The sequence below is a fragment of the Ruegeria sp. PrR005 genome, assembly GCF_010500245.1.
Classification (GTDB): Bacteria; Pseudomonadota; Alphaproteobacteria; order Rhodobacterales; family Rhodobacteraceae; genus Ruegeria_B; species Ruegeria_B marisflavi.
Map to the genome: position 1 here is coordinate 168,645 of NZ_JAAGOX010000056.1, position 44,620 is coordinate 213,264.

Annotated in this window: 41 protein-coding genes (1 of these 41 running past the window's edge); 28 read left to right on the forward strand and 13 right to left on the reverse strand. The window is 63.0% G+C overall.

Features of this window, described 5'->3' with window-relative positions:
- From G0P99_RS23185 to argE, 15 genes are all read left to right on the forward strand, one after another.
- Positions 1-815: the 3' portion of an ABC transporter ATP-binding protein gene (locus G0P99_RS23185; RefSeq protein WP_164132866.1), read on the forward strand. The gene continues 250 nt to the left of window position 1, outside the view; only the last 815 of its 1,065 coding nucleotides appear in the window; the start codon falls outside the window, past its left edge; its stop codon occupies positions 813-815.
- 7 nt (positions 816-822) lie between these two features.
- Positions 823-1,908 (forward strand): ABC transporter ATP-binding protein, encoded by a 1,086-nt coding sequence (locus tag G0P99_RS23190; protein WP_164132867.1) that lies wholly within the window; start codon positions 823-825, stop codon positions 1,906-1,908.
- Positions 1,905-2,768 carry a carbohydrate ABC transporter permease gene (locus G0P99_RS23195; RefSeq protein WP_164132868.1) on the forward strand — a complete coding sequence of 288 codons (864 nt, stop codon included), beginning with the start codon at positions 1,905-1,907 and terminating at the stop codon, positions 2,766-2,768. The genes G0P99_RS23190 and G0P99_RS23195 overlap by 4 nt, the downstream gene beginning before the upstream one ends.
- 11 nt (positions 2,769-2,779) lie before the next feature.
- Positions 2,780-3,577, forward strand: a complete 798-nt coding sequence (locus tag G0P99_RS23200) for a carbohydrate ABC transporter permease (RefSeq protein ID WP_164132869.1) — start codon at positions 2,780-2,782, stop codon at positions 3,575-3,577.
- Positions 3,577-3,855, forward strand: a complete 279-nt coding sequence (locus tag G0P99_RS23205) for a DUF2160 domain-containing protein (RefSeq protein ID WP_164132870.1) — start codon at positions 3,577-3,579, stop codon at positions 3,853-3,855. Before G0P99_RS23200 ends, G0P99_RS23205 begins: the two co-directional genes overlap by 1 nt.
- Before the next feature lie 86 nt (positions 3,856-3,941).
- Positions 3,942-4,337, forward strand: a complete 396-nt coding sequence (locus G0P99_RS23210; protein WP_164132909.1) for a BlaI/MecI/CopY family transcriptional regulator — start codon at positions 3,942-3,944, stop codon at positions 4,335-4,337.
- Positions 4,327-5,460, forward strand: a complete 1,134-nt coding sequence (locus G0P99_RS23215; RefSeq protein WP_164132871.1) for a M56 family metallopeptidase — start codon at positions 4,327-4,329, stop codon at positions 5,458-5,460. Before G0P99_RS23210 ends, G0P99_RS23215 begins: the two co-directional genes overlap by 11 nt.
- 146 nt (positions 5,461-5,606) lie before the next feature.
- On the forward strand, positions 5,607-6,866 hold the full coding sequence (locus tag G0P99_RS23220) for an NAD(P)/FAD-dependent oxidoreductase (protein ID WP_164132872.1): 1,260 nt from the start codon (positions 5,607-5,609) through the stop codon (positions 6,864-6,866).
- A 32-nt stretch (positions 6,867-6,898) separates the two neighbouring features.
- Entirely contained in the window at positions 6,899-8,029 is a 1,131-nt protein-coding gene (locus G0P99_RS23225) for an aromatic ring-hydroxylating dioxygenase subunit alpha (RefSeq protein WP_164132873.1), read from the forward strand.
- The gene (locus G0P99_RS23230; protein WP_370462870.1) at positions 8,026-9,177 is read left to right on the forward strand and encodes an aromatic ring-hydroxylating dioxygenase subunit alpha; all 1,152 of its coding nucleotides are present in this window, start codon (positions 8,026-8,028) and stop codon (positions 9,175-9,177) included. Before G0P99_RS23225 ends, G0P99_RS23230 begins: the two co-directional genes overlap by 4 nt.
- Positions 9,178-9,210: 33 nt before the next feature.
- Positions 9,211-9,627: a RidA family protein gene (locus G0P99_RS23235; protein WP_164132874.1), complete on the forward strand. Its 417-nt coding sequence runs from the start codon at positions 9,211-9,213 to the stop codon at positions 9,625-9,627.
- 80 nt (positions 9,628-9,707) lie between these two features.
- The gene (locus G0P99_RS23240) at positions 9,708-10,382 is read left to right on the forward strand and encodes a DUF1028 domain-containing protein (protein ID WP_164132875.1); all 675 of its coding nucleotides are present in this window, start codon (positions 9,708-9,710) and stop codon (positions 10,380-10,382) included.
- A 71-nt stretch (positions 10,383-10,453) separates the two neighbouring features.
- On the forward strand, positions 10,454-11,380 hold the full coding sequence (locus G0P99_RS23245; protein WP_164132876.1) for a LysR substrate-binding domain-containing protein: 927 nt from the start codon (positions 10,454-10,456) through the stop codon (positions 11,378-11,380).
- A gap of 104 nt (positions 11,381-11,484) precedes the next feature.
- Positions 11,485-13,563: an NAD(P)-binding protein gene (locus tag G0P99_RS23250; protein ID WP_164132877.1), complete on the forward strand. Its 2,079-nt coding sequence runs from the start codon at positions 11,485-11,487 to the stop codon at positions 13,561-13,563.
- Positions 13,560-14,699, forward strand: a complete 1,140-nt coding sequence (gene argE, locus G0P99_RS23255) for an acetylornithine deacetylase (RefSeq protein ID WP_203583229.1) — start codon at positions 13,560-13,562, stop codon at positions 14,697-14,699. The genes G0P99_RS23250 and argE overlap by 4 nt, the downstream gene beginning before the upstream one ends.
- A 6-nt stretch (positions 14,700-14,705) precedes the next feature.
- Here the strand turns inward: argE and G0P99_RS23260 are convergent, their stop codons facing one another.
- The 6 genes from G0P99_RS23260 to G0P99_RS23285 form a co-directional block, all read right to left on the reverse strand.
- Complete coding sequence (locus tag G0P99_RS23260) at positions 14,706-15,989, reverse strand: TRAP transporter large permease (RefSeq protein WP_164132879.1); 1,284 nt, start codon at positions 15,987-15,989, stop codon at positions 14,706-14,708.
- The gene (locus G0P99_RS23265) at positions 15,986-16,534 is read right to left on the reverse strand and encodes a TRAP transporter small permease subunit (protein ID WP_164132880.1); all 549 of its coding nucleotides are present in this window, start codon (positions 16,532-16,534) and stop codon (positions 15,986-15,988) included. The genes G0P99_RS23260 and G0P99_RS23265 overlap by 4 nt, the downstream gene beginning before the upstream one ends.
- A gap of 25 nt (positions 16,535-16,559) precedes the next feature.
- Positions 16,560-17,594, reverse strand: a complete 1,035-nt coding sequence (locus G0P99_RS23270) for a TRAP transporter substrate-binding protein (protein ID WP_164132881.1) — start codon at positions 17,592-17,594, stop codon at positions 16,560-16,562.
- A gap of 40 nt (positions 17,595-17,634) precedes the next feature.
- Positions 17,635-18,453 carry a putative hydro-lyase gene (locus tag G0P99_RS23275; RefSeq protein ID WP_370462871.1) on the reverse strand — a complete coding sequence of 273 codons (819 nt, stop codon included), beginning with the start codon at positions 18,451-18,453 and terminating at the stop codon, positions 17,635-17,637.
- A gap of 84 nt (positions 18,454-18,537) precedes the next feature.
- Positions 18,538-19,428 (reverse strand): LysR family transcriptional regulator, encoded by an 891-nt coding sequence (locus tag G0P99_RS23280; RefSeq protein WP_164132883.1) that lies wholly within the window; start codon positions 19,426-19,428, stop codon positions 18,538-18,540.
- A gap of 57 nt (positions 19,429-19,485) precedes the next feature.
- Positions 19,486-20,760, reverse strand: a complete 1,275-nt coding sequence (locus G0P99_RS23285) for a radical SAM protein (RefSeq protein WP_164132884.1) — start codon at positions 20,758-20,760, stop codon at positions 19,486-19,488.
- A 586-nt stretch (positions 20,761-21,346) separates the two neighbouring features.
- Between G0P99_RS23285 and G0P99_RS23290 the strand changes: the two genes are divergently transcribed.
- The 9 genes from G0P99_RS23290 to G0P99_RS23325 all read left to right on the forward strand — a co-directional run bounded on the left by G0P99_RS23290 (position 21,347) and on the right by G0P99_RS23325 (position 33,251).
- Positions 21,347-22,699: a hypothetical protein gene (locus tag G0P99_RS23290; RefSeq protein WP_239059918.1), complete on the forward strand. Its 1,353-nt coding sequence runs from the start codon at positions 21,347-21,349 to the stop codon at positions 22,697-22,699.
- A gap of 573 nt (positions 22,700-23,272) precedes the next feature.
- Positions 23,273-24,031: an IclR family transcriptional regulator gene (locus tag G0P99_RS23295; RefSeq protein ID WP_164132885.1), complete on the forward strand. Its 759-nt coding sequence runs from the start codon at positions 23,273-23,275 to the stop codon at positions 24,029-24,031.
- Positions 24,028-26,154, forward strand: a complete 2,127-nt coding sequence (locus G0P99_RS24605; protein WP_203583230.1) for a hydantoinase/oxoprolinase family protein — start codon at positions 24,028-24,030, stop codon at positions 26,152-26,154. The genes G0P99_RS23295 and G0P99_RS24605 overlap by 4 nt, the downstream gene beginning before the upstream one ends.
- Positions 26,155-27,792 (forward strand): hydantoinase B/oxoprolinase family protein, encoded by a 1,638-nt coding sequence (locus G0P99_RS24610; protein ID WP_255455813.1) that lies wholly within the window; start codon positions 26,155-26,157, stop codon positions 27,790-27,792.
- Positions 27,793-27,864: 72 nt separating this feature from the next.
- Positions 27,865-29,442 carry an ABC transporter substrate-binding protein gene (locus tag G0P99_RS23305; protein ID WP_164132886.1) on the forward strand — a complete coding sequence of 526 codons (1,578 nt, stop codon included), beginning with the start codon at positions 27,865-27,867 and terminating at the stop codon, positions 29,440-29,442.
- Positions 29,443-29,464: 22 nt separating this feature from the next.
- Entirely contained in the window at positions 29,465-30,511 is a 1,047-nt protein-coding gene (locus G0P99_RS23310; RefSeq protein WP_239059919.1) for an ABC transporter permease, read from the forward strand.
- Positions 30,508-31,404 carry an ABC transporter permease gene (locus G0P99_RS23315; protein WP_164132887.1) on the forward strand — a complete coding sequence of 299 codons (897 nt, stop codon included), beginning with the start codon at positions 30,508-30,510 and terminating at the stop codon, positions 31,402-31,404. Before G0P99_RS23310 ends, G0P99_RS23315 begins: the two co-directional genes overlap by 4 nt.
- 1 nt (position 31,405) lies before the next feature.
- Positions 31,406-32,443: an ABC transporter ATP-binding protein gene (locus tag G0P99_RS23320; RefSeq protein ID WP_164132888.1), complete on the forward strand. Its 1,038-nt coding sequence runs from the start codon at positions 31,406-31,408 to the stop codon at positions 32,441-32,443.
- Positions 32,436-33,251 (forward strand): ATP-binding cassette domain-containing protein, encoded by an 816-nt coding sequence (locus G0P99_RS23325; RefSeq protein ID WP_164132889.1) that lies wholly within the window; start codon positions 32,436-32,438, stop codon positions 33,249-33,251. The genes G0P99_RS23320 and G0P99_RS23325 overlap by 8 nt, the downstream gene beginning before the upstream one ends.
- A gap of 62 nt (positions 33,252-33,313) precedes the next feature.
- Here the strand turns inward: G0P99_RS23325 and G0P99_RS23330 are convergent, their stop codons facing one another.
- The 6 genes from G0P99_RS23330 to G0P99_RS23355 form a co-directional block, all read right to left on the reverse strand.
- A complete protein-coding gene (locus tag G0P99_RS23330) occupies positions 33,314-34,309 on the reverse strand; it encodes an ABC transporter ATP-binding protein (protein WP_164132890.1) in 996 nt (331 codons plus the stop codon).
- Positions 34,306-35,340 carry a Gfo/Idh/MocA family protein gene (locus tag G0P99_RS23335; RefSeq protein ID WP_164132891.1) on the reverse strand — a complete coding sequence of 345 codons (1,035 nt, stop codon included), beginning with the start codon at positions 35,338-35,340 and terminating at the stop codon, positions 34,306-34,308. The genes G0P99_RS23330 and G0P99_RS23335 overlap by 4 nt, the downstream gene beginning before the upstream one ends.
- On the reverse strand, positions 35,337-36,176 hold the full coding sequence (locus G0P99_RS23340) for a carbohydrate ABC transporter permease (protein WP_164132892.1): 840 nt from the start codon (positions 36,174-36,176) through the stop codon (positions 35,337-35,339). Before G0P99_RS23340 ends, G0P99_RS23335 begins: the two co-directional genes overlap by 4 nt.
- A 10-nt stretch (positions 36,177-36,186) precedes the next feature.
- Positions 36,187-37,101, reverse strand: coding sequence for a carbohydrate ABC transporter permease (locus G0P99_RS23345; RefSeq protein WP_164132893.1), 915 nt, complete (start codon positions 37,099-37,101; stop codon positions 36,187-36,189).
- 67 nt (positions 37,102-37,168) lie between these two features.
- Positions 37,169-38,422 carry an ABC transporter substrate-binding protein gene (locus G0P99_RS23350; RefSeq protein ID WP_164132894.1) on the reverse strand — a complete coding sequence of 418 codons (1,254 nt, stop codon included), beginning with the start codon at positions 38,420-38,422 and terminating at the stop codon, positions 37,169-37,171.
- Between the two features lie 10 nt (positions 38,423-38,432).
- Positions 38,433-39,329: an N-acetylmuramic acid 6-phosphate etherase gene (locus G0P99_RS23355; protein ID WP_164132895.1), complete on the reverse strand. Its 897-nt coding sequence runs from the start codon at positions 39,327-39,329 to the stop codon at positions 38,433-38,435.
- A 169-nt stretch (positions 39,330-39,498) separates the two neighbouring features.
- On the opposite strand from G0P99_RS23355, the gene G0P99_RS23360 reads away from it, so the two are divergent.
- Genes G0P99_RS23360 through nagA form a run of 4 tightly spaced genes read left to right on the forward strand, consistent with a single transcriptional unit; the run spans position 39,499 to position 43,344 of the window.
- Positions 39,499-40,377 carry a BadF/BadG/BcrA/BcrD ATPase family protein gene (locus G0P99_RS23360; RefSeq protein WP_164132896.1) on the forward strand — a complete coding sequence of 293 codons (879 nt, stop codon included), beginning with the start codon at positions 39,499-39,501 and terminating at the stop codon, positions 40,375-40,377.
- On the forward strand, positions 40,374-41,123 hold the full coding sequence (locus G0P99_RS23365; RefSeq protein ID WP_164132897.1) for a GntR family transcriptional regulator: 750 nt from the start codon (positions 40,374-40,376) through the stop codon (positions 41,121-41,123). Before G0P99_RS23360 ends, G0P99_RS23365 begins: the two co-directional genes overlap by 4 nt.
- 17 nt (positions 41,124-41,140) lie before the next feature.
- Positions 41,141-42,169, forward strand: a complete 1,029-nt coding sequence (locus G0P99_RS23370) for an SIS domain-containing protein (RefSeq protein WP_164132898.1) — start codon at positions 41,141-41,143, stop codon at positions 42,167-42,169.
- Positions 42,166-43,344, forward strand: coding sequence for an N-acetylglucosamine-6-phosphate deacetylase (nagA, locus tag G0P99_RS23375; protein WP_164132899.1), 1,179 nt, complete (start codon positions 42,166-42,168; stop codon positions 43,342-43,344). Before G0P99_RS23370 ends, nagA begins: the two co-directional genes overlap by 4 nt.
- A gap of 881 nt (positions 43,345-44,225) precedes the next feature.
- Here nagA and G0P99_RS23380 read toward each other — a convergent pair.
- Entirely contained in the window at positions 44,226-44,525 is a 300-nt protein-coding gene (locus tag G0P99_RS23380) for a hypothetical protein (protein WP_164132900.1), read from the reverse strand.
- Positions 44,526-44,620 lie beyond the last annotated feature (95 nt).

Sequence of the window (44,620 nt, forward strand, 5' to 3'; positions counted from 1 at the left end):
TCAACTATCCGCATATGACGGTGTTCGACAACATCGCCTCGCCGCTCAAGGTGGCGGGCCTGCCGAAATCCGAGATTCAGGGCCGGGTCGAACATGCCGCCGATATCCTGAAGCTGCGCCCGATGCTGCACCGGCGCCCGCACGAATTGTCGGGCGGTCAGCAGCAACGCACCGCGCTGGCCCGCGCCATAGCCAAGAAAAGCCGCGCGGTGTTCCTGGACGAGCCGCTGGCCAATCTCGACTATAAATTGCGCGAGGAGTTGCGCGACCAGCTGCCCGACCTGTTTGCGGGCCGGGGCGCGGTGGTGGTCTATGCCACCTCGGAACCCGAAGAGGCGCTCTTGTTGGGCGGGCAGACCGCGCTGATGGAGGACGGTCGGGTGACCCAGTTCGGCCCTACCGCTACGATCTATCGCGACCCGTCCAATGTACTGGCCGCGCAGGTCTTTTCGGACCCGCCGATCAACACGGCCGAGATCGTCAAGCAGGGCGACACCGCCCGCATGGGCACCGATGTCAGCTGGACGCTCTCGGGCGCGGCTGCCGGTCTGGCGGATGGCCCTTATGTGATCGCGATCCGGCCCCATCACGTGTCGCCTGTCGCCTCGTCCGAGGCCACCGTGACCCTGTCGGGCCGGGTGCAGGTGACCGAGCTGTCCGGCTCGGAAAGCTCGGCACATTTCGACATGGGCAGCGGCAGCTGGGTGTCGCTTGCTCCGGGTGTTCATCCCTACCGGGTGGGCGAAATGCATGAATTTTATATGGATCCATCGGCGGCCTATGTGTTCGCGCCCGATGGCTCCCGCGTGGCGTGAGGCGCAGATGGCGAAAATTACCCTCTCCAAGCTGCGACACAGCTATTACCCGAACCCGAAAACGCTCGATGACTATGCGTTGAAGGAGATCGACCTGGACTGGACCGATGGCGGCGCCTATGCGCTGCTTGGTCCATCGGGCTGTGGCAAGTCCACGCTTCTCAACATCATTTCGGGCCTGCTGGTCCCGTCCGAGGGGCGGATCCTGTTCGACGGGCAGGACGTGACCGAACTGCCCCCCGACAAGCGCAACATCGCGCAGGTGTTCCAGTTTCCGGTGATCTACGACACGATGACTGTCTACGACAACCTCGCCTTTCCCCTTCGCAACCGGGGCCGGGATGAGGCCACGGTGCGCGAGCGGGTCACTGCGATTGCCGAGATGCTGGAACTGTCCGACCTGCTCGACCGCAAGGCCGCGCATCTGAGCCCGGATAACAAGCAGAAGATCTCTATGGGGCGCGGGCTGGTGCGGCAGGACGTCAATGTAGTGATGTTCGACGAACCGCTCACCGTGATCGACCCGCATCTGAAATGGAAACTGCGCTCCAAGCTCAAGGAACTGCACCAGCGGGTCCGCGCAACGATGATCTATGTCACCCATGACCAGACCGAGGCGCTGACATTCGCCGATCAGGTGGTGGTAATGCAAGAGGGCGAGGTGGTGCAGATCGGCACCCCGGTCGAACTGTTCGACCGGCCCGCGCATACCTTTGTCGGCCATTTCATCGGCTCGCCCGGCATGAACATCCTGCCCGCCGAAGTGTCGGACGGCGTGGCGCGGTTCGCCGGTCAGGCGATCCCGCTCGAAGGGCCGATTACCGCCGCACCCGGCGCCCGGACCGAGATCGGCATCCGCCCGGAATTCGTGTCACTGGGCCAGTTCGGCTTGCCCGCCACCGTCACCAAGGTCTCGGATGTGGGGCGCCATACGGTGGTGGAATGCGAGGTCGCGGGCAGCCGCGTCAACGCCATCGTCAGCGGACCCGGCCCCAAAAAGGGTGCAATCGTGCAACTGGAATTCCGTCGCGACCAGACCCGGCTTTATGCCGATGGCTGGCTGGCGAGTGAGGCCGCGGAGGGCGCCGCATGAAGACCGAAAATCAAAAGGCCTGGTTCTTTGTCCTGCCGGTTTTGCTGCTGGTGGCCTTCAATGCGCTGATCCCGATGATGACGGTGGTCAACTATTCGGTGCAGGAGACCTTTGGCGACAACGTTTTCTTCTGGCAGGGGCTCGACTGGTTTGAACAAATTCTGAGGTCAGACCGGTTCCACGCTGCGCTTGGACGGCAGTTTCTGTTCACTTTCCTGATATTGATCATCGAAGTGCCCCTTGGTATTGCGATTGCGCTGTCGATGCCGCGCAAGGGGATCTGGGTGCCGGTCTGCCTGGTGCTGATGGCCCTGCCGATGCTGATCCCGTGGAACGTGGTGGGCGCGATGTGGAACATTTTCACACTGCCCGATATCGGCCTCTTGGGCTATTTCCTGAACCATGTCATGGGAATAGACTATGACATGACGCAGGATCCGCTGGCGGCCTGGATCACCATCGTCACCATGGATGTCTGGCACTGGACCTCGCTGGTGGTTCTGCTGAGCTACGCGGGCCTCGTCTCGATCCCGGACGCATATTACCAGGCGGCAAAGATCGACGGCGCGTCGAACTGGGCAGTGTTCCGTTTTATCCAGCTGCCCAAGATGAAGACGGTGCTGACCATTGCCATCCTGCTGCGGTTCATGGACAGCTTCAACATCTATACCGAACCCTTTGTTATGACGGGGGGCGGTCCCGGCAATTCGACCACGCTTTTGTCGATCGACCTGGTCAAGATCGCACTGGGGCAGTTCGATCTGGGTCCGGCGGCCGCGATGAGCCTGATCTATTTCGCCATCACCCTGCTGGTCAGCTGGCTGTTCTATACGCTGATGACCAAGGACGACCTGAACTGAGGACGACAGATATGCAGAAAAGAACCATCGTCCCCATCGTCTACATCCTGTTCCTGATGCTGCCGATCTATTGGCTGGTGGCGATGAGCTTTAAAACGACGAACGAGATCCTGGCGGGATTCTCGTTGTTCCCGCAGACCTTTACGCTGGAGAATTACCAGACCATCTTCACCGATCCCACCTGGTATTGGGGATACATCAACTCGATCCTCTATGTCACGATGAACACGGTGATTTCGGTCGCGGTGTCGCTGCCGGCGGCCTATGCGTTCAGCCGGTATCGGTTCCTGGGCGACAAACAGCTGTTCTTCTGGCTGCTTACCAACCGGATGGCGCCGGCGGCGGTGTTCGCGTTGCCGTTCTTCCAGCTCTATTCGGCGGTGGGCCTGTTTGACACCCATCTGGCGGTGGCACTGGCGCATTGCCTGTTCAACATCCCGCTGGCGGTCTGGATCCTCGAAGGCTTCATGCGGGGAATTCCCAAGGAGCTGGACGAGACCGCCTTTGTCGACGGCTATTCCTTTCCCCGCTTCTTTGCCACCATCTTTGTCCCCTCGATCAAGGCGGGCGTGGGGGTGGCGGCGTTCTTCTGCTTCATGTTCTCCTGGGTCGAGATGCTGCTGGCCAAGACGCTGACCGCGGTCGACGCGAAACCCATTGCCGCCACCATGACCAAGACCGCATCAAGCGCGGGCTATGAACTGGGGCTGTTGGCGGCGGCGGGGACATTGACGATCATTCCGGGCGCGATCGTGATCTGGTTCGTCCGCAACTACATTGCCAAGGGCTTTGCGATGGGGAGGGTGTGATGTTTTCATGGATGGCCTGGACCTGGCCCACAGCCCTGTTGTTCATCGGCATCTTCAGCGCCATCGGGGTGTTGGTGGTGTTGGAAATCCGGCACCCGGGCGGCGCGATGCGCAAGGGTGTACTGGGTCTGACCACGACCCGGGGCGACCGGCTGTTCATCAGCCTCTTGGGGACCTCCTACATCTTTCTGGCCTGGCTGGGGCTGTTCGGCCTGCCGCTGTGGGGGCCGCTGGCGCTGTCGATCTGCTGGGGCGTGTTCTGCTTCTGGAAGGTGTGACGGGTCTCTTAAAAAAGTAGTTTTCAACGGCTCCGTCTGTCCCTAGCATGGATCGGAATTCAAGGATGAAGCGGACAACCCACCCGATGGCGCGCAAACAGGAACGTTCCCTGCTGACCGAGGTCGAACTGGAATTCATGACCGTGGTCTGGGACATCGGCGGCGGCACCGTACGTGACATCCTGGCCGAGCTGAACAAGGCGCAGACCCGCGCCTATACCTCGGTTGCAACCGTGCTGAAGATAATGGAGCAAAAGGGTTTTCTGACCTCCGAGCGGCATGACCGCTCGCTGGTCTATCGCCCCGCCGTTCCCAAGGAAGAGTACCAACGAACAACACTCAAGGACCTTTCGAGCAAACTTTTCGATGGCGCACCGGCGGCTCTGGTTGCCCGCCTGGTGGACGACGAAGAGGTGACGGACGACATGCTCGAAAGCATGCGGGCCTTGCTGAATGAAAGGTTGGGAGACAATGGACGGTGAAGCGCTTCTGAATGCCTATCTCGATCTGAACCTTCTGTTTGTGGCCGGGGTCGCGATCTGGTCCCTGCTGCGATGGGGCTTGGCACATGGCCGGTTGGGCCGCGCCTATCGCCCGCAACTGCGGCTCTTGAACGGTCTGACGGTTCTGCTGGTCGCCTCGCCCCTGCTGGCGCTGGGGCTGACCACCTGGGTCGTTGCGCAGCCGCCCAATATTCCGGACATGCTGGTGCGTCAGTATCTCTACGGCAATGTCGGGCTGTCGGCGACCCAGTTCGAGGCCCTGTTGGGCCTGCGCGAGGATCTGGTGCGCGACCTGATGGCCCAGCGCGAGGTCTGGGCGCAGGTTGTCGCCGTGACCTTTGCCGCGGGCTTTCTGGCCTGTGTTCTCCACGTGCTGTTGTCAGTGCTGCGGTTGAAACGCAGCCTGTCGAATGCCTTTGCCTGGAAACGCATCGGCCGGGTTCACATCCTGCTCAGCGACACGGCGCGTGTCGCCTATTCGACCCGAGGATTGCGCAACCGCTACGTGGTGCTGCCGCTGGCGCTGCTGGATCATCCGCAGGATCTGAAGATGACCGTCGCGCATGAGGTGCAGCATTTCCGCCAGGCCGATATCGAATGCGAATTCCTGCTGGAACTGCTGCGTCCGCTGGTGTTCTGGAATCCGGCCTTTTTCCTATGGCGCCGTCAGGTCCGGATGCTGCGGGAGTATGCCTGTGATCAGGCCTTGATCGGGCGGCCGCATTTCGATGTCCGCGCCTATTGCGAATGCCTGATCCGCGCCTGTGCCGCAGCGGCCCAGAACCGGACCTTCTTTGCCCGTACGACACCGACCGTGGCGCTGGTCGACCGGCGTGAAACACGCCGCCCCTCTAGCCTGAGGAACCGGATTGTCGCGGTGACCGCCAATGGCGAAGCACAAGCCGGTGCAGCGGCCTGGATGATGATCTCGGGCCTGCTGGTGGCGGCCGTGCTGGCCACGATGCTGATCATGCAGCGGTCGGGAGACTGGAGCCATGACCGCATCATGTTGTCGACCATCGTCAATCTCGAACGGATGGCGCAGCGCAACGCAAACGTGGCCAGCCCGTTCCAGGGCGGTTTCGTCAGCGCCTCCCGCTGATCGTCCAAGCACCTGCGGCTTAGGCATTGCCGAAGCAATGCGTAATCAAATCGTATTTCCAGCATTTCGAATGCGTCATTACTGTCGGCCCAACGCAAACGCGATTGGTCCAACCGTGACCAGCGCAGAAGAAGGGGCAGGGGACGATGGGCGAACGCATAGATACGCTGGTGGTCGGCGCAGGTCAGGCCGGGATCGCGATGAGCGAACATCTCGGCAAGCAGGGCGTGCCTCATCTGGTGCTGGAGAAAAACCGCGTGGCCGAAGCCTGGCGTTCGGGCCGCTGGGATGCGCTGGTGGCCAATGGTCCGGCCTGGCACGACCGGTTCCCGAACCTTGAACATGAGAGCTGCGGGCCGGATGCCTTTCCGACCAAGGAGAAAGTGGCCGACTACCTCTGTGCCTATGCCGAGATGGTGAATGCCCCGATCCGCACCGGTGTTGAGGTTCGCCGCGCCAGCCGGTTGCCCGGTCGGTCTGGTTTTCGGGTGGAAACCTCGGATGGCGTGATCGAGGCGCAGCGGATCGTTGCCGCAACTGGTGCGTTTCAGCACCCTGTGGTGCCAAGGCTGGTACCCGAAGACAGCGGCGTGACGCAGATGCATTCCTTTGACTATCGCAACCCCGGTCAGTTGCCCGAGGGCGCGGTGCTGGTTGTGGGCGGCGGGTCCTCCGGCGCGCAGATCGCCGACGAATTGAACCGCGCCGGGCGCAAGGTATTCCTGTCGATAGGCGCGCATGACCGGCCGCCGCGCGCCTATCGCGGGCGTGATTATTGCTGGTGGCTGGGGGTTCTGGGCCTTTGGGATCAGGCGGCGCTGGAACCCGGACGCGAACATGTCGCCATCGCGGTCAGCGGCGCCTATGGCGGGGCCACGATGGATTTCCGGCGGCTGGCGAGCGAGGGCGTCACCCTGATGGGTGTGACGAAGTCCTATGGCAATGGAGCCCTGCATTTCGCCGATGATCTTGCCGCCAACATCGCCGATGGTGACGCCAACTACCTGTCGGTGCTGGATGCCGCAGACGCCTATGCCGAACGCATGGGGCTCGACCTGCCCGAAGAGCCCGAGGCGCGCGCCGCCTGGCCCGATCCGGCCTGCCTGACCCATCCGATCCTGGACCTAAATCTGGCACAGGAAGGAGTGTCCACCATCATCTGGGCCACCGGGTTCCGGCAGGATTTCGGCTGGCTGGAGGTGGATGCCTTTGACGAGGCAGGCAGACCCGTTCACCAGCGCGGCGTCTCACAAGAGCCGGGGGTCTATTTCCTGGGGTTGCCGTGGCAGTCACGACGCGGCTCGACATTCATCTGGGGTGTCTGGCACGATGCCAAGCACGTGGCCGACCAGATCGCGATCCAGCGCAACTACGAAGCCTACAGCCCCGCCGGGGCGCAAGCCTGACCATCTGACGACCGCAAGGAAAGAGACGCATCATGGCAAAAGACCAGATCGACCCGGTAAAGGCGCTGAGCGAGAATGTCGCGCAACCTTTCGAGAGTGCCCGCGCGATGCCGCCCGAGGTCTACACCTCGCAGGCGTTCCTGAACGAGGAGCTTGAGCATATCTTCCGCAAGGATTGGTATTGCATCGGCCGCGCCGATGCACTGGCGAAGCCGGGCGACTATGCCACCTGCGACCTGGCGGGCCAGCCGATCGCTGTCTTGCGTGACAAGGACGGCGCGCTGCGCGCAGTCAGCAACGTCTGCCTGCATCGGATGTCGACCTTGCTGCACGGGCGCGGTAATACCCGCGCCATAGTCTGCCCCTATCACGCCTGGACCTATAACCTGGACGGCTCGCTGCGCGGCGCCCCGGCAATGACCCTGAACCAGGGGTTCTGCAAGGAGGATTACACACTGCCCGCCATCCGCTGCGAGGAATGGCTGGGTTGGGTCTTTGTCACCCTGAACCCCGATGCGGCGCCGGTCGCGGAGACCTTGCACGAGGTGGCGGCCATGGTCGCAGGCTATGACATGACCAACTATACCGAGGCCTTCTATGAGGAGCATGTCTGGGACACCAACTGGAAGGTGCTGGCCGAGAACTTCATGGAAAGCTACCATCTGCCGGTCTGCCATGCGGGCACCATCGGTGGCCTGTCCAAGCTGGAAGAGATGGTCTGTCCGCCGGGCCTGCCGGCGTTCAACTATCATACCATCCTCAAGGACGACTCGCTGCGTATCGCCATGGCGCATCCGTCGAACGACCGGCTGCATGGCGTCGAGCGGCGCACGACCTTTCTGCTGGCCCTCTATCCCAGCCTGCTGATCACCCTGACGCCGGGCTATTTCTGGTATCTGTCGCTGCACCCCAAGGGGCCGGGGCAGGTCCATATCCGCTTTGGCGGTGGCATGTCGGACGACTACAAGGACGATGCCGATGCGCAGCAGAACTTTGCCGATCTCAAGGAGCTGCTCGACCGGGTGAACGTCGAGGATCGCGGCTGCACCGAAAAGGTGTTCCGCGGGCTGTCGTCGGGTTTGGCCCGACCCGGACATCTGTCACATCTGGAGCGGCCCAATTACGATTTCGCCACCTATCTCTCCTCGCGGGTCTCGCAGTGAGCGCCTTTGCCTTGTCCGGCGGGGCCGGGCGGTTGCAAGGGCTTCTCGACGGTTTGAAAAAGACGGCATCCTTGCCCGCTGACCGTCCAATGGGGCTGCATGGGGCGTATTACACCTCGCCCGATCTGTTCGAGATGGAAAAGGCAACAGTTCTGCGCGCCGGCTGGCATTGCCTTGGCCGCGCAGATGAAATTCCACAGGCGGGCGACTATTTCGCGGCCCGGCTTCTGGACGAGCCGCTGATCGTGATCCGGGGCGATGACGCGATGATCCGGGTGTTCGCCAACGTCTGCCGCCACCGGGGCATGCTGCTGGCCGAGGGGCGCGGTAACGTCAAGCGGCTGGTCTGTTCCTATCACGCCTGGAGCTATGGGCGTGATGGTACCCTGTTGCGGGTGGCACATATGGAGAATGCCGGCTTTGATCAGGCCAATTGCAGGCTCGCCGGGTTCGCCTGCGAGATCTGGCAGGGGTTCATCTATGTCAACCTTGCCGAAAACCCCGAACCGCTTGCCGCGGCGCTGGCACCGCTGGCCGAGGTGCTGGCGCCTTACGAGACCGGCAGTTTCCGCATCGTCCATTCGGCCGAGGAAGACTGGCACTGCAACTGGAAATGTCTCGTCGAGAATTTCATGGAAGGCTATCACCTGTCGGTCGTGCACCCGAAGACCCTGCGCGGCTATACCCCGACCGAGCTTTGCACCAAGGGGCCGTCGGCGGCGGCCTTCACCAGCTACAACGCCAATTACCCAGATGGCATCCCCAGCCGGGGCAAAGGCGCACCGGGTCTGGATGCGGGGCAGCGGCAACGCTCGTTCCTGTTCAACGTCTTTCCAACCCAGGTCGCCAGTCAGGCCGCGAGCCTTCTGGCCTCACTCAGCCTGCAACCGGTCAGCGTGGGGTGCGTTTACGTCCGCTGGACGCTGTCGGTCTATGGCGAGGATCTGGACGACGAGACCATTGCGCAGCGCATCGCGCTCTGGACCGAGGTCAATCGCGAGGATCGGGAGAAGCTGGAGAAGCTGCAACTGGCGCTGGCGTCGTCCCGCGCCGATGCGGGGCCGCTGGCTGCGGAGAACTTCGAAGGAACAATCCGCGACTTTCACCTTTATCTTGCCGGGGCGCTGGCCCCGGTTGCGGCGGTCTGACCGCGACCCATCCGACCTGACAAGGAGCCCTCCATGGCGCATTACCGCCACCGCCCGTTCAACACCAAGGACACTTATCCCGAGCAGAAGCTGGACAATGACCTGGCGCAGGCCGTCGTGACACGCGGCGGGCGCACCGTCTGGATGCGCGGCCAGTGCCCGCAGAACCTGGATGATGCGAAGAACATCGACAGCCACGATCCGGTCGAGCAGACCCACAAGGTGATGCAGAACATCCGCCAGCTGATCGAGGAATGCGGCGGCCAGATGGAACATCTGGTCAAGGTCGTGGTCTATATCACCGACGTGCGCCACCGCGAGGCGGTCTATCGCACAATGGGCGAGTATATCCGGGGCGTGCATCCGGTTTCGACCGGCCTGGTGGTGTCGGCGCTGGCGCGGCCCGAGTGGCTGGTGGAGATCGACGCCACCGCCGTCATCCCCGATTGAGAATGCGGGAGCGAGGGGGCTGTCTGCCCCCTCGCGCTCCCCCGAGAGTATTTTCGACCAGAAAGAAACAGGAGATTGTCATGACCTTTTCGCTGGTGGCGCACTGCGCGCAAACGGGCATGTTCGGGGTGGCGATCTCGTCCTCTTCCCCGGCGGTGGCGGCACGTTGCAGCCATGCACGGGCCGGGGTGGGGGCGGTTGCAACCCAGAACGTGACCGATCCCACGCTCGGGCCTCTGGCGCTCGACCTGATGGCAGGCGGTTTGACGGCTGTCGAAGCCATCGCCGAGGTGCAGCGGCGGGGGCGGTTCATCGAGTATCGGCAGGTGCTTGCCGTCGACGGGCAGGGGCGCACGGCGATCCATTCCGGCGCCAATGCGCTGGGCATCTGGACGCAGGCGCAGGCGCAGGACGTAGCCGCAGGCGGCAACCTGCTGGCCAATGACGGTGTGCCGCAGGCGATGGTCGATGCCTTTCTGGCAAGCAGCGGTCATCTGGGCGACCGGCTGATCAGGGCGCTGCGGGCCGGGTTGGCGGCGGGCGGCGAGGCGGGGCCGGTGCATTCGGCGGGCATGATGCTGGTGGACAAGGTCAGCTGGCCGGTGGCCGATCTGCGCTGTGACTGGACCGAAGATTGCCCCATCGAGGCGGTGGTCACCGCATGGGAGGTCTACAAGCCACAGCTCGACGCCTATATCCAGCGGGCGCTCGACCCGCGGGTGGCGCCATCTTATGGTGTCCCTGGCGACGAGTAGGCCGGAGTTGACCTTGCTCCGGGCGCGGCATTCTGTTTCGGTCTGACTGCTGCCTTTGCCGGAGGACCGCCGTGCCAACCCGATACACGCTGCGCCAGCTGGAATACTTCGTCGCCGTGGGAGAGGCGGGGTCCATCGCGCTGGCCTCGGCCCGGGTGAATGTCTCCTCGCCCTCGATTTCGGCCTCGATCTCGCAGCTGGAGCGGGAGTTCGGCGTGCCGCTGTTTGTGCGCCAGCATGCACAGGGCCTGTCGCTGACGCAGGCGGGGCGCGTGATGCTGGAACAGGCGCGGGTGGTCCTGCGCGAGGCTGACCGCCTGACCGATCTGGCGGGTGATATCACCGGGCAGGTGCGCGGGCCGCTTGCCATCGGGTGCCTCCTGACTTTTGCGCAGATCGTGCTGCCGACGGTGCGGCGCAGTTTCGAGGCAGCCTATCCCGAGGTGCAGATCCGGCAGGTCGAGATGAACCAGGCCGAGATCTATAGTGGCTTGCGGCGCGCGGATATCGACATCGCGCTGACCTATGATCTGGATATTCCCACCGATCTGCGGTTCGTCACGCTGGCAGAGTTGCCACCCTATGTGATGCTGGGCGAGGGGCATCCGCTGGCAGGCCGCGACGGTGTCAGTGTCGAGGACCTGACGGGATTGCCGATGGTGCTGCTCGACCTGCCGTTCAGCTCCGACTATTTCCTGTCCTTCTTCCAGCGCCAAGGAACCAAGCCGCTGATCGCGGAGCGGACTCGCGACATGGCGGTAATGCGCAGCCTGGTGGCAAACGGCTATGGTTACGCGATTGCCAATATCCGGCCGCAGCATGACCGCGCCCCGGATGGCAAGCCGTTGATCATCGTGCCGCTCAGAGGTGAGGTACGACCGATGCGTCTGGGTCTGCTCATGGCGCAGGACGGCGAAGGCGCCAGCACCCTCCGCGCCTTTATCGACCATTGCACGACATTGGTCCGGACGCAGGTGCTGCCCGGGATCGGGCGCTGAACGCGGCGGCTTAGCGGCAGGCTAAGCGGTGGTTAAGCTCGGCCAACTTTTCCGCCCGGCGAAATTCTGTATCGTCGGTGTAGATTTGACCGATGGAGACGGCCTTGCGCGACCCACGTTATGACATCCTGTTCGAACCGGTGCAGATCGGTCCCTTGACTGCCAAGAACCGGTTCTATCAGGTGCCGCATTGCAATGGCGGCGGGTATCGCGACCCTTCGGCGGCTGCCGCGATGCGCGGGATCAAGGCCGAGGGCGGCTGGGGTGTGATCTTTACCGAACAGTGCGAGATGCATCACACGAGCGAGATCACCCCTTTCATCGAGCTGCGCCTGTGGGAGGACAAGGACATCCCGCAATTGCGCCGGATGTCGGAGCGGATGAAGGAACACGGCGCGCTGGCGGGCATTCAGCTGGCCTATTCAGGGATCAACGGGCCGAACCTTTACACCAAGGAGGTGCCGCTGGCCCCGACAGCGCTACCGATCCGGACCTTTACCAACGATCCAGTGCAGGCGCGGGCACTGTCGAAATCCGACATTCGTGACCTCAGGCGCTGGTTCGTGACCGCCGCCAAGCGGTCGCGCGCGGCGGGGTTTGACCTGATCTGCCTTTACGGCGCGCACGGGTTCGGGATCTTCCAGCATTTCCTGAGCCGGGCCACCAACCAACGGTCGGATGAATATGGCGGTTCGCTGGAGAACCGGGCGCGGTTCAGTCAGGAGGTCATTGCCGATATCCGCGAGGCGGTGGGCGACAGCATGGCCATCACCCTGCGGGTCAGCCTGGATGAAAGCATTGGTGCGCTTGGTTTTTCCAATGCCGAACTGCGCGACTATATCGAGATGAACCGCAACCTGCCCGATCTCTGGGATCTGGCGCAGGGCACGTGGGAGGACTGCTCCGGCCCGTCGCGGTTCAAGGAGGAGGCGGCGCAGGAACAGCTGGTGCGCGGTATCCGCGAACTGACCGATCGGCCGGTGGTGGGCGTGGGCCGCTTCACCTCGCCTGATATTATGGTGCGGATGGTGAAATCGGGGACACTCGATTTCATCGGCTGCGCACGGCCATCGATTGCCGATCCGTTCTTGCCGAAGAAGGTCGAAGAGGGTCGGATCGAGGATATCCGCGAATGCATCGGCTGCAACATCTGCATCACCGGTGACATGACCATGTCGATCAGCCGCTGCACCCAGAACCCGACCTTTATGGAGGAATGGCGCAAGGGCTGGCATCCGGAGCGGATGAACCCCAAGGGCGACAGCTCCAACGTACTGGTTGTGGGGTCCGGTCCGGCGGGGCTCGAGGCCGCCTGGGCGCTCTGCCGGCGCGGCTATGACGTGGCGATTGCCGAGGCGCGCGAGGTTATCGGTGGGCGGGTGACGCGGGAACGCGCCTTGCCGGGGTTGTCCGCTTGGGGCCGCGTGGTGGATTACCGCGCGTACCAGCTGGGGCAACGTCCAAATGTAGAGATCTATCGGCAAAGCGAACTGGATGCCGCGGCGATCCTGGAGTTCGGGTTTCAGAACATCTGTATCGCCACCGGATCCACCTGGCGGCGCGACGGGGTCGCACGGCAGCATGTGGTGCCAATGCCCATCGCGCCGGGCGCGCAGGTGTTCACGCCCGACGATCTGATGGAGGGCAGGTTGCCCAAGGGCCGCGTGGTGATCTTTGACGACGATCACTACTATATGGGCGGGGTTCTGGCGGAGCTTCTGGCCAAAAGCGGCGCACAGGTGACGCTGGTCACGCCCGCGCCCTTCGTCAGCGACTGGACCCGCAACACGCTGGAGCAGGGGGCCATTCATGCCCGGCTGGTTGAGGCCGGCGTGGAGATCGTGCTGAACCGGGGCGTGACCGCGATCTGTTCCGACCATGTGGTTACGAATTGCGTCTATACAGGCAGAACCCGGTCGATGGAGATGGACTCGGTGGTTGTTGTCGCTGCGCGGCTTGGCAATGACCAATTATATCAGGACCTGGTGGGGCGAGAGGCGGATTGGGCCGATGCGGGCATCCGCTCGGTCCGGCTGATCGGCGATGCCAACGCGCCGGGGCCGATTGCCTGGGCCACCTATGCCGGGCATCGTTATGCCCGCGAACTGGACGCGCCAGACACAGGTGACGCGCCGCCCTTCCGCCGGGAGATCACCGAATTGGCGGCGGATTGGCGCGGATGAGTACCACACTGGACATTCTCGACCGGCTCATTGGGTTCGACACCGTCAGTTCCCGGTCGAACCTTGAACTGGTCGAGTATGCCGAGGCGCATCTGAACGCCTGCGGCTTCCGGGTGCGGCGGCTGCCGGACCCGGATGGGGGCAAGGCCGGGCTTTATGCCGAGATCGGGCCGCCGGGGGCGGGGGTATTGCTGTCGGGCCATACCGATGTGGTACCCGTTGAAGGCCAGGTCTGGAGCCGAGACCCCTTCCGGCTGACGCTGGAGGGCAACCGCGCCTATGGTCGTGGCACAACGGATATGAAAGGTTTCGTCGCCTCAGCGTTGGCACTGGCGCAGCGGGCCGCAGCCATCGAACTGGCAGAGCCTTTGAAAATCGTGCTGTCCTATGACGAAGAGGTCGGCTGTGTTGGCATCGCCCGCATGCTGGACCGTCTGGCGCCGATGCTGGGCGCGCCGCGCGCCTGCATCGTGGGCGAGCCAACCCGGATGCAGGTGGCGACGGGTCACAAGGGCAAGGTGGCGCTGCGGGCGATCTGCACCGGGCAGGCAGGCCATTCCGCGCTGGCCCCGCGGTTTGTCAACGCGCTGCATCTGGCGGCCGATTTCGTGACCGCCCTGCGCGGGGTACAGAACGAGCTTGCCACCGCCGGCGCACAGGATCCGGCCTATGACGTGCCCTGTTCAACGGTGCATGTTGGCACGCTGCATGGGGGACGTGCGCTCAACATCGTGCCGGACCGGGCCGAAATGATGCTGGAGTTCCGACACCTTGCCGCCGACTGGGCCAACGATCTGATGGCGCGCATCCGAACAGAGGCGCACCGGATCGGCAGAGCCTATGGCGACGCCGGAGGTATCTCGGTCGAGCAGATCAACGCCTATCCCGGACTGGATGTCGATCCAGCCGATCCGGTCGTGGCATACGTGCGTAAACTGTCCGGGCAGCCACACACGACCAAGGTCGCCTTCGGCACCGAAGCGGGGTTCTTTCACGGCCTGGGTATCCCGACCGTTGTCTGCGGCCCCGGCTCGATGGAGGGGCAGGGCCACAAGCCCGACGAATATGTCACGCTGGACCAACTGGCCGCCTGCGACGCGATGATGGACCGGCTGCTTGACGACCTGCGGGCCTGATCCCGGTCATTGCAGCGCGTCGGGCAGGTAAAGCGCGATCTGCGGAAAGGCGATCAACGCCACCACCATCGCCAGCATCGCTGCGATATAGGGCAGGGTGCCCAGCATCACCTCGCTCATCGTGCCGGATTTGCGCGCGCCTTGCACCACGTAAAGGTTCAGCCCCACAGGCGGTGTGATCAGCGCCATCTCGATCAGGACGATCATCAGGATGCCGAACCAGATCGGGTCATACCCCTGTTCGATCACCAGCGGCACGATGATCGGGATGGTCACCACCATCAGTGACAGGGTCTCGATGAAGAAGCCAAGCACGATATAGATCACCACGATCACCATCATGAAGGCCAGCGGCGAAAGGCCGAGCCCGCCCAGGAAGTCTTGTAGCTCGCGCCCGATCCCGGCCGAAGCGAGGGTGAAGTTCAGAAACGAGGCGCCGATCACCACCAGCATGATCATCGAGGTGATCTTGACCGTGCCCAGGATCGCCTCGCCCAGCATCGAAAAGCTGATCCCGCCAAAGATGGCCGCAATCACCAGCGCACCGGCAACGCCGACGGCAGCGGCCTCGGTCGGGGTGGCCCAGCCTTTGTAGATGGTGCCGATGATCATCGTGAAGAGCAGGATGATCGGGATCAGCTCGGCCAGCGCGCGGATCATCTCGGAGAGGGTGAACACCCGGCGCTGGCCACCCAAACTGGGGCGGATCGCGCAGATCAGCGCCGTGACCAGAACGAAGCCCAGCGCCAGCGCGATACCGGGCAGCAGACCCGCCAGGAACAGGCGCGGGATCGAAGTCTGCGTCAGGAAGCCATAGACGATCAGGTTGATCGAGGGCGGGATCATGATGCCCAGCGTGCCGCCCGCAGCGATCGCGCCCGAGAACAGCTTGGGGTCGTATCCCAGCTTCTCAGCCTGCGGCATCGCAACGGTGGCCACGGTGGCGGCGGTCGCGACCGACGAACCGGAAGTGGCCGAGAACATGGTCGAGGTTGCGATGTTTGCATGGACGAGACCACCGGGCAGCCAGCTGACCCAGCGATCGAGCGCGGCATAGGTTCGGGTGGCCAGCCCGGACCGGACAAGGATTTCTCCCAGCAGCACAAAGAACGGAATGGCGATCAGGGTCGCGTTGTTCGAGGTCGACCAGACCAGGTTGCCCAATCCCCTGGTCAGGGGAAACGGGCTGAAGAACGCGTCGATCCCGAAGCCAAGCAGGAACAGGACGATACCGACGGGGATCGACAGGCTCAGAAGACCCAGAAGGCCCAGTGTCAGATATCCGATCATTTCAGCGCATCCAGTTCGCCAAAGGTACCGATCGCCGCCTCGGAGGCGGCGAAATCGCGGCGCGCGATCAATGTCAGCGCGGCAACGAAGGTCAGCCAGGACACCAGCGCAAACCAGATCCAACCTGCCAGCCACGGCGCCTGAACCAGCGCCAGCGGTGTTTCCAGCGGCGTGTTCGCGCGCGAGGAATTGGCAAGCGACCGCGACAGTACCGGCCAGCCGCGCACCGCGATCAGCGTCACGGTGACGGCCAGCGCCAGCATCGCGGTCAGGTCGAACAGGGCACGGACGCCCCCGGTGGCGCGCCCGCGCAGGATGTCGATGCGAACATGGCCCAGCTCGATCAGGGTAAAGGCCATGCCCCAGGACGTTGCGATGGCCATTACATAGCCGCTGATTTCATCCGTCCCCCCCAGCGAGGACCCCATTTGCCGCAGCACGATATCTGCCAGCACAAAGACCACGCAGGCCAAGAGCAAAACGCCGACCAGGATCGCGATCGTGCGGTTGAGCCGTCTAAGACCTGAAAGCAGGGTCAGTGCCATGAGGGGGTCCTCCTCTGGGTTCGGGTCAGCCGCCGATCTTCACGCCGACGGTCTCACCGACCGATGCGTTCCAGCGCGCGGCCCAGTCGCCGCCTGCGCGTTCGGCCCAGTCCGGCAGGACCTTGGACACCAGCACCTCGCGCGCCTTGGCGAAATCGGCATCCGATACCTCTACCAGAGTCATGCCGCGTTTGTCGCCCGAGGCGCATTCGCCATTGCCGGTCAGGCAGGCGATGTCATTGTCTAGCGCGCCCTGCGCATCAGCCCAGGCCGGCGCCTCGAACTCGCTGGCGACCTGTGCTGCGATCAGCTCCTGCATGTCGGCGCCCAGGCTGTTCCACTTGTCGAGGTTGATCGCGGTCACGACGCTGTCCCAGCCCCCCAGCGGGATCGGCAGCAGATGGGTCGAGACCTCCCACCATCCGGCGGAGTAGCCTGACCCGGCGCCGGTAATTGCGCAGTCGACGACACCTTTCTGCAAGGCACCGGGCACTTCGGAGAAGCTGACGTTCACCCCTTCGGCGCCAAGTGCCTCAAGGAACAGGGTGGTCATCCGGCCCGATCCGCGCACCTTCTTGCCCTTGAGATCGTCCAGACCGTTGATCTCGGCGTTGCAGAACACCACCTGCGGTGGATAGGGCGCGATGGCCAGGACATGGCTGTTGAAGCGGGCGTTATAGATGTCCTCGACCATCGGGCGCGCGGCATCGACCATGGCGCGCGCCTCGTCGGCCGTCAACGCCAGCAGCGGCACATCCAGCCCTTCCAGTTCCGGCGCGTCCGCCACGGCGTAGTCGGCCACGGTCATCGCCACGTCATAGACACCATCGCCCAGCAGGCGGAACACGTCGCCGACGCCCAGGTTCATCTGGTTATGGGTGGTCAGAGCCACATTGATCTTTCCGCCGGACGCGGCGGGCAGCGTCTCGTTCCAGAATGGCGCCTCGAACTGCTTGTGCAGTGGCAGGCCGGACCAGCTGCCGACAACCGAAAGATCCTCGGCCAGGGCGGGTGCCGCCAGCATCGTGGTTGCGGCCAGGAATGTGAGTGTCTTTTTCATCAGTGTCTCCATGTTGTTCTTGGTTATCATCGGTTTTAGCTCAAGAGGTTGGACGAAGTACCGGAACCTCGGCATCTTCCGGAATGTCGGTGATCAGCATGTGGCCGGGTTTGTGCGTGATACAGAGCGGTATGGCGGCCTTCTCGATCGCGACCTGGGGGGTGACCCCGCAAGCCCAGAACACAGGCACCTGCCCCTCGCCAATAGGGGCCGGGCCGCCCCAATCGGGCCGCGCGACGTCCGATATGCCGATCGCGCCCGGGTCTCCGACATGAACCGGTGCGCCATGCGCCAACGGATAGCGGCTCGAGATTTCGATGGCGTCGGTGACCCTGTCGGCGGCTATGCCGCGCATGCTGACCACCATCTTGCCGCTGAACGGACCGGCGGGAACCGTGTCGATGTTCGAGCGGAACATCGGCACGGTCCTGTCATTGTCGATATGCCAGACCGGGATTCCCGCCTCGATGAGCGCCCGTTCGAAGGTAAAGGAACAGCCGAGCGCAAAGGCCACCATGTCCGTGCGCCAGATGTCTTCGATGCTCGGTGTGCTGTGATCCAGACGACCCTCGCGGTAGATGTTATAGGCAGGCACGTCGGTGCGGATGTCGATATCGCGCCCCAACGTAAACATCAGCGGGTTGCCGGTGTCCGAGACACCGACAAGCGGGCAAGGTTTGGGATTGCGTTGGCAGTAGCGCATGAAATCCAAGGCAAACGCCGCAGGCAGAATGGCGAGGTTGGTTTGCAGAAATCCCAGCCCTAGCCCGGCCGTATGGGCGCGATAGCGGCCTGTGCGGATCTCGCCCCTCACCTCGGATATGTCTGCGCGTCGCAGTCTTTCGTGGTCTGTGGTCACCGTGCCGCCTCCCTTTGTCAAAGGGTGGCAAATCTCGCCCATAGCGGCAAATTCAAAATTTTGGCCAAAAAGAATAAAAAAAATTTATGCAAAGGCGAAGCGCTCTGCCACCTCTTGTGCCAATCTGGCAGCTGTTTCGACCATGTTGCTTTTGGGCTCGGCCAGGTAAGAGGCGGTAAACCGCAAGGGCGGCGGCACCCAGCCGGGATTGAATTCGCGGATGCGGCCTGTCTCGACATATTCGCGCCCCAACGCCCGGGGCAGGGCGGCAACGCCCAGGTTGTCCTCGACCAGCCGGAAACAGGTGGAGAGTGACGACGAGGGGAACATCGACACGTCCGGACCGATCCTTTCGAACAGCATCTCGCGCAGCTCGCGGAACGGGCGGGTGTGGCGGGCATAGGCCAGGATCGGGCGGCGCAGATACAGCGAAGGATCGTCGCAATGTTCGGCCTTGCTGGACACGTACCAGGCCAGGTCGAAACCCGGCAACTCGACATTCTCGACCGAGTATTCGGAGACCGGCCCCAGCAGGATCGCCAGATCGAGCGCGTGGTTCAGAAGCGCATTGCGCAGATTGATCGAGATGTCGACGTTGAACTCGATTTCCAGCCGGGGATAGACCGCGTGCAGCCGGGCGACCAGTTCGGCAAGCCAGCATTGCGCAACCGTTTCCGAGACACCCAGCCTCAGCCGCCCCTCGATGCTCTCGGGCGCGATGACGTCGCGCTCCAGCAGGCCATAGAGGTGCTCGAACCGCTCGGCATGGCTGACCAGCATCTCGCCGCGCTTGGTCAGTCGCAAGCCGCCGCCGGTCCGGTCGAACAATTCGGCCCCCACCGCCTGTTCAAGGTTGCGGATCCGCGCGGTCACGGCGGGTTGCGTCAGGTTCATGCCCTCGGCCGCCTTGCCGACGCCACCCAATCGCACGACCTGAAGGAAGGCACGGATCTGTTCGAGGCTGATTCTGCTCATGCAAAATGGTTGCACATCACCGCCGCGACGTCAGGCGGGTTTCGCGTGAACTACCGCTCACATGACCGAAACGTCTGGCTGGGGCGTTCGGTCAAGTCGGGCCGCCAGCCGGATCACTTCTTTCGACTTCCACCAGATAATCAGGTTTCTCGCCTCCAGCAGACGCCTGTCCGACTTGCGCTCAAACGTGCGAAGCCCGGTTTCCACCAGCGACCTGGCCAGCCTCACCGGACCACGCCTGGGGCGGCGGCCGATCCGGGTTGCCAGGCGCGCGATCTCCTCCGTTTTCCATCCGATCAACATGTCCTTGGCTGCGTGGATGTCGAGGTCGAGCTTGTCTCTCACGGCGTGCAATCCGCTCCGCACCGCGTCTCTTGTCGCGGTGTCGATCCCTTCATACCCTGCCAGGTCCAGGATTTCATGGATGAGCGCCTGATAGTCCCGAGGAATGTTGTCGCTCTGCTCGATACATTCGAACCTGCGGCGGATCATGTTCGTCGCAAACAACAGCTGCGCTGCCGCCGCAGAGTCGCGCCGCATCAGGGCAGACCTGGCCCTGTCGATGCTGTGCAGGGTGTCGTGGAAGTTCGACAGGTAATCCGATATCCGCAGTTTCACGCCGGTGTCGGCCTTGGGAATATCGGCAAGGGCAAAGACCTTCGAGGATTTCAGGCCAAGCTGGGTATTGATAAACAACAGCTCCTGAACCCCTGCTTCCGCAGCCAGTTGCTGGGCCCTGATCAACTGCTCGGGGCTGTTGTTGCAGTCGAACAGGATGTATTTCCAAATGGTCCTGATCGGCCGGCCCTCGGCAATGACGCCTTGGCAAAAGGACTTCATGAACTCATAGGCCCGGTCGAATTTCCCCCGCACGCGGTAAGTTTCGAAACTCTGCTGGTCGACTCCGTCGATGGCGAACATGACCTCATCTATACCCGAATGCACCTGTGTGGGATCGTATATCCCGTGACCGTTCGTGCACATCGAGATATTGGCATCCGGGAAGTAGGATTTCGCCAGGCCCGCCATCTTCCAGACATTGCGGTTGAGCAGGGGTTCACCATGCCCTTGAAAGTCAATCGTCCGGATCGAAACCCCGTCCGCCTTGAAATCGGCCAGGTACTTTTCAAAGATCGCAATATCGAGGTGCCCGGCGCGGCCGTGACGCACTCGTCGTTCGGCAAAGGTCATGCAACCGGGGCATTCGAGCGTACAGGCGATGGACGGCTCCACCTGAAAGATCAGCAACTCCTTGCGGTTTTGCCATTCGGGGTTGAAACAGGCGCCGCTGGCCAGGATCAGGCAATCGCGGCAATAGTCCGGAGATGGCATTTCCTCTCGGGCGAGTTTGGTCCGAATGTCATTGAAAACGGGGCCAAAAACAACATCCCTGGAACAGTCCGTGTCAGGGTCGAAGGGTTTGAGTGTCAGCCTGCTTCCAGCATCATCCCAACAGGCCAACGACCCGTCAGCACGCAGAAAAACGCTGTGGTTCGAATGGCAATCCATGCAACGGCCCCTCTTCCAACCCGGTTACAAATTGACCCATGGAGCCTTTGCGAGTCAAACCTTGTGACTTGTTTCGGCCGTTGAATGGATCGCTGCCCGGACTGGAGTATCGTGGTCGAGGCTTCTGAAGTCATGCTCAACAGACTTTTTGCTCAGACATGCGTGGGTCAGTTTGAAAACCCTGGCCGGGCGTGGGGCAAGCAAATCGTCGTCGACAAGTATCAGCCAGTTCGCCCTGTGCGAGGACGCTCTCTCACCCCCTCCCACGTCTGGAACCGATCCAGGGCAAACCGCTTCTGGCTTGGCGCGGTGGAAAAAGCAGTTAGACTGGACAAAGTCGCGCTTGCACCCCCGGCAGGTACATTGCCCCATGATGATTTCACGAACATTCGACCGCGCGGCCGCGGGGTTGCTGGTCTTTCTGACGCTCGCCTTCGGTCTTCGTGAATGGGGGGCGGATGTGCCGCCGCTGCTGATCGAGGGCCTCGCATTTGTCATCCTGCTTCTGCTCGGTCTGCGTGTGCGCGCAGCGCGCAAGGCCTTTCTCGTCGCTGGGATGGCGCTTTCGGTGTGGCTTGCGGCCGCTGGCGAGGATTGGCTGAGTCTGTCGCTCGATGGTCTGGACAAGGCGGCGTTCATCGCGGCATTTTTCACGGCGCTGTCCACTTTGCGAAACGTGGCTGAAACCTCTCCTTCACTGCAAAGGACGGGCAAGTTCCTTGCCAGCCAACCACCCGGCCGCAGATACGCCGCGCTGACGGTAGGCGGTCACCTGTTCGCGTTGCTGATCAACTACGGATCCATCTCCCTTCTTGGCAGTCTCGCCTCGCAATCCGCGCGATCAGAGACCGACCTGCTGATCCGGTCGCTTCGGTCGCGTCGGATGCTGCTTGCGATCCAGCGCGGGTTCATCTCTTCGCTGCCCTGGTCACCTTTGGCCTTTGCGATGGCAATTACGACAGCGGTCGTTCCCGGCGCTTCGTGGGCGGGGTCCGTGTTGCCGGGTCTGGGGTCTGCCGCGATCATCCTTTTGACGGGTTGGGCAATGGACAGCATCTTCAAGCCAAGGCTTGCAAATCCGCCCCGACGCATGCCTGTCGAAGGATCCTGGGCGCTTCTTTCGCCATTGTTCGTTCTGCTTGTATTGCTTGCGATGACGGTATTGGGGTTCCATTTCTGGCTGGATATCCGCGTTGTTGGTGTGGTGATGCTCGTCGTTCCCGCAATCGCGATCGTTTGGGCGATCCTCCAGCACTCCGGCTCGGGCGCCGAGACCTCTTTGCCCCTACGCGTACGGCGTTTTCTTGGCGAGGAACTGCCCGCCTACCGGGGAGAGCTCGTTCTGCTGATGATGGCGGGTTACATCGGAACAGTCGGAGCGCCCTTGCTGCAACCGATTGTGATGGCCGCCGGGTTTGATGCGGAGGCGTTGCCACCGTGGCTCGTGCTGGCGTCGCTGGTGTGGATCATACCGCTTTTCGGGCAGATCGGCATGAACCCCATACTTGCGGTTACGCTGATCGCCCCGCTCCTCCCGGCGCCCGAAACCCTTGGAATAGCGCCATCCGCACTGGTGATCGCCATTGCGTCCGGCTGGGCGCTGAGCGGGGCAACGTCACCCTTTACCGCGACAACCCTTTTGATCGGGGCTTTCGGAAACGTCAGCGCACTGCATGTCGGGTTGAAGTGGAATGGAGGATATTTCATTGTCACCGCCTGTCTGCTGACTGTCTGGGTCCTGGTCTACGGCCTCGTTCTCTAGGTCAAAGAGCGGCAAAGGTGCGACAGGGTGAACACCCGTTGCGGGACGCGTTTCGCCTCACAGGGGGTGTTGCGGAAGACACGCGTGCATTCCCTGATCGTAAAGAAACCCGGTCCACCCCGTCCGATCCGCCCCAGGCAGCGCCCCGCATGATGAGCTTCTCTGCGACCGCCCTGTACCTTGGGTGTCGGTGAGAGGTTGTTGGTCGATGACACCCGTTGAGGCCCTGATCGGGATACCGGTCGCATCGGGGATGACCCTCGGCTTTGGTACATTCGGGCAGAGGTCTGGGACAGGACAAGCATCGAGACCGACCGACCGAACGAGCCGTCTCTGATTCGATCCGGTCAGTGGGCACAGGCGGTTTCAACCGCAATCTGGTTCCAAACGGCGGTGAAACCGAAGGAACCTCTTTCGTTCAATTCTTTAAACATTCCCTACAGTTGCCTCGGCTCGTGCCGGACGTTGCCTTTTGATCCGAGCGTCGGCTCGCAAAACTTCTTGACCTGACGTGAGCTTCGAATTTAGTTTCATATAACGGAACAAAAGTTCCATAAAATGGAACAAATATCAATGACGATTTTGAACAATGCAGCCGATGTCCTGAGACTTTTTGCGGCGGGCCACACCGACCTGACCGTTTCAGAGGTCACGACACAACTGTCGATCCCAAAGGCGAACGCCTCGAGATTGCTGAAGGCGATGCGGGATGCGGGGATGCTGGAAACTGTTGGCAATACCCGGCGCCACCGCCCCGGGCGGCTGATGCTCGATGTAGCGGCGGCCCTAAAGCATGCCTCGGGCCTGATCCGCCGCGCGTCAGAGGTCGTGGCCGAGGTTTCAGCACGCTATGGGCACACCGGCTATGTCTCGCTTCGCGAAGGGCGCGAGGTGACCGGGATCGCCGATTTCCCCGGCACGAACACGCTGCGCGTGATGGGGGCAGTCGGCCGCCGGCTGAAGGCCGAGGAAAGTGCCACCGGGCGTTCCTTGCTGGCGCGGCTGGCGGATGAAGAGGTGGCCGAGCTTTACGCAGGCCATGACGGGCTGGCCCACCTGTTGCGGCGGCTCGCAGTCATCCGCGAACAGGGGTTTGCCTATTCCAGCCAGGAGGCCACGCCGGGGGTCGATGCAATTGCCATCGCCGTCGCCAACCCGACGACCGCCGAAGCGGTCAGCTTGTGCATCGTTTATCCCCACGCGGTTGTCGAAAATGCGGACCGCGACGACATGCTTGCCGCGCTGGCAAAGGGCGCCGCCCGGATCGCGGCCGAATTGGGTGACACCGGATTCACATACCCGCTGGCACCAGAGAAAGGATTCATCGCATGACCCATCCCAAATCACGCTGGCGCGTCGGCTTCGATATCGGGGGGACGTTCACCGATTTTGTTCTTTACGATGCCGAGACCTCCTCGGTCACGCTGCACAAACGTCTGACAACGCCACATGACCCGTCCGAGGCGGCGCTGAAGGGGTTGGACGAGTTGCTGGCGCTGCGGTCGATCGGACATGCGGATGTCTCCGAGATCGTGCACGGAACCACCCTGGTCACCAATGCGGTGATCGAGCGCAAGGGCGCGCCTGTGGGGCTGATCACTACGCGCGGATTCCGCGATATCCTCGAAATGGGAACCGAGCAGCGGTACGACATCTACGACTTGTTCGTGGCCTTTCCCGATCCCATCGTCAGCCGCGATCTGCGGCTTGAGGTCGATGAGCGCATGACCGCTGACGGCAAGGTTGCCACCCCGCTGGACGAGGCCGCCGTGCGCCAGGCGGCCGAACAGCTTGCCTCGCAGGGGTGCGAGGCGATTGCCATCGTCTTTCTGCATTCCTATGCCAACCCCGATCACGAACAGCGCGCGGCCGGGATCGTCCGCGCCGCATTCCCCGATCTGGCGGTGTCGGTATCCTCGGACGTGGTGGCCGAGATGGGTGAGTATCAGCGCAACGTGACCACCTGTGCCAACGCCTTTGTTCAGCCGCTGATGCACCGCTACCTGACCAGGCTGGAACAGGAGTTGCGGGGCAGGGGGTTCGCAGGTCCGCTGCGACTGATGCATTCGGCGGGCGGGCTCGTATCGCTGGAAACCGCCCGTGATTTCCCGATCCGCCTGCTGGAGAGCGGACCGGCAGGCGGCGGCCTGGCCACCGCGCTGTTCGGCGAAAAGGCAGGGCTTAAGGATGTGATTTCCTTCGACATGGGCGGTACGACGGCCAAGGCCTGCATGATCGAAGATGGTCGCGCCGAGGTGGCCCCGATGATGGAGGCCGCGCGGGTGCATCGTTTTACCAAGGGGTCGGGCCTGCCAATCAAGGCACCGGTGATCGAGATGATCGAGATCGGCGCGGGCGGCGGATCGATCGCCGCGATTGAAGAGGTGGGCTTGCTCAAGGTTGGGCCGCATTCGGCAGGGTCTGATCCCGGGCCTGCCTGTTATGGTCGGGGCGGGGTACAGCCTACGGTGACCGATGCCAATCTCGTGTTGGGATATAAGGATCCGCGCGACTATGCGATGGTTGGGTTCGGCGGGGCCGGCCCGGCCCATGCGGTCGACGTGGCGCGGGTCATGGGGATTTCCTCGGTCCTGATCCCGCCCGCCTCTGGCGCGGCCGCGGCGCTTGGCTTCCTCGTGGCGCCGCTGTCGTTCGAGGATGTGCGATCAATGCGGGTCGAGTTGTCGGCGGGGTTCGATGCCGATGCCGTAAACTCCTTGCTGCAATCGCTCGAAGACGAAGGGCTGCGCCATCTCGACCGTGCCGGGGTTGCGCGCGCCGAAGCTGTGATCGAACGCAGCGCCGACATGCGGCTGGTGGGGCAGATGCATGACATCTCGGTCCCACTGCCCGGCCACGCGCTGCAAGAGGGCGATCTGCCCGCGATCCGCGAGGCGTTCCGCCGCGCCTATGCCGCGCGCTATGCCGAACCGTTCGAAGGCGCCAGGTTCGAAGCGGTGAACTTTCGTGTCCGCGTTGCCGGTCCGACCTCGGATCTGGAACTGACCGGGGCCGCCGATGGCGGTGACGCCGACAGCAAGGTCAAGGGCAGCCGTCATTGCTGGTTCGACGAGGGCGATTTCGAGACCACGGTCTATGACCGCTACGCCCTGCGGGCAGGCGACCGGATCGACGGGCCTGCGATCATCGAGGAACGCGAGTCGACGACGATCATCGGCCCGTCCGACCGGATAGAGATCGACGCGGGCCTGAACCTCTGTGTCACGCTCGGGGCCAGCCGGGCGGCCGAGGCCATCGTGACGCCGGAAATGTCGCGCGCCGAGGCGGTGGCGCGGATCGAGGCCGACCCGATCGGGCTGGAGATTATGTGGTCGCGTATGGCCATCGTGACGCCGGAAATGTCGCGCGCCGAGGCGGTGGCGCGGATCGAGGTCGACCCGATCGGGCTGGAGATTATGTGGTCGCGTATGGTCAACGTGGTCGAGGAGATGTAGCTGACCGTCTGCCGCACCGCATTTTCGCTGGTGATCGCCGAGGCACAGGATTTCGCCTGCGAGCTTCTGGACAAGGATGGCGAGACGCTGGCTCACAGCCCGCGCGCCATGCCGGTATTCAACCTGACGCTGCCCCGCGCGGTCAAGGCGCTGCTGCGGGCCTATCCGGCCGAGACGCTGAGACCGGGCGATGTTCTGATCACCAACGATCCATGGCTCTGCGCCGGACATCTGTTTGACATCGCCATCGTCACCCCGGCGTTTCGCGACGGTCGGCTGGTCGGGCTGATGGGCACAGTGGGCCATGTGTCCGACATCGGCGGTACCAAGGATTCGCTGCATGCGCGCGAGATCTACGAAGAGGGGCTGCAAATCCCGCCGATGAAGCTGTTTGACGCGGGCAGACCCAACGAAACGCTGATCCAACTGATCCGCCAGAACGTGCGCAACGGCGACCAGGTCCTGGGCGACATCTTCTCCTTCGTCGCGGCCAACAAGCTGGGGGCGGAGCGGCTTGACGCCTTCATGGCGGACTACGGGATGCACGATCTGGGGGCGCTGGCCGAAGTGGTGCAGGGCCTGTCGGAAAAGGCGATGCGCGACGCGGTGCGGGCCATACCCGATGGCGAATACCGCTCGACCATCACCAACAACCCGCTGGGCGAAAAGATCTCTTATCCAGTGCTGGTGAAAGTCGAGGGCGATGCGATTACCGTGGATTTCGACGGCGCGCCGCCGCAACTGCCGCAGGGCGGGCTGAACTCGACGCTGAACTACACGGCGGCGCATGCAACCTATCCGCTGAAATGTATGCTGACACCCTCGGTGCGCGGCAATGCCGGGTGCTATCGTCCGTTCACGGTAAAGGCGCCCGAGGGCTCGATCCTGAACCCGACCTATCCGGCGGCGGTGAACCTGCGGACGCGGACGGGCTGGTACCTTGCGCCGAACATCTTCGCCGCCCTCTCAGGTGCCGCGGCGGACAAGGTGCAGTCCTTCACCGGTCTCGCCGTGGCGGCCAACATCTATGGCAAGGACGATCAGGGCACGTTCTATTCCGACATGCTGTTCGTGGGCGGCGGACAGGGCGGCGCCGCGCGCAAGGATGGGCATTCCTCGCTGCTTTGGCCGACCTCGGCGGCCAACACCTCGATCGAGCTGATGGAAAGCCGGGTTCCGGTTCTGGTGCTAGAAAAATCCTTCCTGGCCGACTCGGGGGGCGCGGGAAAGCAGCGCGGCGGGCTGGGGCAGATCGTGCGCTTCCGCAAGCGCGAGGATGACGGGCATGAGATGCTGGTCTCGGTCTATCCCGAAGGCGTCGACAACCCGATCCCGGGTCTCTTCGGCGGGCATCCGGGGGGCGGCGCGCGAGGCCTGGTTCAAGGCACCGACGGGCGGCTCCTGCGCGACTGCGGCACCGGCGCGCTGGTTTCCCTGAAGTCCACCGGTGAAATCGTCGAGTTGGTGCTGGGTGGCGGGGCCGGATTCGGCGATCCGGCAGAACGCAGCGCCGACGCGGTGGCCCGCGATCTGGCGCTGGGATTCATCACACCGGAACACGCCGCGCAGTTCTATCGGCAACCGACGGTTCCGTCCGGCACCGAGGCCGAGAAGCAGCCCAGCCAGGCCTGGGCCTGAACGCCAAGACCGCGTGCCGGTCCGGCACGTGACTTTCGACCAAAAAAGACAGACCCAACAAGGAGTGATCACATGAAAACCTCGTCTCATCTGACAATCTCCCGGCGCGGCCTCCTGGCCATGGCGGGTGCTGGACTTGCGACCGCAACCTTGCCTGGTGCGCTGTTCGCGCAAGGCAGCGGCAATATCCTGGTCATCGCATCCGGTCAGGACATTCCGAATTTCGACCCGCATACCGCGACCGGCTATTCCGCGTCGTTCTTCATGCGCAATGTCTACGATCCGCTCGTGCGTGTGGCGGGCAATCCGCCCGAGGCGGTCCCGGCCCTGGCCGAAAGCTGGGAGGTGTCCGAAGATGGCAAGACCTATGTCTTCAAGCTGAACGGCAATGCCCGGTTCCATTCCGGTGCCCCTGTCACCTCCGAAGACGTGGTCTATTCGTTCCAGCGGGCCCTCAGCCTGGCCAAGGGCAATTCCTGGATGATCCGTGATATCGTGACGGCGGAAGGCGTCAAGGCGCTGGATGCCACCACGGTGGAGTTCACGCTGGCGACTCCTTTTGCCGCCTTTCTGCAAGTGCTGCCCTGGATTTTCATCGTCGAGAAAGCCGTGGTCGAGGCCAATCTGGGCGCGGATATGGGGCAGACTTGGCTGCTTACCAACACTGCCGGATCGGGACCGTTTCAGGTCGCCCGGGTCGAGGTCGGAACGCTGTATCACCTCGCCCGTGTGGCCGATGCCTGGCAACCGGGGGGCGGCAACCTTGGCGGGGTGATCTGGCAGATCGTGCGCGAAACCGCGACGCAGCGTCTGCTGCTTCAGCGCGGCGAGGCGCATATCGCCGTCGACCTGACCAGCGAGGACATGGACAGCCTGGCCGATGCGCCGGGCGTGGTGCGGGTGCTGGAGCCGGAATACCGCACCTTCTCGATCAAGATGAATACAAAGAACGGCCCCCTGACGGACCCGAACATGCGCAAGGCGATTTCCCATGCGACCAACTATCAGGCCATCGTCGACGCGGCGGGCTATGCCAACCTGATGACCGGGCCGCTGCCCGACGGCATTCTGGGGCATAACCCGGATCTTGGGGTCTATCGTATGGATCTGGACAAGGCCAAGGAATACCTGGCCAAGACCGCTACCCCCGAAGGGGGCATCACGCTCAAGATGGTGCATGTGTCGGGACTGGAACAACAGCGACGCTGGGCGCTGATCATGCTGGACAGCCTCAAGCAGATCAACATCGACCTGGAAATCCAGCCGTTGAAATGGCCGGATATGGTGGCCGCCTGCGCTTCGCCGGAAACCTTCCCTGACCTCTTCCCGGTCTACCAGACCGCGAACTATGGCGATCCAGACAACATCGCCTTTGCCGCCTATCATTCCTCGCGCAATGGCGGCTGGCAGAACGCGGTTTACAGCAATCCCGAGGTCGATGCCCTGATCGAGGCAGGCCGGGCCGAGATCGACCCGGAAAAGCGCAAGGCGATCTATCAGGCGTTCCAGGAAATGGTCGTCGCGGATGCGCCCGATATCTTCGGAGTGCTGGAAAAGCGCCGGCTTGGTCTGCGGGACAGCGTGAAGAACTACAACTTCACCCCGGTTGCGTCGAACGCGATCGAAGCCTGGCCGCTGTCGCTGAGCTGAATCGACACCGTCGGGCGGCGAGATGCCGCCCGACCGTTTCTCGACGGTAGAGGCGCCCCAGATGCTCTATTTCATCCTGCGACGGATCGTGCTGCTTTTTCCCGTCGTCATCGGTCTGACGGTCATCATGTTCGCCATCGCGCGGCTGCTTCCCGGCGATCCGGTGGCGCTGGCTGCCGGGCCGAACGCAACCCAGGCCGAGATCGAGGCGCTGGCCCGTGAGTTTGGCCTGGATCAGCCGATCTGGACGCAATACGCCAATTATGTGGCCGGACTTGTCCAGGGCGATCTGGGGACCTCGCTGTTGACCCGTCGACCGGTGGCCGCCGACATCGCGGCCTATCTGCCGGCGACGCTGGAACTGGTCTTTGCGGCGATGTTCATCGCCGTGATCGTGGGGATCCCGCTGGGCCTTGTCACCGCCGTCTGGCGCAATCGCTGGCCGGATTACCTGAGCCAGATCCTGGCGATCGGCGCGATTTCGATGCCGCGCTTCTTTCTGGGTCTCCTGCTGCAACTCTGCTTTGCCATGTGGCTCATGTGGCTGCCCCTGGGAGGGCGATTTCCCATCATCCTGATTCCGCCGCCCACCGTGACCGGTTTCCTGACCATCGACTCGCTGCTGGCCGGAGACATGAACGCCTTTGCCACCGCGCTGCGGCATCTGGCGATGCCTGCCATCGCCATGTCGCTGTCACCTCTGGCCACCATCATGCGGATGATGCGTGCCTCGACCATCGAAGTGATGAGCCAGGATTACGTGACCACCGCGCGCGCGCTTGGCCTGCCAAAGGCCAAGATCATCCTGAAATACGTCGCACGCAATGCGGTCTCGGCCACGCTGACGGTGACCGGTCTCTATTTCGGCTGGCTGCTGGGCGGTACGGTGTTGGTCGAGACAGTGTTCGACTGGCCCGGGCTCGGTCTTTACGCCACCAAGGCCATCATCTCGCAGGATATGCTGCCGGTGATCGGTGTGGCGCTGGTGATCGGGTTGCTGTTCGTTCTGGCGAACCTTGCCATCGACCTGCTCTACGGCGTGATCAACCCGAAGGTGCGCTACTCATGACCCAGATCACCGATCCCATCCCGGCCGATACCGCCAGACCACGCGGTGACGGGTTGCGCCGCGCGATGTTCCGCTTTCGCCAGTCCAGGCTGTCGATGATCGGCGCGGGCATGGTTGCGGTTGTACTGTTCTTCACGCTCTTCGGCGGTCTGCTGGCCCCGTTCCCCGAGCATGTCGCGGGCGGTGTCGATACCGCCAACCGGTTCGACGCGCCGTCCTTGGCGCACCCGTTCGGGACCAATGAACTGGGTCAGGATGTGCTGTCGCTGGTCATGGCGGGAACCACCGTGTCGGTGCTGGCCGGGTTCGGCGTTGTCCTGATCGGATCGGCGATCGGTACGCTGGTGGGGGCAATAGCCGGTTTTGTTGGCGGCTGGACCGATGAGATCCTGATGCGGTTGACCGACCTGACGCTGACCATTCCGGGGCTGATCCTGGCCATGGCCGTGGCGGCGGCGCTGGGGCCGGGCTTTGCCAATATGGTCATCGCGATTTCCCTGTCCTGGTGGCCGGGATACGCGCGGCTGGTCCGGGGCGAGGTGCTGGCCGCGCGAGAAGAGGTCTATGTGACCGCGGCGCGCGCCATTGGCGCGGGGCCGGGCCGCATCCTGTTCCGCCACATCCTGCCCAACGTCCTTTCGCCTATCATCGTGAAGATGTCGCTGGACATGGGTTTTGCCATCCTGACCGTCGCCGCCCTGGGCTTTATCGGCATCGGGGTGCGCACGCCGACGCCGGAATGGGGCACGCTGCTGTCGCTGTCGCGATCCTATATGCCCGATTACTGGTGGACGGCGATGGCGCCCGGCATGGCGATGTTCCTCGCGGTCTTTGGCTTCAACCTGCTTGGCGATGGCCTGCGCGACATTCTTGATCCGAAAGCGAGGCGCTGACATGGCCGGGGCGCTTCTGTCGATCCGCGATCTGCACCTGACGATGAAAAGCTTTGATGGCGAGGCGCATGTGCTCAATGGCATCGACCTCGAGGTCCGGCGCGGCGAGATCTGGGGGCTGGTCGGTGAATCCGGCTGTGGCAAGTCGCTGACCGGTCTGTCGATCTCGCGCCTCGTGCCGTCACCGCCGGCCCGCTATGCCCGGGGCGAGATCCTGTTCGAAGGCAGCGATATCCTCACCCTGCCGATGCGCGACGTCGAAGCCCTGCGCGGCAAGCGGATCGGCATGATCTTTCAGGACCCGACCACCAATCTCAACCCAGTCTACCGAGTTGGCGAGCAGCTGGTCGACGTAGCGCTTGCTGCTGCCAGTCACGATCCGTCTGTGCTGGACTGCGCCGCAAACGCCGGGCGCCGCGAGCGCCGGCGGGCCGCACGGCGGCTGGCGGCCGAGATGCTCGGGCGGGTGGGTATTCCCGATGCCAAGACCCGGCTCGACAATTACCCGCATGAATTCTCGGGTGGGATGCGCCAGCGCGTGCTGATCGCCATGGCGCTGATCGGGCGGCCCGATCTGCTGATTGCCGACGAACCGAAAACCGCGCTTGACGTATCGGTGCAGGCGCAGATCCTGAAGCTGCTCAAGGGCACGGTGGCCGATCATGACATCGGCGTGATCCTGATCACGCATAATCTGGGCGTGGTGGCCCAGACCTGCACTCATGTTGCCGTGATGTATGCCGGGAACGTCGTGGAAAGCGGCCCGGTCGCCCGGGTCATCGAAGATCCGGCCCATCCCTACACCCGGGCCCTGATGGCGGCGATCCCCACCAAGGAGTCGCGCCGAGGATCGCTCAACGGGTTGGGGGGCAGGGTACCCAACCTGATCGCCCCGCCACCGGGATGCCGATTTTCGCCGCGCTGCCCGCTGGCGCAGCCCGACTGTACTCGCGCGGTGCCGCCCTCGGTGGCTGTCGGGCGCGACCATTGGACAGCCTGCCTCCGGGCAAAGGAAATCGAAGGGGTCGCCCATGTCTGAGCCCATCTTGCGGATCGAGAATGTCTCGAAAATCTATGGCGCAAGGCGCAGCTTGTTCGGCCACACCTCAGAGGTGCAGGCGCTCAAGGATGTGTCGATCGCGGTCAACAAGGGCGAAAGCTTTGGTCTGGTGGGCGAAAGCGGATCCGGCAAGACGACGCTGACCCGCTCGATCCTGCATCTGGAAACCCCGACATCCGGGCGCATCCTTTTCGAAGGGCGCAACCTGGCGGAAATGTCGGCGGTCGAGCTGCGCCGCCTGCGGGCGCGGGTTCAGATCGTGTTCCAGGACCCTTACGCCTCGCTCAACCCGCGCATGTCGGTGCAGGATATCGTGACCGAGCCGATGCTGGTGCATCACAGAACCCTGGGCCTCGACCGCCGCCAGCGCCGGGATCGCGCCGCCGAATTGCTGTCGCTGGTCGGCCTGGGCACGCAACACCTGACCCGCTATCCGCACGAATTCTCGGGCGGCCAGCGGCAGCGCATCTGCATTGCGCGCGCGCTGGCCTCGGGGCCGGACCTTCTGCTGCTGGATGAACCCACCTCGGCGCTGGACGTGTCGGTACAGGCGCAGGTTCTGAACCTGCTTTGCGATCTTCAGGACCGTCTTGGGCTGACATATTTCTTCATCAGCCACGATCTGGCCGTCGTTCGCTATCTCTGCGACCGCGTGGCGCTGATCTATCGTGGCGAGCTGGTCGAAGAGGGGGACACGGACGACATTTTCGACGCCCCCAACAGCGACTACGCCAGAATGCTGATCGGCGCGATGCCCGAGGTCAGGGTGCCGAGCACAGCGACCTGACGAGCATTTGGCTTCCTGCCGCTTTCAATACGTGACGCGCACCTGTCAGTAAACGCGACACGCTATTGCAAACGCTGTCCATCGCGGTCAAACGCATAGGTGTTTTCCGGCTTGAACCCCAGGCGCAGGCTTTCGCCCTCGGCCACCTGATGCTGGCCAAAAAGCCGTGCGGTGATCTGATGGTCGTCGAGACGGGCGATGACATTCGTATCGCCGCCCAGATGCTCGACATGGCGGACCCGCACAGAAAGCGGACCATCATCGGCGATGAACAGATCTTCGGGCCGGATACCCATCGTGCGGCCTTCGCCCGCACCCAAAAGCTCGGCGGGAAAGAAGTTCATCGACGGCGAGCCGAGGAAGCCTGCGACAAACTGATTGGCGGGATTGTTGTAGAGCTCCATCGGGCTGCCGATCTGCTCGACCCGGCCATCGCGCAGAACAACGATCTTGTCGGCCAGCGTCATCGCCTCGGTCTGGTCATGGGTGACATAGATCATCGAGGCGCCAAGCTGGCTGTGCAGGTTCGCGATCTCGATCCGCGTGTTCATGCGCAACGCCGCATCGAGGTTCGACAGCGGTTCGTCGAACAGAAACAGCTTGGGCTCGCGCACGATGGCCCGGCCGATGGCCACCCGCTGACGCTGACCGCCGCTCAGTTCGGACGGGTACCGGTCGAGATAGGGACCCAGATCCAGCATGTTCGCGGCTTTCTGTACCCGCTCCTCGATGACCGCTTTCGACTGACCCTCCTGTTTCAGGGCCAGTGTCATGTTGCCCCGCACGTTGAGATGCGGGTAGAGCGCATAGCTCTGGAACACCATGGCGATGCCGCGCTTGGACGGTGGCGTCAGGTTGACCTGATTGCCCGCGATGTGGATCTCGCCCGAGGTCGCATCCTCCAGCCCCGCGATCACCCGCAACAGCGTGGACTTGCCGCAGCCCGATGGCCCGACAAAGACGACGAACTCGCCTTCTTCCACTTCGATGTTGATATCCTTCAGGACATGGATATCCCCAAAGGACTTGTTCACGTTCTTCAGCGACAAGGCGGTCATTTCAGGATCTCCTCAAGCGAAATGGTCTGGCCGCTGCGGATGCTTTCGTCGGCGGCCAGGCAAATGGCGAGCGAGTTTACGGCGTCGCTCATGTGGCGGGTCAGGTCGATGTCTTCGGCAATGGCGCGCAGCATGAAGGCCTGCTCGGCATCGCAAAGCTGTTGATGAACCGGTTCATCGGGCATCTCGATGGTGCGGTCGCCGGCCGGCGTATGGACAAGGATGCCGCCGACCTTGGTGTGGCCATCAATATCGGCGGAGGCGCCCTTGTTGCCATCCGTGATCGAGACCGCGCCGCGCGGGCTGATGATATCCTTCACAAAAAACGCGGTTTCCGACATCATCGGGCCCCAACCGGCCTCGTACCAGCCGACAGAGCCGTCGGCGAATGTCACCTGGAACTGGCCGTAGTTGTACATGTCCGGGGCAATCTCTTCGGACAGGCGCAGGCCGATGCCATGCACCCGCACCGGCGCGGCATCGGTGATCTGGCACATGACATCGACATAATGCACGCCGCAATCGACGATGGGCGAGGTGGTTTGCATCAATGCCTTGTGGGTCTCCCATTCGGGGCCGGTCGATTGCTGGTTCAGGTTCAGGCGAAACACATAAGGCCCGCCAAGACCGCGCGCCTCTTCGATCAGGCGAACCCAGGACGGGTGATGCCGCAGGATATAGCCGACGACCAGTTTGCGGTCGGTCCGCTGTGCACACTCGACCACCCGGCTTGCCTCGGCCACCGTCATGGCCAGCGGCTTTTCCACGAATACGTGGCACCCCGCCTCCATCGCGGCAATGGCGTAATCGGCGTGGGTGTCTGTATAGGTGGCGATCACGGCCAGATCAGGCGCGGTTTCGGCCAGCGCCGTCGAGAAATCGTCAAAGACCGGATAGGAACCCAGATCGGGATGATCGACCCGCCCGCTGCGATTGACCAGCGCCACGATCTCGGCATCCGGGTGGGCATGATGCGCCAGCGCATGGCTCAGCCCCATGTTGCCCAGACCTGCAATCAGCACGCGTGTCATTTCACCGCTCCCGATGTGATGCCCCGGATCAGTTGGCGCGAGAATATCACATAGAGGATCAGCACCGGCAGGATCGCCATCGACAGAGCCGACAGCACCGCGTTCCAATCGGTCACAAACTGGCCGATGAACACCTGGCTGCCCAGCGTCAGCGTCTTGGTTTCCTCGGCCGGGGCCAGGATCAGCGGGAACCACAGGTCGTTCCAGATCGGGATCATGTTGAAGACAGCGACCGTCGCCATCGCCGGGCGGACCAGCGGCAGCACGAGCCGGAAGAAAATCGTGTATTCGCTCAACCCGTCGATCCGTCCCGCGTTCTTCAGATCGTCCGAGACCTGCCGCATGAACTCGCTCAGGATGAAAACCGCCAGCGGCAGACCCTGTGCCGTGTAGACCAGGATCAGGGCCCAGAGCGTGTTCACCAGCCCGGTGGCCACCATCATTTCAAGGATCGCAACCGTCCCGATCCGGATCGGGATCATGATGCCAAGCGCCAGGTAAAGCCCCATCAGCATGTTGCCGCGAAAGCGGTATTCGCTGAGCGCATAGGCCGCCATCGCGCCGAAAAGCAGCACAAAGAACAGCGAGGCCACCGTGACGACCATCGAGTTCTGGAAGTAGAGGAAGAAATCCCCCTGCTTCATCACTGTCTCATAGCCGATGGTCGAAAAACTGTCCGCATCCGGCAGTGCAAGCGGCTCGCGAAAGATCGCCTTTCGGGTCTTGAAGCTGTTGATCAGGATCACAAAGACGGGGAACAGCGCGATCAGAGTGTAGAGGATGAGCGCCCCGTGCATCATCACCGTATTGAGCGGATTTGAGCGTGCCTTGTTCATGTCCGGGTCCTCAAAGCTGATAGCGGCGCATCCGCGTCTGGATGCCGAAGAGATAGATGCACACCCCCAAAAGAATGATCGCGAACATGGCGCCTGCGATGGCCGACCCCATATGCGGATCGCCAAGCTGAAGCTGGAAGCCAAAGAACGTGCGATACATGAAGGTGCCCAGAATATCGGTCGAGAAATCGGGACCCGCCAGCGCCCCTTGGGCCGCATAGATCAGGTCGAAAGCGTTGAAGTTCCCCACAAATGTCAGGATCGAGATGATCCCGATCGAGGGCAGGATCAGCGGCAGCTTGATCTTCCAGAAAGCCGGCATGCCAGTGATGCCGTCGACCTCACCCGCCTCCAGGATCTCCTCGGGGATGGTCAGAAGCGCGGCATAGATCAGCATCATCGGAATGCCCACGAACTGCCAGACCGAGATCAGCGCCAGCGTCGTCAGCGCATATTCCTCCTTGCCCAACCAGGGTGCAAAAAGCGATTTCAGCCCCACCGCGTCCAACATCGAGGGCGCGATGCCCCAGATCGGCGACAGGATCAGCTTCCAGGCAAAGCCGACGATCACAAAAGACAGGATCGTGGGAATGAAGATGGCCGAGCGGTAGAGCGCGGCAAAGCGCAGGCGCGGGTGGCTCAGGAGTGCGGCCAGAGCGATCCCGATAGGGTTCTGCACCAGCATGTGGACCAGGAAGAACCAGAAGTTGTTGCCCAACGCATTCCAGAACTGCTCGGCCCAAATCGGGTCAAAGAACAGCGTGCGGAAATTGTCGAGCCCGGCAAAGACCCGCTCCTGCTCGATCCGCGTGTAAAGCGCCAGGCGCAGCGTGTTGAACAGCGGAAAGATCATCACGGCTGTATAGACGAGGACGGCTGGCGCAAGGAACACGAGGATATGCCAGCGGATGCGGGCCTTGTTCATGGGTCAATCTCCGGCTAGGCGTCCCGGGCGGACAATTGCGCCCGGGACAAATTGCAGCATCGGGAGGTTACTGCTGCGGTTCGTACCAGCTCGCCAGCCCGGCCTGAAGCTTCTGGCCCAGCTCTTCGGGCGTTGCCGTGCCCTTGATGGCGGCGACCGATGCGCCCCAGGTGTCGTTCTCAAGGTTCGGCGTGCCGCGCGACAGGATCTGGTAGGTCGACCGGATCGTGCTCTCGCACTGGTCGCGCCAGCTCACGAACTCCTTGGCAAGCGGGTCTTCCAGCGCGACCGGCGTTTTTGACAGCGGGAAGAAGCCGGGCAGGGCGTTGCCAAAGATCTCGGCGAACGCAGGGCTTGCGACCCAGGCCAGGAACGTCCGTGCCGCCTCGGGATTGCTGGAAGCGGCGTTCATGCCGATGCCGATATCGGTATGGTCCGAGATATAGCAGGTGTCACCGGCATTCTGGACCGGCGGCTTGAAGGCGCCCATCTCGAACGTCGCCTGGGTGTTGAAGCCCGAAATCTCCCAGGATCCGGCGGGATAGATCGCGGCACGGCCAAGGGTAAAGATGTTCTGGCTGTCGGGATAAGTCTGTGCCTCGTACCCGTCGCCAAGATAGGCGCCCCAGCGTGCCAGGGTGGCATAGGGCGCAACCCAGGCTTCGTCGGTCAGTTTCTGCTCGCCCTTGATCAGCGCCAGACGCCCCTCTTCGCCCTTCCAGTAGTTCGGGCCGATGTTGTTGTATCCCATGGTCGCGGCTTCCCACTGGTCGTTGGTGCCCATGGCCATCGGGATATAGCTGCCGTCTTCCTTGATCTTGTCGAGCGCGGCAAAGAACTGGGCCTCGGTGGTCGGCACTTCGATGCCGAGTTCTTCAAAGGCGTCCTTGTTGTAGATGAACCCGTGGATCACGGACGCCATCGGCACGCAGAACGTGGCCGAGCCATCATCGGTCTGCCAGGCGGACTTGGCCACGTCCGAGAAGTTCGACATGGCGTCCAGATCGCTGAGATCCGACAGATGCCCGGCCTGATACAGCGCCAGCGAGGCGTCGAACGGACGGCAGGTGATCAGATCGCCGGCCGACCCTGCATCGAGTTTCGAGTTCAGCACGGCATTGTATTCCGCCGGTGCCGACGGCGTGAACTTCACCTTGATGCCGGGGTGCTCGGCCTCAAAGGCGGGAATGATCTTGTCCTGCCACAAGGTCAGGTCATCGTTGCGCCAGCTTTCGATGATCAGCGTGGCGTCCTGCGCATGGGCCATTCCCGCCACGAGCGTCGTGGACAAGAGGGCCAGTTTCAGTGTGCTGCGGTTCATGTCTTCCTCCCTATGAGTCTTTGTGTTCGAGCCGCGCCAGGGCGGCGCGAAGGTTTCCTTCGGTTTCGCGAAGAATGGCTTGGGCGGTCTCGGGCGTTTGCCCTTTCGAGACCAGAACGGCGGGTTTCACATGGCCGTGCGTCGCGTCCAGCGCGGCGCAGGCGGCCGCTTCGTCGACACCGGCGATGCGGGACACCATGCCAGCGGCGCGCAGGCGCAGCTTGGCATTGTCCGCCCTCAGGTTGACCATCATGCCGTCATGGACATGGCCCAACTGGATCGCCATGAGGGTGGACAGCATGTTGAGTGCAATCTTTTGCGCGGTGCCCGCTCCCATCCGGGTGGACCCGGACAGGACTTCGGGCGGGGTGGCCAGAAGGATGGGGTGATCCGCCATGTCGAGAAGGGCGGAGCCTGCGTTATTGGCAATTCCCACGACCGTCGCGCCGGCGGCACGGGACAGCCGCGCGGCTTCCAGCGTGTAGGGCGTTGTTCCGCTGGCCGAAACGGCAATCACCGTGTCTCGCACTGAAAGTGCCGAAAACGTCTCGTCAAGGCCGGACAGATCGTCCTCGGTTTCGCCGGGCATCTCGACGCCCGAAGGCAATCCGCCCGCCATATGAATGCGAAGCTGAGTGTTCAGGATCGAAAACGTCCCGCCAAGCTCCAGCGCATCGGCAGCAGCCATCAGGCCGGATGATCCGGCAGCGACATAGTGGATGACGCCACCCGCACGGATCGTTTTTGCCAGGGTGCCCGCTGCCGCTGTGATCGCGGGAGCGGCGGTGCGCAGAACGGCCGCCGCGGCGATCTGACCCTCTGCCAGGATCATCGCGGCATTGGCCAGGGGAAGGGTGTCGAGCCCCTTTGCCTGGTCATGCAGCCCTTCTGTGCCCAATGCGGTCATGTGATTCACCCCAGATATTCCGGACAAGATACCATTATAATACCTTTTGTCCAGAAATTATTTTTTGGAGGGTTTTGGTATTAAAAATATTGCGGAGGCGCTCGATAGGCAGTATTTTGGTACCTGCGCGGCCTTTCAAATGGCCAATAGGTATTATAAAGGTATCTACATGACGGAATCGCAGCATACCAGGGTCATGGCCATCGACGGTGGCGGCACGCGCTGCCGCCTCGCGCTTTGGACTGGCCGCGATGTGGTCTCGGTCGAAACCGGCTCCGCCAATGTATCCACCGATTTTGCGGGCGGCGTGCGCCAGATCATCGAAGGGATCGGTGCCCTTGCCGCGAAGACCGGGGAAAGCGTCGACGCGCTCAAGGCTCTGCCTACATTTGTTGGTCTTGCGGGCGTCACGGGGGCCGAGATCGCGGACCGTTTGCGCCAGGCGCTGCCCTTCGCGCATCTGCGGATCGAAGATGACCGCCCTGCCGCGCTGCGCGGCGCGCTGGGCGACCGTGACGGGGTTATCGCGCATTGCGGCACTGGGTCCTTCTTTGGGTCACGCATCGCGGGCGCGATGCGGTTCTCCGGCGGCTGGGGGCCGGTGCTGGGCGATGAGGCGTCGGCGCAATGGATCGGGCGGGCGGCGTTGAAAGTCACACTCAGGGCGGTCGACGGGCGGCTGAAGCCGTCCGGGCTGTCACAGATGCTGCTTGACAGGTTTGGTGGCGCGGCGGGGATTGTTCGGTTCGGCGGCACGGCGCGCCCGTCGGAATTTGGGGCACTTGCCCCCCATGTCACCGAGCATGCGGCGGCGGGCGACGCGCTGGGCCGCCGTATCATGGGGGATGCGGCCTCCGATATCGCGCAGAGCCTGCCCGCGATCGGCTGGGTTCCCGGCATGACAATCTGTCTGACCGGTGGCATCGGCCCGCATTTCGAACCCTATCTGCCCGCCGCGATGCAGGCTGACGTCTCAGCTTCGGTAGGCGAACCGCTGGCCGGTGCTCTATCGCTTGCCAAGGATTTTGCCATGGAGGCCGCCCGATGAGCGTGATCGAGTTTCTGCGGCCCGAGGGTTGGCTGGGCGAGACGGGCGGCCCCCGCTATGTGCAATTGCGTCAGCGGCTGGAAAGCGGCATCGAGAGCGGCGTTCTGCCACCCAATTCCTCACTGCCGCCCGAACGCGAGATCGCCGAGATTACCGAGCTTTCAAGGGTCACCGTCAGAAAGGCGATCCAGGAGTTGGTACGCGAAGGGTTGATCGAGCAACGCCAGGGATCCGGCTCCTTTGTCCGCGAACCGATGAGCCGGATGGAGCAATCCCTGTCGCACCTGACCTCGTTCACCGAGGATATGGCACAGCGCGGCATGGAGACGACATCGCGCTGGCTGGAACGCGGCGTCTTTCTGGCAACCCGTGGCGAGATCGACGCGCTCGATCTTGACGCCGGGGCCGAAGTCGCCCGGATCTACCGCCTGCGCGAGGCCGGCGGGCGCCCCATGGCGCTTGAACGCGCCTCTCTACCGCTCGACATTCTGCCCAACCCGCTGGAAGTGACCACCTCGCTTTACGAGGTTCTCGAACGGCGCGGACTGCGTCCGGTCCGGGCGCTCCAGAAGATCTCTGCCATCAACCTCGAACCGCGCGAAGCCGATCTGTTGAACGTACCCGAAGGCGCGGCGGGGCTTTCCATCGAACGCACCTCATATCTGGCCAGCGGGAGGGTCGCAGAACTCACCCGCTCGCTCTATCGCGGCGACGCCTACGATTTCGTGGCCGAGCTGCGCCTCTGACCGAAAGGCTGAACGACATGTCACCCGAACTGACCCTGATGCACCGGGAAGTGCGCGAAATCCCATCAGCCGTCGAACGGCTGCTGAGCCAGGGCGGCGAGGCGATCCGCACCGCCGCGGCGGCGGCCCGCGCTGCCGACCCGCGTTATTTCATCTCGGTCGCCCGCGGGTCTTCCGATCACGCCGCCTCCTACCTCAAATATGCCAGCGAGCTTGTGTTGCGCCGCCCGATGGCCTCGGTCGGTCCGTCGGTAAACTCGATCTACGGTGTGCAACTGGATGCGCGCGGTGCGGTCGGCATTTCCGTCTCGCAATCGGGCCAGAGCCCGGACATCGTGCGCTTGACCGAGGCGCTGCGCGCCAATGGCGCGCTGACCGTCGCCATCACCAATGACGCGGGCTCGCGCCTGGCCGGGGTGGCCGATGCCACGCTGCCGATCCATGCCGGGCCCGAGTTGAGCGTTGCGGCCACCAAGACCTTCGTCACCTCGCTGGTGGCGGGGCTGTGGTTCCTGGCCGAGATGCAGCAGGATGCCGATCTCGTCGCCGCCATTCATGCGCTGCCCGCACAGCTGGACGAGGCCTCGCGCTGCGACTGGTCGGCGGCGGCGATGGCCATGGACGGCCGCTCGCTCTTCACCATCGGTCGCGGCCCGTCCTGGGCGATCTCCAACGAAGCGGCGCTCAAGTTCAAGGAAACCTGCCTCATCCATGCCGAAAGCTACTCTTCGGCCGAAGTGCTCCATGGCCCGGTCTCGATCGTGGACAGCGACTTTCCCGTGATCGCCTTTGCCGCCCGGGACAAGGCAGAGGCAAGCGTTGCCGAAACCGCCGACGCGCTGGCGGCCAAGGGCGCCAGAGTATTCGCGGTGACCGACAAGACATCGCAGGCAATCACATTGCCCCATGTGCGTACCGGTCACTGGCTCTGCGATCCGATCCCGGCCATTGTGTCCTTTTACGCGATGGTTGAAACAGTGGCTCTGGCGCGCGGGATCAACCCCGACAAGCCCCGCCACCTCAACAAGGTGACCGAAACGGTATGAGCAGCGCTGCCATCACATTCAGGAACGGCCGGATCTTCGACGGGACACAGCTTCTCGATGGGCACGCCGCCCGTTTCGAGGACGCGCAAATCGCCTTTCTCGGACCCCAGTCACAGGCCCCCCGCACCGGTCAGGACGTAGACCTTGGCGGCGACATCCTGTTTCCCGGTTACGTGGATCTTCAGGTCAACGGCGGTGACGGCATCCTGTTCAACGCCGATCCCTCGGTGGAGACGCTCCGCCGCATGGCCAAGGCGCATCGCAGCCTGGGCGTCACCGCGCTGCTGCCGACGCTCATCACCGATACGGCCGAGATCACCCGTGCCGCCATCGCCGCCGCCCGCGCGGCCATCGCCGAGCGCGTGTCGGGAATCGTCGGCCTCCACCTCGAAGGGCCGCATCTGTCAGTTGCGCGCAAGGGGGCGCATGATGCCGCCCTGATCCGGCCGATGGAAGCGCATGACATGCAGATGCTGCTCGAGGCCGCGCAGGCGCTTCCCGTTCTCAAGATCACCGTCGCGCCCGAGTCCGTCACCGAGGATCAGGTGGCCACCCTCACCAAGGCCGGGGTTCTGGTCTCTCTGGGTCACAGCGACGCGGATTTCGAGACCTGCCAGCGGTACTTTGCGGCGGGCGCGCGCTGCGTCACGCATCTCTTCAACGCCATGAGCCAGTTGGGCAACCGCGAGCCGGGCTTGGTCGGCGCCACCCTGGCCAACGGCGCCGTGTCGGCCGGCCTCATCGCCGACGCCGTCCACGTCCACCCCGCGACGATTCGTGCGGCCTGGCAGGCAAAAACAGGGCCGGGCCGGATCTTCCTTGTCAGCGACGCCATGGCCGTCGCTGGCTCCGACGCGGTCGAGTTCGAACTGGGCGGGCGCCTGATCCGGCGCCGGAACGGGATCCTGACGCTCGAGGACGGAACCCTCGCAGGGGCGGATTTGGATCTCACCACAGCGGTGCGGACAATGGTGCAAAGCGTGGGCATACCGGTCGCGGACGCACTTCGGGCGGCCACACGCACCCCCGCAGACATGATCGGCCTTGGCTATGGCTTCGGCCCGCTGTCTGGCGCCGTCCGGATAGCAAACGACCTCTCCCGCCTCGCACCGGTCGGATCTGGGCCAGCGCTCCGCGACGCTGGGGGTATCGAAGCAGATCGTTCCGCCTCATAGAGCTGGATATCCGCGGCACAAACAGTTCAACGTCTTACTTCGTCTCATCCACGACGCTCGCGGCGATAGCTGGAAGGCAGTACAGATCGAATTGAAGGGTAGCGCGTTGTCCGGCTCTAAGTATGATCGCATAGAGTTTATTACTGATACGCTGGTCGGCCTCATCGTCGCTCAGCGTGAGGCGTCAACCGAAGATGTCTATGTGACTGCGTTTCTCGGTGGTCATCATGATTTGAGGTGTACTTCCAAGGGGCTTGTTTCACTAAGTAAGAGGTAATGGAAGAAGAACCGTCCACCCTTCGACCTTCCTTCCTCTCCATTCCCCTCTTTCCCATTACTTATCCCTATTCCCCCGGGTTCCACCGAACGCTTTCCCCTACTAACCCCTGTTCCCCGTCCACTTCCGGGAGGCAGTATGAGATTGGGCTGCCGACGCTCTCGGCGGGAGACCCGGTTTCGAGTGGTCGAAACGACAAGGTCTAGCACGAAGCCCGACCGGTACTTGGCAGGTGTGGAGACCTTTCCCCGTCACCGAACTGGGGCACCCGTCGGGGCACTTCAACCCGAACGGCATCCCGCGCGGGTCTTCGGTTCAAGGAGCGGAGAGAGATGGCTGGGGTGGTAGGAGACCGTCAAAGGCCAAGAAGCTCATGCGAAACCTCCCCCGACGTACCGAAACGGGGCACTACCCGGGGGCAAAAACGGAGAGGAAGGGTCCGACGGGTGCCTCCCGACAGGAACCCCACGGGGCTGTCCCGCGCGCCCCGGATCGCCACCCCTACGACGAAGCCGACGACCACCCCGCGCGAGAGGACTCGGACGCGGTGGCAGGGGAAACCGCGCGGGCGGAGACGGGAGGGGCGGGTGACCGTCTCGCGGCCTTATTCAGTTAACCAACGATAAAGTTCTCGGCTTCGCTCGACACTTCCGTCCCAGCCATCCTGTACGCCTGTGACAGCCGCGTTCCAAAGGGCAAGCAGATCACCCCAGGACGGCAGGTCAATGTCTCGAATATCTTCAAGCGTCGGAATCGCTGCCTTCGAGTACTCCCACGCCGCACCCGGTGCGGAGAGTGTCGCGGCCCACAACTCTTCACGGGAGGGCACAGTCATCGAGCAGACGGTTAGTTCTTCTTCCGAAGGTTCAAGGTCGGGATCAAACGCGCGCTTCAGGGAATTCATGTCCCTGATAGTCTGGCATGTTGATTTCCACCCAGAAGTGAGCCGGGTTTTTCATCGAGAAGTGAGCCACCTCTGTTTATGGATTTCGGGTTATG

Coding starts and splice junctions, on each gene's coding strand:
- G0P99_RS23190 (WP_164132867.1), top strand. CDS start 823: ATGGCGAAAATTACCCTCTCCAAGCTGCGACACAGCTATTACCCGAAC.
- G0P99_RS23195 (WP_164132868.1), top strand. CDS start 1,905: ATGAAGACCGAAAATCAAAAGGCCTGGTTCTTTGTCCTGCCGGTTTTG.
- G0P99_RS23200 (WP_164132869.1), top strand. CDS start 2,780: ATGCAGAAAAGAACCATCGTCCCCATCGTCTACATCCTGTTCCTGATG.
- G0P99_RS23205 (WP_164132870.1), top strand. CDS start 3,577: ATGTTTTCATGGATGGCCTGGACCTGGCCCACAGCCCTGTTGTTCATC.
- G0P99_RS23210 (WP_164132909.1), top strand. CDS start 3,942: ATGGCGCGCAAACAGGAACGTTCCCTGCTGACCGAGGTCGAACTGGAA.
- G0P99_RS23215 (WP_164132871.1), top strand. CDS start 4,327: ATGGACGGTGAAGCGCTTCTGAATGCCTATCTCGATCTGAACCTTCTG.
- G0P99_RS23220 (WP_164132872.1), top strand. CDS start 5,607: ATGGGCGAACGCATAGATACGCTGGTGGTCGGCGCAGGTCAGGCCGGG.
- G0P99_RS23225 (WP_164132873.1), top strand. CDS start 6,899: ATGGCAAAAGACCAGATCGACCCGGTAAAGGCGCTGAGCGAGAATGTC.
- G0P99_RS23235 (WP_164132874.1), top strand. CDS start 9,211: ATGGCGCATTACCGCCACCGCCCGTTCAACACCAAGGACACTTATCCC.
- G0P99_RS23240 (WP_164132875.1), top strand. CDS start 9,708: ATGACCTTTTCGCTGGTGGCGCACTGCGCGCAAACGGGCATGTTCGGG.
- argE (WP_203583229.1), top strand. CDS start 13,560: ATGAGTACCACACTGGACATTCTCGACCGGCTCATTGGGTTCGACACC.
- G0P99_RS23260 (WP_164132879.1), bottom strand. CDS start 15,989: ATGATCGGATATCTGACACTGGGCCTTCTGGGTCTTCTGAGCCTGTCG.
- G0P99_RS23265 (WP_164132880.1), bottom strand. CDS start 16,534: ATGGCACTGACCCTGCTTTCAGGTCTTAGACGGCTCAACCGCACGATC.
- G0P99_RS23270 (WP_164132881.1), bottom strand. CDS start 17,594: ATGAAAAAGACACTCACATTCCTGGCCGCAACCACGATGCTGGCGGCA.
- G0P99_RS23280 (WP_164132883.1), bottom strand. CDS start 19,428: ATGAGCAGAATCAGCCTCGAACAGATCCGTGCCTTCCTTCAGGTCGTG.
- G0P99_RS23285 (WP_164132884.1), bottom strand. CDS start 20,760: ATGCCATCTCCGGACTATTGCCGCGATTGCCTGATCCTGGCCAGCGGC.
- G0P99_RS23295 (WP_164132885.1), top strand. CDS start 23,273: ATGACGATTTTGAACAATGCAGCCGATGTCCTGAGACTTTTTGCGGCG.
- G0P99_RS24605 (WP_203583230.1), top strand. CDS start 24,028: ATGACCCATCCCAAATCACGCTGGCGCGTCGGCTTCGATATCGGGGGG.
- G0P99_RS23305 (WP_164132886.1), top strand. CDS start 27,865: ATGAAAACCTCGTCTCATCTGACAATCTCCCGGCGCGGCCTCCTGGCC.
- G0P99_RS23310 (WP_239059919.1), top strand. CDS start 29,465: ATGCCGCCCGACCGTTTCTCGACGGTAGAGGCGCCCCAGATGCTCTAT.
- G0P99_RS23315 (WP_164132887.1), top strand. CDS start 30,508: ATGACCCAGATCACCGATCCCATCCCGGCCGATACCGCCAGACCACGC.
- G0P99_RS23320 (WP_164132888.1), top strand. CDS start 31,406: ATGGCCGGGGCGCTTCTGTCGATCCGCGATCTGCACCTGACGATGAAA.
- G0P99_RS23325 (WP_164132889.1), top strand. CDS start 32,436: ATGTCTGAGCCCATCTTGCGGATCGAGAATGTCTCGAAAATCTATGGC.
- G0P99_RS23330 (WP_164132890.1), bottom strand. CDS start 34,309: ATGACCGCCTTGTCGCTGAAGAACGTGAACAAGTCCTTTGGGGATATC.
- G0P99_RS23335 (WP_164132891.1), bottom strand. CDS start 35,340: ATGACACGCGTGCTGATTGCAGGTCTGGGCAACATGGGGCTGAGCCAT.
- G0P99_RS23340 (WP_164132892.1), bottom strand. CDS start 36,176: ATGAACAAGGCACGCTCAAATCCGCTCAATACGGTGATGATGCACGGG.
- G0P99_RS23345 (WP_164132893.1), bottom strand. CDS start 37,101: ATGAACAAGGCCCGCATCCGCTGGCATATCCTCGTGTTCCTTGCGCCA.
- G0P99_RS23350 (WP_164132894.1), bottom strand. CDS start 38,422: ATGAACCGCAGCACACTGAAACTGGCCCTCTTGTCCACGACGCTCGTG.
- G0P99_RS23355 (WP_164132895.1), bottom strand. CDS start 39,329: ATGACCGCATTGGGCACAGAAGGGCTGCATGACCAGGCAAAGGGGCTC.
- G0P99_RS23360 (WP_164132896.1), top strand. CDS start 39,499: ATGACGGAATCGCAGCATACCAGGGTCATGGCCATCGACGGTGGCGGC.
- G0P99_RS23365 (WP_164132897.1), top strand. CDS start 40,374: ATGAGCGTGATCGAGTTTCTGCGGCCCGAGGGTTGGCTGGGCGAGACG.
- G0P99_RS23370 (WP_164132898.1), top strand. CDS start 41,141: ATGTCACCCGAACTGACCCTGATGCACCGGGAAGTGCGCGAAATCCCA.
- nagA (WP_164132899.1), top strand. CDS start 42,166: ATGAGCAGCGCTGCCATCACATTCAGGAACGGCCGGATCTTCGACGGG.
- G0P99_RS23380 (WP_164132900.1), bottom strand. CDS start 44,525: ATGAATTCCCTGAAGCGCGCGTTTGATCCCGACCTTGAACCTTCGGAA.